Annotated in this window: 57 protein-coding genes (2 of these 57 only partly in view); 2 read left to right on the top strand and 55 right to left on the bottom strand. The window is 38.4% G+C overall.

The window, feature by feature from the left end; all coding sequences use genetic code 11:
* The 44 genes from fliF to NV349_RS04880 all read right to left on the bottom strand — a co-directional run.
* Positions 1-202, bottom strand: the start of a protein-coding gene (fliF, locus tag NV349_RS05095; protein WP_036124742.1) for a flagellar basal-body MS-ring/collar protein FliF. Its footprint begins 1391 nt before the window's first position; the window shows 202 of its 1593 coding nt (coding positions 1-202); it begins with the start codon at positions 200-202; the stop codon falls past the left edge of the window.
* 120 nt (positions 203-322) lie between these two features.
* Positions 323-628 (bottom strand): flagellar hook-basal body complex protein FliE, encoded by a 306-nt coding sequence (gene fliE, locus NV349_RS05090; RefSeq protein WP_036124744.1) that lies wholly within the window; start codon positions 626-628, stop codon positions 323-325.
* A gap of 23 nt (positions 629-651) precedes the next feature.
* Entirely contained in the window at positions 652-1113 is a 462-nt protein-coding gene (gene flgC, locus NV349_RS05085) for a flagellar basal body rod protein FlgC (RefSeq protein ID WP_036124747.1), read from the bottom strand.
* 3 nt (positions 1114-1116) lie between these two features.
* Positions 1117-1509, bottom strand: a complete 393-nt coding sequence (gene flgB / locus NV349_RS05080) for a flagellar basal body rod protein FlgB (RefSeq protein ID WP_036124750.1) — start codon at positions 1507-1509, stop codon at positions 1117-1119.
* A 592-nt stretch (positions 1510-2101) separates the two neighbouring features.
* On the bottom strand, positions 2102-2881 hold the full coding sequence (gene codY, locus NV349_RS05075) for a GTP-sensing pleiotropic transcriptional regulator CodY (RefSeq protein ID WP_004229266.1): 780 nt from the start codon (positions 2879-2881) through the stop codon (positions 2102-2104).
* A gap of 87 nt (positions 2882-2968) precedes the next feature.
* Entirely contained in the window at positions 2969-4369 is a 1401-nt protein-coding gene (gene hslU, locus NV349_RS05070; protein WP_036124752.1) for an ATP-dependent protease ATPase subunit HslU, read from the bottom strand.
* The gene (gene hslV, locus NV349_RS05065; protein ID WP_036124754.1) at positions 4369-4914 is read right to left on the bottom strand and encodes an ATP-dependent protease subunit HslV; all 546 of its coding nucleotides are present in this window, start codon (positions 4912-4914) and stop codon (positions 4369-4371) included. The genes hslU and hslV overlap by 1 nt, the downstream gene beginning before the upstream one ends.
* A gap of 21 nt (positions 4915-4935) precedes the next feature.
* A complete protein-coding gene (gene xerC, locus NV349_RS05060; protein ID WP_036124756.1) occupies positions 4936-5835 on the bottom strand; it encodes a tyrosine recombinase XerC in 900 nt (299 codons plus the stop codon).
* 287 nt (positions 5836-6122) lie between these two features.
* Complete coding sequence (gene trmFO, locus NV349_RS05055) at positions 6123-7436, bottom strand: FADH(2)-oxidizing methylenetetrahydrofolate--tRNA-(uracil(54)-C(5))-methyltransferase TrmFO (protein WP_058843502.1); 1314 nt, start codon at positions 7434-7436, stop codon at positions 6123-6125.
* 19 nt (positions 7437-7455) lie between these two features.
* Positions 7456-9534, bottom strand: coding sequence for a type I DNA topoisomerase (gene topA, locus NV349_RS05050; RefSeq protein ID WP_036124760.1), 2079 nt, complete (start codon positions 9532-9534; stop codon positions 7456-7458).
* 92 nt (positions 9535-9626) lie between these two features.
* The gene (gene dprA, locus NV349_RS05045) at positions 9627-10523 is read right to left on the bottom strand and encodes a DNA-processing protein DprA (protein WP_271912507.1); all 897 of its coding nucleotides are present in this window, start codon (positions 10521-10523) and stop codon (positions 9627-9629) included.
* A gap of 192 nt (positions 10524-10715) precedes the next feature.
* On the bottom strand, positions 10716-11618 hold the full coding sequence (sucD, locus tag NV349_RS05040) for a succinate--CoA ligase subunit alpha (protein ID WP_054610302.1): 903 nt from the start codon (positions 11616-11618) through the stop codon (positions 10716-10718).
* A gap of 19 nt (positions 11619-11637) precedes the next feature.
* Positions 11638-12798, bottom strand: coding sequence for an ADP-forming succinate--CoA ligase subunit beta (sucC, locus tag NV349_RS05035; protein WP_036124767.1), 1161 nt, complete (start codon positions 12796-12798; stop codon positions 11638-11640).
* A 161-nt stretch (positions 12799-12959) separates the two neighbouring features.
* A complete protein-coding gene (locus NV349_RS05030; RefSeq protein WP_036124770.1) occupies positions 12960-13262 on the bottom strand; it encodes an EscU/YscU/HrcU family type III secretion system export apparatus switch protein in 303 nt (100 codons plus the stop codon).
* On the bottom strand, positions 13259-15148 hold the full coding sequence (locus NV349_RS05025; protein ID WP_036124772.1) for a hypothetical protein: 1890 nt from the start codon (positions 15146-15148) through the stop codon (positions 13259-13261). The genes NV349_RS05030 and NV349_RS05025 overlap by 4 nt, the downstream gene beginning before the upstream one ends.
* 54 nt (positions 15149-15202) lie before the next feature.
* Positions 15203-15964 (bottom strand): ribonuclease HII, encoded by a 762-nt coding sequence (locus tag NV349_RS05020; protein WP_036124775.1) that lies wholly within the window; start codon positions 15962-15964, stop codon positions 15203-15205.
* A gap of 165 nt (positions 15965-16129) precedes the next feature.
* Entirely contained in the window at positions 16130-17005 is an 876-nt protein-coding gene (ylqF, locus tag NV349_RS05015; RefSeq protein WP_036124777.1) for a ribosome biogenesis GTPase YlqF, read from the bottom strand.
* Between the two features lie 57 nt (positions 17006-17062).
* Positions 17063-17626 (bottom strand): signal peptidase I, encoded by a 564-nt coding sequence (gene lepB / locus NV349_RS05010; protein WP_036124779.1) that lies wholly within the window; start codon positions 17624-17626, stop codon positions 17063-17065.
* Positions 17627-17731: 105 nt separating this feature from the next.
* Positions 17732-18076 (bottom strand): 50S ribosomal protein L19, encoded by a 345-nt coding sequence (gene rplS, locus NV349_RS05005; RefSeq protein WP_036124783.1) that lies wholly within the window; start codon positions 18074-18076, stop codon positions 17732-17734.
* Between the two features lie 116 nt (positions 18077-18192).
* Positions 18193-18930: a tRNA (guanosine(37)-N1)-methyltransferase TrmD gene (trmD, locus tag NV349_RS05000; RefSeq protein ID WP_036124836.1), complete on the bottom strand. Its 738-nt coding sequence runs from the start codon at positions 18928-18930 to the stop codon at positions 18193-18195.
* Positions 18930-19445: a ribosome maturation factor RimM gene (gene rimM / locus NV349_RS04995; RefSeq protein WP_036124784.1), complete on the bottom strand. Its 516-nt coding sequence runs from the start codon at positions 19443-19445 to the stop codon at positions 18930-18932. Before rimM ends, trmD begins: the two co-directional genes overlap by 1 nt.
* A gap of 386 nt (positions 19446-19831) precedes the next feature.
* Complete coding sequence (locus NV349_RS04990) at positions 19832-20065, bottom strand: KH domain-containing protein (RefSeq protein WP_004269410.1); 234 nt, start codon at positions 20063-20065, stop codon at positions 19832-19834.
* 15 nt (positions 20066-20080) lie between these two features.
* Positions 20081-20353 (bottom strand): 30S ribosomal protein S16, encoded by a 273-nt coding sequence (rpsP, locus tag NV349_RS04985; RefSeq protein WP_004269411.1) that lies wholly within the window; start codon positions 20351-20353, stop codon positions 20081-20083.
* A 94-nt stretch (positions 20354-20447) separates the two neighbouring features.
* Positions 20448-21806, bottom strand: a complete 1359-nt coding sequence (ffh, locus tag NV349_RS04980) for a signal recognition particle protein (RefSeq protein ID WP_036124787.1) — start codon at positions 21804-21806, stop codon at positions 20448-20450.
* 12 nt (positions 21807-21818) lie between these two features.
* Positions 21819-22154: a putative DNA-binding protein gene (locus tag NV349_RS04975; protein WP_036124788.1), complete on the bottom strand. Its 336-nt coding sequence runs from the start codon at positions 22152-22154 to the stop codon at positions 21819-21821.
* 220 nt (positions 22155-22374) lie between these two features.
* Positions 22375-23667, bottom strand: a complete 1293-nt coding sequence (gene ftsY, locus NV349_RS04970) for a signal recognition particle-docking protein FtsY (RefSeq protein WP_036124791.1) — start codon at positions 23665-23667, stop codon at positions 22375-22377.
* Positions 23664-27245, bottom strand: coding sequence for a chromosome segregation protein SMC (gene smc / locus NV349_RS04965; protein ID WP_058843498.1), 3582 nt, complete (start codon positions 27243-27245; stop codon positions 23664-23666). Before smc ends, ftsY begins: the two co-directional genes overlap by 4 nt.
* Positions 27246-27248: 3 nt before the next feature.
* Entirely contained in the window at positions 27249-28013 is a 765-nt protein-coding gene (gene rnc / locus NV349_RS04960) for a ribonuclease III (protein WP_036124796.1), read from the bottom strand.
* A 441-nt stretch (positions 28014-28454) separates the two neighbouring features.
* Positions 28455-28691, bottom strand: coding sequence for an acyl carrier protein (gene acpP / locus NV349_RS04955; RefSeq protein ID WP_036124798.1), 237 nt, complete (start codon positions 28689-28691; stop codon positions 28455-28457).
* A 58-nt stretch (positions 28692-28749) separates the two neighbouring features.
* Positions 28750-29496, bottom strand: a complete 747-nt coding sequence (fabG, locus tag NV349_RS04950; RefSeq protein WP_058843497.1) for a 3-oxoacyl-[acyl-carrier-protein] reductase — start codon at positions 29494-29496, stop codon at positions 28750-28752.
* Entirely contained in the window at positions 29489-30442 is a 954-nt protein-coding gene (fabD, locus tag NV349_RS04945) for an ACP S-malonyltransferase (protein WP_058843496.1), read from the bottom strand. Before fabD ends, fabG begins: the two co-directional genes overlap by 8 nt.
* Positions 30443-30460: 18 nt before the next feature.
* Complete coding sequence (gene plsX, locus NV349_RS04940; RefSeq protein WP_271912504.1) at positions 30461-31453, bottom strand: phosphate acyltransferase PlsX; 993 nt, start codon at positions 31451-31453, stop codon at positions 30461-30463.
* 2 nt (positions 31454-31455) lie between these two features.
* A complete protein-coding gene (gene fapR, locus NV349_RS04935; protein WP_036124838.1) occupies positions 31456-32028 on the bottom strand; it encodes a transcription factor FapR in 573 nt (190 codons plus the stop codon).
* 131 nt (positions 32029-32159) lie between these two features.
* Entirely contained in the window at positions 32160-34205 is a 2046-nt protein-coding gene (recG, locus tag NV349_RS04930) for an ATP-dependent DNA helicase RecG (protein ID WP_036124807.1), read from the bottom strand.
* 143 nt (positions 34206-34348) lie between these two features.
* A complete protein-coding gene (locus NV349_RS04925; protein WP_271912503.1) occupies positions 34349-35500 on the bottom strand; it encodes a M20 metallopeptidase family protein in 1152 nt (383 codons plus the stop codon).
* Positions 35501-35664: 164 nt separating this feature from the next.
* The gene (gene sdaAA / locus NV349_RS04920) at positions 35665-36573 is read right to left on the bottom strand and encodes an L-serine ammonia-lyase, iron-sulfur-dependent, subunit alpha (protein WP_249645909.1); all 909 of its coding nucleotides are present in this window, start codon (positions 36571-36573) and stop codon (positions 35665-35667) included.
* A gap of 14 nt (positions 36574-36587) precedes the next feature.
* A complete protein-coding gene (gene sdaAB / locus NV349_RS04915; protein WP_036124814.1) occupies positions 36588-37250 on the bottom strand; it encodes an L-serine ammonia-lyase, iron-sulfur-dependent subunit beta in 663 nt (220 codons plus the stop codon).
* Between the two features lie 351 nt (positions 37251-37601).
* Positions 37602-39251, bottom strand: coding sequence for a DAK2 domain-containing protein (locus NV349_RS04910; RefSeq protein WP_271912502.1), 1650 nt, complete (start codon positions 39249-39251; stop codon positions 37602-37604).
* A gap of 18 nt (positions 39252-39269) precedes the next feature.
* A complete protein-coding gene (locus NV349_RS04905) occupies positions 39270-39629 on the bottom strand; it encodes an Asp23/Gls24 family envelope stress response protein (RefSeq protein WP_004269431.1) in 360 nt (119 codons plus the stop codon).
* A gap of 108 nt (positions 39630-39737) precedes the next feature.
* The gene (locus tag NV349_RS04900) at positions 39738-40943 is read right to left on the bottom strand and encodes a GGDEF domain-containing protein (protein ID WP_058843491.1); all 1206 of its coding nucleotides are present in this window, start codon (positions 40941-40943) and stop codon (positions 39738-39740) included.
* 660 nt (positions 40944-41603) lie between these two features.
* On the bottom strand, positions 41604-43208 hold the full coding sequence (locus NV349_RS04895) for a M20/M25/M40 family metallo-hydrolase (protein WP_271912501.1): 1605 nt from the start codon (positions 43206-43208) through the stop codon (positions 41604-41606).
* A gap of 38 nt (positions 43209-43246) precedes the next feature.
* Positions 43247-44668: an amino acid permease gene (locus NV349_RS04890; protein ID WP_036124822.1), complete on the bottom strand. Its 1422-nt coding sequence runs from the start codon at positions 44666-44668 to the stop codon at positions 43247-43249.
* A 101-nt stretch (positions 44669-44769) separates the two neighbouring features.
* Complete coding sequence (locus NV349_RS04885; protein WP_036124824.1) at positions 44770-45531, bottom strand: dimethylarginine dimethylaminohydrolase family protein; 762 nt, start codon at positions 45529-45531, stop codon at positions 44770-44772.
* 14 nt (positions 45532-45545) lie between these two features.
* On the bottom strand, positions 45546-46418 hold the full coding sequence (locus NV349_RS04880) for a dimethylarginine dimethylaminohydrolase family protein (protein ID WP_089931986.1): 873 nt from the start codon (positions 46416-46418) through the stop codon (positions 45546-45548).
* A 267-nt stretch (positions 46419-46685) separates the two neighbouring features.
* Here NV349_RS04880 and NV349_RS04875 point away from each other — a divergent pair, with 267 nt between their 5' ends.
* Together NV349_RS04875 and rpmB are read left to right on the top strand one after the other, a co-directional pair.
* Positions 46686-47429, top strand: coding sequence for an IclR family transcriptional regulator (locus tag NV349_RS04875; RefSeq protein WP_058843516.1), 744 nt, complete (start codon positions 46686-46688; stop codon positions 47427-47429).
* A gap of 185 nt (positions 47430-47614) precedes the next feature.
* Positions 47615-47803: a 50S ribosomal protein L28 gene (rpmB, locus tag NV349_RS04870; RefSeq protein WP_004227417.1), complete on the top strand. Its 189-nt coding sequence runs from the start codon at positions 47615-47617 to the stop codon at positions 47801-47803.
* A gap of 96 nt (positions 47804-47899) precedes the next feature.
* Here the strand turns inward: rpmB and spoVM are convergent, their stop codons facing one another.
* The 11 genes from spoVM to priA all read right to left on the bottom strand — a co-directional run.
* Positions 47900-48001, bottom strand: coding sequence for a stage V sporulation protein SpoVM (spoVM, locus tag NV349_RS04865; RefSeq protein ID WP_099805045.1), 102 nt, complete (start codon positions 47999-48001; stop codon positions 47900-47902).
* An 18-nt stretch (positions 48002-48019) separates the two neighbouring features.
* Positions 48020-48670 (bottom strand): thiamine diphosphokinase, encoded by a 651-nt coding sequence (locus tag NV349_RS04860; RefSeq protein ID WP_089931984.1) that lies wholly within the window; start codon positions 48668-48670, stop codon positions 48020-48022.
* Entirely contained in the window at positions 48667-49335 is a 669-nt protein-coding gene (gene rpe, locus NV349_RS04855) for a ribulose-phosphate 3-epimerase (protein WP_058843488.1), read from the bottom strand. Before rpe ends, NV349_RS04860 begins: the two co-directional genes overlap by 4 nt.
* Positions 49336-49337: 2 nt before the next feature.
* Positions 49338-50222: a ribosome small subunit-dependent GTPase A gene (gene rsgA / locus NV349_RS04850; protein ID WP_036124921.1), complete on the bottom strand. Its 885-nt coding sequence runs from the start codon at positions 50220-50222 to the stop codon at positions 49338-49340.
* Between the two features lie 11 nt (positions 50223-50233).
* Entirely contained in the window at positions 50234-52219 is a 1986-nt protein-coding gene (pknB, locus tag NV349_RS04845; protein ID WP_271912497.1) for a Stk1 family PASTA domain-containing Ser/Thr kinase, read from the bottom strand.
* A 2-nt stretch (positions 52220-52221) separates the two neighbouring features.
* On the bottom strand, positions 52222-52971 hold the full coding sequence (locus NV349_RS04840) for a Stp1/IreP family PP2C-type Ser/Thr phosphatase (RefSeq protein WP_058843486.1): 750 nt from the start codon (positions 52969-52971) through the stop codon (positions 52222-52224).
* Positions 52972-52977: 6 nt separating this feature from the next.
* Positions 52978-54120: a dual-specificity RNA methyltransferase RlmN gene (gene rlmN / locus NV349_RS04835; RefSeq protein WP_036124927.1), complete on the bottom strand. Its 1143-nt coding sequence runs from the start codon at positions 54118-54120 to the stop codon at positions 52978-52980.
* Positions 54120-55481 (bottom strand): 16S rRNA (cytosine(967)-C(5))-methyltransferase RsmB, encoded by a 1362-nt coding sequence (rsmB, locus tag NV349_RS04830; RefSeq protein WP_036124929.1) that lies wholly within the window; start codon positions 55479-55481, stop codon positions 54120-54122. Before rsmB ends, rlmN begins: the two co-directional genes overlap by 1 nt.
* On the bottom strand, positions 55478-56419 hold the full coding sequence (gene fmt, locus NV349_RS04825; protein WP_036124932.1) for a methionyl-tRNA formyltransferase: 942 nt from the start codon (positions 56417-56419) through the stop codon (positions 55478-55480). The genes rsmB and fmt overlap by 4 nt, the downstream gene beginning before the upstream one ends.
* 1 nt (position 56420) lies before the next feature.
* Positions 56421-56915, bottom strand: a complete 495-nt coding sequence (def, locus tag NV349_RS04820) for a peptide deformylase (protein ID WP_036124934.1) — start codon at positions 56913-56915, stop codon at positions 56421-56423.
* Positions 56916-57001: 86 nt separating this feature from the next.
* A protein-coding gene (gene priA / locus NV349_RS04815) for a primosomal protein N' (protein ID WP_036124935.1) crosses the window boundary here: on the bottom strand, positions 57002-57671 show its end. 1742 nt of this gene lie beyond the right edge of the window; 670 of the gene's 2412 nt are visible here — the last part of the coding sequence; its start codon lies beyond the right edge, outside the window; the stop codon is at positions 57002-57004.

Here is a 57671-nt window from a genome sequence, read left to right as displayed (position 1 = left end):
CTTCCTTTACTTGTCCAATTTCTCTAGTTGATAAATCTTTATAAAGTGGAACATATGTAGTTTTCGAAGCAAAAAACGTCACGATGGCTGCAAGTGCGATGACGCCTACCACGGAGCCAATCATAACTATTTTTTGCTTTTTACTTCGACTTGTCCAAAATTGACTGGTGTCGTTTTTTATTTTCGTCAATCGTTCATTCATTATGAATCCTCCGGTTATAGTGAATAACCTAGCCATCAATAATTTGCGAACATAATGAGTCCACTATAGTAGTGGTTATTAATCTAGTTTGAAAAGAGTTTCCTTATCTAGACAATAAAATTAAACACTCATTCGCATTATTTCTTGGTAAGCTTCAATCACCTTATTGCGAACTTCAATTGTTGCGTTTAATGTAATGCTCGCCTTTTGTGAAGCAATCATCACTTCATGCAACTCCACATCTTCACCTTTAATTAGCTTTTGAGTAAATTTATCAGAAGTTATTTGCTGATCATTTACTTTGGCTATTGCTTCTTTTAACGAGTTCGCGAAGCTTTGTTGCGCTTCATAAGGTGTTGTATTGAGTTTATTTGTTTCATTTACAACCTGAGTAGGTGTCATTAGCGAAACGGACGAAATAGTCATTATGTATCTTCCTTTCTACTTATTTATTTACCAATCTCTAAAGCCTTTGTTAGCATGGATTTATTTGCGTTAAATACAGTTATATTCGCCTCATAGGAACGTGTTGCTGACATTAAATCTACCATCTCTTTCAATGGATCCACATTTGGCATATTCACATAACCATCTGCATTTGCATCTGGATGAGTTGGGTCATAAACAAGTTTGAAAGGTGTTTCTTGATCTTCTGAAATTCGAGAAACTTTCACACCATTGCCAACACCACTTTTCGCATTTTTACCAAGGGCTACATTCAGAAATTTCGAGAATTGTCCTTCTTGTGCTGCGAACGTCACAGACTTACGTCGATACGGTTCCCATTCCCCATTCACTTGACGAGCACGAGTCGTATCCACATTTGCCATATTGGAAGAAATAACATCCATTCGTAATCGTTGCGCTGTTAAAGCAGAGGCAGTGGTATTCATCCCATGAAATATAGACATCTATTACTTACCTCCCTTTATAACGGTATTCAATGTGTTTAATTTTCCATTAACACGGTCAATTAAAGCATTGTAATAAATTTGATTCTCTGCTAATTTTGCCTGCTCAGCATCCATATCTACAGCATTGCCATTATTTCTATATCGCAAGTTCTCAACATTATTAACGCCAGGCGTAGATTGTCGAATTGTGAAATCATAATGTCTGCTGTCAGTACGATATGCGGAAATAGACATACTTTGCTGTTCTACCAACATATCCTTAAAACTAACATTTTTCGCCTTATAATTAGGCGTATCGACATTCGCAATATTGTTTGCGATTGTTTTATGATTCAAAGTTGCATAGGAAAGTCCGTTTTCCAGGCTACTAATAGTTCCACCAAATAAATTCAAAACTGTTCACCTCATTTTATTTCAATTTATGTACTTGTTAATTTATCCAATAATACAATTGTAATTAAGATGATACCTAGTGTCTATTGTCTTTTGTCACTTTTTAATAGTCTATCCGCCCTATTTTTTCTAATGTATAACCATGACAAAACTTCTGCATCCCTTATGTCTCTAAGGTTTATCAAAGGTTATTAGACATCTAGTTATTTTACACCATTTCGACAGTGTTTACGGTTTTTGTATTAAATATGCCTTTTTCTGAGCTTTATCGCCTTATAAATATTGACTAAATAAAGGTCCCATTTTACTAGTTCAATCAACACAAGCATATTTTGCCTATGAATGTGACACATATTTGAACAAGTTTTTCACCATTCTTCTAAAGTAACACACATTACATTTTTATATGCTAAAGGTAGTGACGATTTTTTGAACAGCATTAGGAAGAAAGAAATAAGAACCTACAATAATCAGCATTTTTGTACTTATGGCAAAAAAATAAGCACAAAAATCTCCTCCCTCACGGGCTAATACACAAAAAAAAGCGCCTAGTTTTACCCTAGACGCTTTCAGAATCTTCTTAAAGAAGTATTTATTTCATTTTAATTTCTGCTAAAGCATTTAAGAATTTATCGTTTAGCACTTTAATATAAGTACCTTTCATACCTAAAGAGCGAGATTCAATGACACCAGCAGATTCAAGTTTACGTAATGCGTTGACAATCACTGAACGCGTAATACCCACACGGTCAGCAATCTTAGAAGCAACTAGTAAGCCTTCATTGCCATCAAGTTCTTCGAAGATATGCTCAATTGCTTCTAACTCACTGTATGAAAGTGAATTAATAGCCATTTGTACGACAGCTTTGCTACGAGCTTCTTCTTCAATTTCTTCTGATTTTTCACGTAAAATTTCCATACCAACTACTGTCGCACCATACTCTGCTAAAATTAGATCATCATCTTCAAATTGTGAAGATAAACGAGCAAGGATTAATGTACCTAAACGTTCTCCACCACCAACAATCGGTACAATTGTTGTTAAAGCGTTTTGGAATAAATCTTTGTTTTCAACTGGGAAAGCAGTATGTTCGTTGTTAATATCTAAATTTGATGATGTTTCAGAGATCGTAAACAAGCTATGTGTGTATTCTTCTGGGAACTGTCTCTCTTCGAACATTTTTTTCATACGCTCATTTTCAATTTGTTGGTGAATTGAAATACCTAATAATTTCCCTTTGCGACTTAAAATATAGACATTACTATCAATAATATCGCCTAATGTATCAGCCATTTCCTTAAAGTTTACTGGTTTACCAGCAGATGCTTGAAGCATCGAGTTAATTTTACGTGTTTTTTCTAATAAATTCATTATATGTTCCTCCTATAAATAATCCGAAGAGTATTTATTAAATATTCTAAAGGTTTTTATTATTGAATGATACTAATTAGCTTTTTCTTACAATATAAACTGTGACAAATCTTTGTTTTTTACTATACCCGCAAGTTTTTGATCTACATACGCAGCATTGATCGGGATACTTGCTGGTGCAATTTCAGAAGCTTCAAACGATAGTTCTTCAAGTAAACGTTCTAATATCGTGTGTAATCGACGAGCTCCGATATTGTCAGTTTCCTGATTAACCTCCGTAGCAATTTCAGCAATTCGTTCAATAGCATCTGTTGTGAAATGAATTTCCACGCCTTCCGTTTCTAACAATGCCTTATATTGCAAAATAAGTGATTGGTCTGGTTCTTGTAAAATACGTACAAAATCCTGTTTTGTTAATTTTTCAAGCTCTACACGAATTGGAAAGCGTCCTTGCAATTCAGGAATTAAATCTGACGGCTTCGACATATGGAATGCACCAGCAGCTACAAACAGCATATAATCCGTTTTCACCGCACCGTATTTCGTTGTAACAGTTGAACCTTCAACGATTGGTAAAATATCTCGTTGGACACCTTCACGTGAGACATTTGCTGAAGAATTGCCTTCTTTACTAGCAATTTTATCGATTTCATCAATAAAAATGATACCTGTTTGCTCAGCTCTAGTAATAGCCTCTTGTGCCACTTCATCCGCATCTATCAGCTTATTCGCTTCTTCAACTGTTAAAATACGACGGGCGTCCTTCACTTGTACACGACGTTTTTTCTGTTTCTTCGGCATCAAACTGGATAACATATCCTGCATGCCACTATTCGCAGACATATCCATTCCCGTTCCTTGTAACGCATCAAAAATAGATGGATTTTGTTCTGTTACCTCCACAGTAACCCACTCATTTTCTAATTTACCGTTACGTAAATCAATCGCAATTTGTGCACGCTTAGAGCGTACTTCAACCTCATCTGTTGAAGAATCATCAGTCGTTGGTTGCTCTTTACCACCAAATAGCATTTCAAACGGATTTTGCATCGCCTGTTTCTTACGTAAAGAAGGCACCAAAAGTTTCACAATCGCTTCATTTGCTAATTCTTCTGCTTGTTCCTTAACAGACTCCATCATTTCTTCCTTTACTAGACGATGTGAGGCTTCTACTAAGTCACGTACCATTGACTCAACATCACGCCCTACATAACCTACCTCAGTAAACTTTGTCGCTTCAACTTTCACAAAAGGAGCATTTGTAAGCTTAGCAATTCTTCTGGCAATTTCCGTTTTTCCGACACCTGTTGGTCCAATCATTAATATATTTTTAGGAATAACTTCATCCTTCATATCCTCATGTAACAACGAACGACGATAGCGATTACGTAACGCAATGGCTACAGCGCGCTTAGCTTCATTCTGCCCAACAATATAACGATCTAAATGCTCAGTAATTTGTCTTGGCGTTAAATTTTTTTGCGTCATTAGTTCAGCGCCTCCACGATAATATTATGATTCGTAAATACACAGATTTCAGCAGCTGTTTCTAATGCCGCCTCAGCAATTTCACGAGCAGTCATTGTTTCACCTGCATATTTTTTCAATGCTCTACCTGCAGATAATGCATAATTTCCACCAGAACCAATAGCCAAAATGCCATCATCCGGTTCAATGACTTCCCCTGTACCTGAAACGAGTAGCAATGTCGTTTTATCCATTACTAATAACATCGCTTCTAACTGGCGAAGCATTTTATCACCGCGCCACTGCTTTGCTACTTCCACTGCTGCACGCTGTAAATTACCATTATACTCATTTAGTTTGCCTTCAAACATCTCAAAAAGTGTAAATGCATCAGCGACGGAACCTGCAAAACCTGCAAGGACCTGCCCATTAAACAGACGTCTGACCTTTTTTGCTGTTCCCTTCATCACAACTGCATTTCCCAATGTTACTTGACCATCACCAGCCATGGCACAGCCTCCGTTATGATGAACTGCAAATATCGTTGTCGCATGAATTTGTCCCATCTGCCTTCCTCCTTAGCTCTATTATGCCCTTGGATGGGCATTCATATATGTTTGACGAAGATGCTCTTTTGTTACATGTGTGTAAACTTGTGTAGAAGATAAATGTGAGTGACCTAATAACTCCTGCACTGTCCGCAAGTCTGCGCCATTATTCAATAAATGTGTGGCAAAAGTATGGCGAAGCATGTGTGGGTAAATTTTCGTATGGAGTGAGGCCTTGTCAATCATTTCGTTTAAAATATGACGTACCCCTCGAGGAGTAAGTTCCCCACCACGCATATTGACAAACAACTGCTGGTGACTAGTTTTTTTCATCAATCGTGGACGAGCTTGCTCTATGTAGTCCTGCATTGCTAAACTCGCAAATTGACCAAATGGAATAATTCGTTCTTTTCGACCTTTTCCCATTACCCGTATAATCGAATAATGAAAATCTACATCCCCTACTTGGATTGAAGTCAGTTCACTTACACGAATACCTGTCGCATACAACAGCTCTAATATAGCTATATTTCTCAATGATTTCAAATCATCACCAGTATTCGCATCAAATAGCTGCTTCAATTCTTCTTCGTAGAAAAAATTGGGTAAACGTGATTCTTTTTTTGGATGATAAAGAGAACGAAATGCTCCGTCATCTAATCCGTACTGTCTATTTAGAAAGCGAAAAAAGGAGCGTATCGAGGAAATTTTCCTAGAAATAGAGGCCCTTGCTCTTTTCTCATCGTACAACTTTGTTACATAAAGACGTGCATGTATATATTCAACACTCGCTAAATCATCGATGCCCTCTCTTTGTAAAAAGGTTAAAAAATCTAGCAGGTCTGATTCATATTCTCGCACTGTATGAACAGAGAAGTTCTTTTCAACTTGGATGTAAAGCATGAACTGTTCGAGTGCATCTTGGGACGAAACTAACATGGAAAGATTCACCACCAATGATTTATTAATAATTTTCTCAAATGACTGACACTTGTAATATAACGGATAAATATTTCTTTGTCATCTCTTACAAGTTTGTATCGTTTTTCATTTCATTAATAAACATACATACTGACACTAAACCTATCTTCATAATATAGCAAGTGTAATTAGTTATAAATTGAGAAAATCTTCATACAAAATAATAAAATACGTCTAATTAAGCATTTTGTCTACAAAAAGAAAAAGCCTCTAAGAGTATATCAACTTTTAGAGGCTTTTTGCAATTAAATTGTTTGTGAATTCACAAAATTGCGAATTGAGCTTATTGCGCGTGTTGCATGCATTTCCGCACGTTCTGGTTTTGAACGACGACCAGGTGGTAATTCAGGGAATATACCGAAGTTAACGTTCATCGGCTGGAAGTTTTTCGACTGTGCTTCTGTTATATAACGCGCCATACTGCCTAATGCCGTTTCGAATGGGAAAATAATAGGCTCTTGTCCAAGTGCTAAACGAGCTGCATTAATTCCTGCAATTAATCCACTTCCTGCTGATTCAACATATCCTTCTACACCCGTCATTTGACCTGCAAAGAAAATATTCTTATGCTCACGAAGCTGATATGTTTTTTCTAAAACTTTTGGTGAATTAATGAATGTATTTCGGTGCATGACGCCATAACGTACAATTTCTACATTCTCTAACCCTGGAATTAGCTGTAGCACTTCCTTTTGTGGACCCCATTTTAAATGAGTTTGGAAGCCTACAATGTTGTAAAGGGTACCAGCAGCATCATCTTGACGAAGTTGCACAACCGCATACGGACGTTTTCCTGTTTTTGGATCTTCAAGACCAACTGGTTTCATCGGTCCAAATAACATGGTTTTCTCTCCGCGAGCTGCCATAACTTCAATCGGCATACAACCCTCAAAGTAAATTTCTTTTTCAAATTCTTTTAATGGCACAACTTCTGCTTCGATCAAGGCTTGACGGAAACGATCAAATTCTTCCTTTGTCATAGGACAGTTTAAATAAGCCGCTTCTCCTTTATCGTAACGAGATTTCAAATAAACTTTATCCATATCTATGCTATCTTTTTCGATAATAGGTGCTGCTGCATCGTAGAAGTATAAATAATCCAAGCCAGTTAAACCTTGAATTTTTTCAGCTAAAGCTTTTGATGTTAGGGGACCTGTAGCAATAACTGTTATACCTTCAGGAATCTCTGTGACTTCTTCATGAATGACCTCCACAAGTGGATGGTTTTTCACAGTCTCTGTCACATAGCCCGCAAATTCATGACGGTCTACCGCCAATGCACCACCAGCTGGTACTGAACACTGATCTGCTGCCTTTAAGATAACCGAATCTAGCGTACGCATCTCTTCTTTAATAACGCCTACAGCATTTGTTAAACCATTTGCACGCAATGAGTTAGAACAAACAAGCTCTGCAAATTTATCAGTATGATGTGCCGGAGTTTGCTTTACTGGACGCATTTCATAAAGTCTTACTTTTACCCCACGCTTTGCAATTTGCCATGCAGCTTCACTACCAGCAAGACCTGCTCCTATTACATTTACTACTTGTTCAGTCATGTTTCTTACCATCTTCCTATCATTGAGTTGGTGCTTCTTCATAGTCACATTTCGTACATTGAATTTGCACACCTTTTTTTATCTTTTTCTCTACTAATAATGCATTACATTTTGGACATGGTCTACTAATTGGCTTGTCCCATGATACAAATTCACATTCTGGATACTGATTGCAACCATAGAATAGACGTTTTGTTTTACTTTTTCGCTCCACAATTTCGCCTGTTTCACAGGAAGGACATTTTACACCAATTGGTTTCATAATAGCTTTTGTATTTCTACAATCTGGGAAGTTTGAGCAAGCCATAAATTTACCATAGCGACCCAGTTTAAAGACCATAGGAGATCCACAAAGTTCGCAATCCTCTCCAGCAGGCTCATCTTTAATCACAACTTTTTCCATAGCTTCATCCGCATGTTTTACATGCACTTCAAAATCTGTATAAAACTCTTCCACAACACTTTTCCATTGACGGTTGCCTTCTTCAATATCATCTAAATCTTGTTCCATTTGTGCTGTAAATTCGATGTTTATGATATCTGGGAAAAATTCTAGTACGAGTTGATGTACAATTTCACCTAGCTCTGTTGGCATAAAGCGTTTAGCATCTAATACAACATAGCCACGGCGCTGAATTGTATCGAGGGTCGGTGCGTATGTGGATGGGCGCCCAATGCCTAGTTCTTCCATAGTTTTAACAAGTCGCGCCTCTGAATAACGTGGTGGTGGCTGTGTAAAATGTTGTTTAGGCTCAATTTCGAGCGATTTTACTTGATCACCAATTGCCATCTCAGGTAAAAGTTTTGTCGTCTCCTCTGTTTGATCGTCAGTACCTTCGATATATAGTTTCATAAAGCCTGCGAATTTAACTTGTGAGCCGTTTGCACGAAATAGTACATCACCATTTTGAAGATCTACAGCTACCGTATCAAGAACTGCTGGTGCCATTTGGCTCGCGATAAAGCGCTCCCAAATTAAACGATATAAACGTAACTGATCACGACTAAGAACTGCTTTTAATTCTTCTGGTGTTCTCATTGTACTCGTTGGACGGATCGCCTCATGAGCATCCTGTGCATTCGAAGCCTTCTTCGTTTGTTTTATATCTGTTGCAATAAATTCTTTGCCATATTTTCCTTCAATATAAGTAACCGCTTCTGCTTTTGCCGTATCTGAAATACGTGTGGAATCGGTACGCATATAGGTGATTAACCCGACTGTTCCCTCTTTTTTCCCAATATCAATACCTTCATATAATTGCTGAGCTAGCATCATCGTTTTCTTAGCTCGGAAATTTAATTTTCTTGCTGCCTCCTGCTGTAAGGAAGATGTTGTAAAGGCTGGTGCAGCATTACGCTTGCGTTCTTTTTTCGTAACATTGACAACATCAAAGTTTGTTCCTTTTACATCTTTTAATATTGCCTTTACTTGTGCCTCATTTGTTAATTTAATTTTTTCTTTACCATTTCCATAGTAAAGCGCATCAAATGTTTTTTTACCTTTTTCAAACGTTCCTTCAATTGTCCAATACTCTTCTGGTTTAAAGTTTTTAATTTCATTTTCACGATCAATGATCATACGTAGCGCTACAGATTGCACACGACCTGCAGATAAACCTTTTTTCACTTTTTTCCACAGTATCGGACTAATGTTATAGCCGACAAGTCGATCCAGAATACGTCTTGTTTGTTGTGCATCTACTAAATCCATATTGATTGGACGTGGGTTTTTAAAGGAATCTATTATCGCATCTTTGGTAATTTCGTTAAATACCACACGACAATCCGAGTGAATATCAATATTTAGCGCAGTCGCAAGGTGCCAAGCAATCGCTTCTCCCTCGCGGTCTGGATCGGCCGCTAGATATACTTTCTTCACTTTTTTAGCCGCAGATTTTAATTCCTGTAAAACAGGTCCTTTACCGCGTATCGTAATATACTTAGGTTCAAAGTTATTTTCAGCACTAACACCCATTTGGCTACGTGGAAGATCTCGTACGTGTCCAACCGACGCTTTTACTTTATATTTCTTTCCTAAATATCGTTCAATCGTTTTTGCTTTTGCTGGTGATTCTACAATCACTAAATAATCCGCCATCTATGTCTCCCCCTTAGCGAGGTCTATTACTAATTTTTTTAAGTTACCTGTTGCAAAATGTATAACAGATTTTAAGATAATGCAACTTTTTTTCAATTTTTGTTAGAAAAGAGCTCCAGTGTTTCAACGATTTGATGACCATTCATGACTGGAATTGCACCTTCTAAAAGTAATTGATTGGTCCCCTTAGATTGTGTCGCATCAATAGGTCCAGGCACCACAAATACATCTTTCCCCTGCTCTAATGCGAGCTCTGTCGTAATAAGCGTACCACTTTTTAGGGCAGCCTCTGTCACAACTAAAGCTTGGGATAAACCACTAATGATTCGGTTACGCATCGGGAAATGCCATTTTTCAGGCTTCATATGAGGGGGATATTCCGTTATTAATAGCTGGTGCTCTGTCATTTGTTTAGCAAGAATCTGATTTTCTGCTGGGTAGAGATAATTAAAACCATGTCCAAGTACAGCAATTGTGTGACCACCCATATCAATTGTTGCCCTATGTGCCATTGTATCAGCACCTCTAGCAAGCCCACTAACGACCGTATAACCACTTTGAACAAGAGGCGGTACTATGAGGTCCATTGCCCTCTTAGAATACGCTGTAGCCTTCCTAGAGCCTATAATAGCTATCTGTTTGTTATTTGTTAACAGAGAATACTGACCTTTCACATACAATACAGTAGGTGGATTGGATATTTCAAATAATTGCGCCGGGAAATATGGATGATAAAACGGTATGGGGACAATATTGGCCTGTGCATACGCAGCACCAAAAGGTTTTATCATAATTTGTCGAAAACTTTGAGAGAGTTGATATGCTTTTTGTGCCGATATTTGTAGAATTTTCGCTATTTCATCATGATGAATGTGTTCAAAAGAGCTTAACATATTTACCGGGGACAATAATTGTTGAAATTTCTGAAGAGGTAACGGGTATATATAATGCAAAGCTAGTAATCTCTGTGTATCTACTGCTAGGATCATTCAATAAACCTCCTTTATAATAGAAGAAATTAAATGACCGCATGATAATGCAACACAACTTTTCATCATTATTTATACATCTGCCATAAAATTGTCGTTTTTTCATAAGTAAGTAGGAATTGGTTTCATGAAATATGATAGCAGCGTGTAAATAATGAAAAAGATGTAGCCGCAATAGCTACATCTTCCATTTTAATGGGTTTTACACTTTTCGTATAGCCCTTTTTCTTTAATTACTTTAATCAATGTTTCACCAATGACAGAAGGTGTTTCTGCAACTTCGATACCAGCAGCGTTCATTGCTTTAATTTTCTCAGCTGCTGTTCCTTTACCACCAGAAATGATCGCACCAGCGTGACCCATACGTTTTCCCGGAGGGGCAGTTTGTCCACCAATAAAGCCTACAACAGGTTTTGTCATATTTGCTTTAATCCATTCAGCTGCTTCTTCTTCAGCCGTACCGCCGATTTCACCAATCATAACTACTGCGTAAGTTTCTGGATCATTATTAAACGCTTCAAGAACATCAATGAAGTTTGTACCGTTGACAGGGTCTCCACCGATACCTACAGCTGTTGTTTGACCAATACCAGCTTGCGTTAATTGGTGTACTGCTTCATATGTTAATGTACCAGAACGAGAAACTACTCCTACATGGCCTTTTGTATGAATGTAACCTGGCATGATACCAATTTTACATTCATCAGCTGTAATAACACCTGGACAGTTTGGACCTACTAAGCGAGTCTTTTTACCTTCCATATAACGTTTAACTTTCACCATATCAAGGACAGGAATGTGCTCTGTGATACAGATTGTTAATTCTAATTCAGCATCAACAGCTTCTAAAATTGCATCTGCCGCAAATGGTGCAGGTACATAGATAACTGAAGTTGTAGCACCTGTTGCAGCTACAGCTTCTGCTACTGTATTGAAAACAGGAACTCCTTCGATCTCAAGTCCACCTTTACCTGGTGTTACACCTGCTACGATTTTTGTGCCATACTCAAGCATTTGCTTCGTATGGAAAAGAGCTGTTTCGCCCGTGATCCCTTGTACAATTACCTTCGTATCTTTGTTAATAAATACAGCCATTGTTCTCTCCCTGCCTTCCTTAGCCTACTAGTCCCACAATTTTTTGTGCACCGTCAGCCATTGAATCCGCTGCAACGATGTTTAAACCAGATGCATTTAAAATTTCTTTTCCAAGTTCTACATTTGTACCTTCTAAACGTACAACTAATGGCACAGCTAAACCGATTTCTTTAGCAGCCGTTACAACACCCTCAGCGATAATGTTACACTTCATAATTCCGCCAAAAATGTTTACGAAAATGCCTTTTACGTTTGAATCAGAAAGGATAATTTTGAAAGCCTCTGTTACTTTTTCAGCTGTTGCACCGCCCCCTACATCTAGGAAGTTAGCAGGGCTACCGCCATAATAGCTAATTGTATCCATAGTTGCCATAGCAAGACCAGCACCATTAACCATACAGCCAATGTTACCCTCTAATGAAATATAGCTTAAATCATATTTGGATGCTTCGATTTCTTTTGGATCTTCCTCGTCGAAATCGCGTAATTCGACAATATCCTTATGTCTATATAATGCATTGGCATCAAAATTGAATTTAGCATCTAATGCCACTACATCACCTTGTCCAGTTACTACAAGTGGATTAATTTCTACAATTGATGCATCTTTGTCGATAAATGCTTGATATAAGCCTAACATTAATTTAACAGCTTTCCCCACAAGGTTTGCTGGAATATTCATATTAAACGCCATACGACGTGCTTGGAAGCTTGTTAATCCAACTACAGGATCTACTACTTCTTTGAAGATTTTTTCCGGATTTGTTTCCGCAACTTCTTCAATATCCATACCGCCTTCTTCAGATCCCATCATCGTAACACGAGATGTGGCACGGTCTAATACTAGACTTAAATAGTATTCTTTTTGGATATCAGAACCCTCTTCAATATACAAACGTTTTACTTCTTTTCCTTCTGGACCTGTTTGATGAGTCACTAAAATTTTCCCTAATAACTCTTTTGCGTATGTGCGCACCTCGTCAAGATTTTTAGCGATTTTTACACCGCCTGCTTTACCGCGACCACCTGCATGAATTTGCGCCTTGACAACTGTTACGTTTGAGCCAAGTTCTTTCGCTACTTTTACTGCTTCATCAGGGGAAAAAGCAACTTTTCCGTTTGGTACTGCTACACCATATTTTCTCAGAATCTCTTTCCCTTGATATTCATGGATATTCATAATACATCCTCCCATCAAACATTTGCATAGAATTGTTTTACTAACATAGACTATTCTAACGAAACATTCTGATAAAGTCTACACTTTGTCTTTAGTTCGAATTTTCTCTCTTATTATGACGCTTTTTTCTATTTTGTGTACTAAAACAGCTTGCAAAACAGTCAGAATACTTCATTTTTTCTGTATTTTTGCGCATGTTGTTGATCTAAACGATAAATAAAAGCAAAAACCTCCGAAACCGCCTGATATAATTCTTCTGGAATAGACTCGTTTAAATCTAATTGACCAAGCAACTGCACAAGGTTAGGATCCTCATAAATCGGCACATTATGCTCATTTGCACGTGCCAAAATATTCTCTGCAATTTTCCCTTTTCCCTTTGCTACAACAGTCGGACTATCCATTTGTCCAAGTTTATAGGTAAGTGCAATTGCTTCTTTTCGAGTAAATTTTTCTTCGCTCATACGCGGATATCCACCCCACTCTGCTCCTCTCGCTGTTCTACTACAGTACTTCCTTTTTCTGTTTGCCCCTTGTCAAATTGTTTAATAAAAACACCTGATAGTTGATAATCCTTTTCTGCCAATCCCATTTTCAAGGCAGCCTTTAATGGCTCCGCAAGTGGCTGAATATCCGAATTTTCATTAAATATCGTTACTGTAACAACTCTATTTTGAACCTGCATATCAATTACCGTTTCTTGCATGGATGCCATCTGTAAATAAAATAATACGCGTGCATAATTGGCATCAATTTTGCCATCTTCCTTCATGCGACCATTCCACTGTAATGTTGCATCCATCTTTTTGCCGAAAAATTCAAGCGGGACTTGCATAATGAGCTGATGTTGATGGCCATTTTCTCCTGAAGATAGCTGCATACCATTCATACGCGTCATCAACATTTCTGCCGCTTCTCTCAATTGTGGTGTAATATTACTTTCCTGCAATAATGTGTGGAGCTGTGGCTTTAATTGATGGGTAATCATTTGTATATCTGCTGATTTATTCCCCAATGTCGCCTCATAGCTAATCCCTAAATTTTTTAACACCGTTTTAAGGGCATGCTGCATCGCCTTACTATCCACCGAATTTTGTACAAGTGCATCAGCTTGTGTCACTATTTGTTGAATCATCGGTTGCGGTGATTCAACACTAGTTTTAACAAGGTTACGCATCAGTGCTTCATTTTGTAATGGAGTCGTCGCTTCTTGCCTTATAAGAGATAGCAAATGTTCCTTGCTAGACAATGCATTAGCATCCTGTGTAAATAAACGATCAGCAGTATTTTGAGCAAACGCTTTTATTAACTGCTCCTGCATTTGTTTAGCAAAAATTTCTAATGTTTGCTTCGATACTGGTAATTGATTAAAACGATCCATTAACTGATTGAGCTGTAGTTTTTGTTCATTTGTTAAGAAATTTTGGTTGGCTGTCCATGATTTCAACTGTTCAATTAGCTGACTTACATTTTCAGGCTTTGATGCAAGGATCGTTTGTACTACTTGGCCAGCCTGCTGCATTGGTTGTGCCGCTTTAGGGTCATTGATATTCGTCCAGTTTTGCCATGTCGCTTGTTGTGGCAATATGCCTGCTTCCTTTAAAATTGTTAAGGCTTGCATTTTTTCACTCATCGCAGCAGCATCATTTGTTAAGCTCTGTATCGCTCTAGCTAAAATCAGACTGCCTGTTTCTATTTCAAAAGGTTTAGCAATCGCTTGTACCTGCTGCATCAAATTTTGCTTAAGCACTTCAGATAAAGTAGTATCCCTTGCTAAAAGCTGTGCAAAATTATCCATAGTCATCGCCATACCAGATGTTTTTTGTCCACTTAGTAAGGCTTGAAAAACATCATTCGTCATTGGCATTTTAAGCTCTATCATTTTTTGAATGACCTGTAGTGCATCCGCTTTTGAAATGCCCTCTGGTAATGCCTTTAGCCACATTTCTGCCTGCATTAATTGCTCTTTTGAAATAGGTAACTGTTCCTTCATAAAATGTCCTAGCAATTGCTGCATCTCTGCTGTTTTAGGCAAATTCATGGATTCTAGTAGCTGATTGATTTGTTGATTTGGAGAAGATGCTTGTGCCATTGGTCCTGTAACCACTTTTAATTCGGTTTGTGGATTTGTTCCTGTTACCTGAAAGAAATGGGCATCACCCGTCTTTAACGGTACTTCAAGTTTCGCTATAAATTTTTGATTACCTACTTGTATTTCTGCCATTTGATCTGGATATAATTGCTTAATGGTACCGTGAAATACTTGTCCCTGCTTTAAAGCAAGTGGCTGATTTGCTGAAGTCATGGCATTTTGTTGTAGTTGAATCGGATTAAATGATGTGGCTGACATATACATACTCCTTTCATCAATTACTCCCTCGTGTCATTGTCCCATTCTGTAGCTTTATTGAATCATTGATTTTATCGGTTCAAATGATTTACGATGGTGAATTGTTGGTCCATATTCTTCCAATGCATTTAAATGTTGCTTTGTCCCATAGCCTGCATGTTGCCCAAAGCCATACATAGGAAATTCTTTGTCTAGTTGCTCCATATAATCGTCTCGGGCTGTTTTAGCTAGAATGGAGGCAGCTGCGATTGCTAAGCTCTTGGCATCCCCTTTGATAATTGAATCCTGAGGAATCGAAATGGGTAATGTCATAGCATCTACTAAAACTACATCAGGCTTTGTCGCCAATGATTCTACACTTACTTTCATAGATTGTTTGGTGGCCTCGTATATATTCAGTGCATCGATTTGCTGAGCGGATTGGAAATGAACAAAATAACTAATGGCATGCTCTTTAATTAACGTTGCAAAGGCGTTTCGTTTCTCCTTTGATAATTGCTTTGAATCATTCAGACCAACAAGGGCCTCACAATTTGTAGGTAAAATAACAGCTGCTGTCACAACAGGTCCCGCTAATGGTCCACGTCCTGCTTCATCTACACCCGCAACCAATGTATCGATACTCCCATAGCTTAAATCAAATGCTACTTTCGCTTGATGTTCTTGCAGTAATTGACGTTTTTTATCTTGTCGTTTTTGCCAAGTATGCCACGCCTTCTGTACACCTGTTCTTTCATCCGTTGCTATTTCTATCATCCAATCTTGCCATTCTTCTGCACCTTTCAATGCAGTGTTAATTTCTTTAATGGTTTTCATTTAAGTGCTCCTTCTTGCTTCTACTCAATAAAACTATATCATGTTCAGTTTTTTATGTAGTCTCTTTCATTTGAAAACTATTTTCCTCTCTATAGTCATTATCGGTAAGAAAATTCATTCCTAAAAGAAAAACTGTCACAAAAGAACATGTGACAGTTTCAATACTTATAATTGTTCAGCCTCTTTTTTTAGCTGTTCATCAACAAAATCAAAGGTCAGTTTGCCTAATTGTAAGCCGCGTATATCTCGAACAATCAGCTGTGCTACTTGATCATAATCAATTTCTCCGCCAGGTCCAAATACACGGCGTAGCTTGCCAATATGATCAAAAGTATCCACTAGCTCCTCATGGATAAATTCGAAACCATAACGTTCCTCCATACGCTTTGGATAATGATCGGATAAGAAACGCAAGCCATAGACAGCTAAATCTTCCATATTTGTGATGGTATCCTTAATCGCACCAGTTAAAGCTAATTTAAAGCCTACTTCTTGATCTTCAAATTTTGGCCATAAAATACCTGGTGTATCCAGTAGCTCTAGCTCTTTACCAACTTTAATCCATTGCTGTGCTTTTGTTACACCTGGTGTATTTCCGGTTTTAGCGATATTTTTTTTCGCCAAGCGATTAATCAGTGTGGATTTCCCTACGTTAGGTATTCCAACAATCATGGCACGAATAGCTCTAGGTTTCATACCTCGCGCCTTCATGCGATCAAATTTCTCTTTTAAAATTTCTTGCGCCGCTTTTGTTACTTGCTGTAAGCCCTTACCCTCAAGTGAGTTTATGGCTACGGCTTTATGACCACGTTGTGCAAAATATTCTACCCATTTACGTGTTTCTTGCTCATCTGCCATATCCGCTTTATTTAAAATTAAAAGACGTGGTTTTTGGTTAATCACTTCGTCGATCATCGGATTACGTGAGGATAGCGGTAAACGTGCATCTATTAATTCAAATATAATATCGACAAGCTTTAATTTTTCCGTTACTTCACGTCGGGCTTTCGCCATATGCCCTGGAAACCATTGTATTGTCATAGCTATACCTCCTAAACTAAAAGAAAAAGGGAGTGATTAAGCTCTCCCTTTCTTGCATTACTTTACAATTTTTATGTCACTAAATGGCCAGAAAATCAAACTTGTATTACCAATAATTTCCTTTTGTTCAACAAGGCCAATATGACGACTATCTTTACTATTTCGACGGTTATCCCCCATGACAAAAACATATCCTTCTGGAATAGTATCCACGGAAACATCAATATCTTTTAAGGTAAAGTCTTCTGTTAGGGTCCCCCCAGCAATTTGCGCTTTATATGCATCTAAATAGGGCTCATCTATTGGTTCACCATTAATATATAATTGATCGTCCTTATATTCCAGCGTATCTCCTGGCAGTCCTATTACACGCTTTATGTAATTTTTTTGTTCAGGTGCATGAAATACAACGATATCAAAACGCTTTGGTTCACCTATTTTATAACCAATCTTATTCACAATCATCCGGTCGCCATCTTCAAGGGTTGGCATCATGGACTCTCCATCAACTGCAATGGGTGTAAATAAAAAATATCGAATCACTGCAGCAATCGCAAATGCAATTAATAGTGCTTTTGTCCATTCCCATAATTCATTCTTTTCTTTCACTTGTTTTTCCATTGAGAATTGCCCCCTTGTCTAACACTATTTTAGATGATAGTGAATAAAGATGACAAGCAAAAAGAAAAGGGGCTTGAACACAAGCCCCTCACTTTTAAGTCATAATTATCGAATTTCTTTAATACGAGCAGCTTTACCACGTAGATTACGTAGGTAGTAAAGTTTAGCACGACGTACTTTACCACGACGTACAACTTCTAAGTTAGCGATTTTTGGTGTGTGTACAGGGAATGTACGCTCAACACCTACACCGTAAGAAATTTTACGAACTGTGAAAGTTTCGCTAATACCGCCACCACGACGTTTAATTACTACACCTTCGAAAAGTTGGATACGTTCACGAGTACCCTCTACTACTTTCACGTGTACCTTAACAGTATCACCAGGACGGAAAGTTGGTAGATCAGTGCGAAGCTGAGCTTTTGTAATTTCTGTAATAATGTTTGACATTGTTTTCTCTCCTTAGACAGATGCTCTTGCACGCAATCTATGCCACAGCGGAACACCGTAATTCAGCACTTCACATAGAAGTACAGATTAGATGTTATCATAAATAGAGCAGGCAATCAAGCATCTTGATGATTGTTTTTTAGTTTTTCTAGATACAATTTTTGCTTGTCTGTTAATGGATAATGCTCCAATAAGTCAGGACGGCGCTCAAAAGTTCTTTTCAGCGATTGTTCCTCTCGCCATTGCTCGATTCTAGCGTGATTCCCCGATACTAAAACATCAGGTACCTTCATCCCACGAAACTCCGCAGGTCGTGTATAATGTGGATGCTCAAGTAGACCCGTTGAAAAAGAATCCTGGATATGCGAATTCTCTTGCCCTAAGACACCAGGCAACAATCGAACTACGCTATCAATAACAGTCATAGCGCCTAATTCCCCACCTGTTAACACGAAATCGCCAATGGAAATCTCGTCTGTCACGAGGTGCTGACGTATACGCTCATCATAGCCTTCATAATGACCACATAAGAACACTAACTCCGTTTCTTGTGCTAGCTCTTCTGCTTTTTTCTGGGTGAATCGTTCACCTTGTGGACACATTAAAATGATACGTGGTTGTTTGCCAGCAGTGATGGCCTCCACTGCACTAAACATAGGTTCAGGCTTTAAAACCATACCCGCACCACCACCATATGGATAGTCATCGACTTGCTTGTGTTTGTTCCCTGAAAATGTACGAATATCCGTGACCTCTAGCTTTACAGCACCTTTTTCTTGCGCTTTCTTTAAAATAGATGCACCAAAAACGCCTGAGAACATATCAGGGAACAGGCTTAATACATGAATGTTCATCATAATAAGCCTTCCATTACATGGATGATAATTTTTTTATCTACAACATCAATATCTTTTACGATATCTTCGATATAAGGGATATAATGCTCTTTCTTCGAGCCTTTAACTACCCATACATCGTTTGCTCCTGTTTGCAGGATATCTGCCACAACACCAATTGTTTCGCCCTCTTCAGAAATAACTGTGCAGCCTATTATTTCATGGAAAAAGAATTCATTTTCTGCAAGTAGATCATCTGTCATTTGATCTTTTGTTACTTTCAGCATGCCTTCTTTAAACGGCTCAACCAAGTTGATATTGTTCATGCCTTCAAAAGTTAAAAGAATAAAGTTTTTATGACGACGCACCGAACCAATCGTTACCCAGGTTGGCTTCTTATCGTCTTTTTTAAAGGCAGCAAGTTTATTTCCTACTGCAAAACGCTCTTCTTCAAAGTCTGTTGTCGATAATACACGTATCTCACCACGAATACCGTGTGTATTGACAATACGACCTACATTAAACCATTCCATTCAACTTTCACCTCGTAAAAAACTTCTCTCCATAAAGCATCCTGCTCACCCAATAAATAGCTACCGTTCGCTCATTTATCATCGCTTACAGATGTGCTTGGAAGAATGTCGTTTTAGCTAAGACTGATTTGTCTTGTCATTATTAATATAAGCAATACCCTTTAGCTGTAATCGTTATAACAGTTTTCTGTTCTGCTTAAACAGAAGTACTAGATACATGCTGCTGTTAAAACAAGATAAAAAAAGGAAGGAACCTACAAGCTCCCTCCTTCTTTGTCCAGATTTTACGTTTCATGCTAAAAGCCACTTTGAACTCCTAAGCGACATGTAAACACACCTATCAGGACTCATTTGTACTTGTTGCAAGAGCGTGAAAATCTTTTCTATTAATCCAATATATCGACGTAGGTCTTCTTTTGATGGTGACTACCTGCCGCTGAATAAACAATTGTACGAATCGCTTTCGCTACTCGCCCTTGCTTGCCTATGACTTTCCCTCGATCCTCTGGATGAACAAAAAGTTTATAAACAATTCGATTTGCATTTTCATCCGTCTCAATACGAACTTCTTCTGGATAATCGACTAACGGTAAAACGATTGCTTCAATCAGCTGCTTCAAAGACGTCGCCCCCGATTATTTACTGAATTTTTGGTTATGGAATTTTTCCATGATACCTTGTTCTGAGAACAGGTTACGCACTGTATCTGATGGTTTTGCACCGTCAGCTAACCATTTAAGAGCTTTCTCTTCATCAATGTTTACAGTAGCTGGTTGAGTTAGTGGGTTGTAAGTACCAACTGTTTCGATTTGACGACCGTCACGTGGTGAACGAGCGTCTGCAACTACGATACGATAGAAAGGAGATTTTTTAGCTCCCATACGTTTTAAGCGAATTTTAACTGCCATTTTAATAGCACCTCCGAATAAGTTTCACACAAGATAGTATATTATCAATGTTTAGGTTGTTTGTAAAGTGTTTTTTCTTAACACCTAAAAATTATTATTTAAACAATGAATCAAAGCCTGGTAATTTCATTTTTTTCTTGCCTTTACCACTTGCCATTCCAGTCATTTGCTTCATCATTTTTTTCATTTCATCGAATTGCTTAATGAGACGATTCACCTCTTGAATAGATGTCCCAGAGCCTTTAGCAATACGCTTTTTACGGCTACCATTTATGATTTCTGGGTTGGTCTTTTCAGCAGGGGTCATCGAGTAAATAATGGCCTCTACACGCCCCATTTGTTTATCATCTACTTTTACATTATCCAAGCCTTTGATTTTGTTTGCACCTGGGAGCATTTTTAAAATTTCATCAAGTGGCCCCATTTTTTTGACTTGTTGTAATTGTTCAACGAAATCATCAAATGTAAAGGTTTGGGACTTGAATTTTTCTTCTAATTCTTTGGCTTTTGCTTCATCTACATTTGCTTGCGCCTTTTCGATCAGCGACAGAACATCTCCCATACCTAATATACGAGACGCCATACGCTCTGGATGGAAAGGCTCTAGCGCATCCATTTTCTCACCCATACCGACAAACTTAATCGGTTTCTGCGTTACAGAACGGATGGATAATGCAGCACCACCACGAGTATCACCATCAAGTTTTGTTAAAACAACGCCTGTAATACCAATGGCCTCATTAAAGCTTTCTGCCACATTGACAGCATCCTGACCTGTCATAGCATCGACAACAAGGAATACCTCATCTGGCTCTTTTAATGCACGAATATCTTTTAATTCCTGCATTAAATCTTCATCGATATGAAGACGACCAGCCGTATCGATAATCACCACATCATGATGCTCTTCCTTTGCCAATTCGATTGCTTGACGAGCAATTTCTACTGGAGATACCTCGGTTCCTAAAGCAAAAACAGGTAATGATAACTGTTTACCTAATGTTTGTAGCTGTTGAACGGCTGCTGGGCGATAAACGTCTGCGGCAACTAGTAACGGCTTACGATTAAATTTTTTCCGTAAGACATTTGCCAGTTTTCCTGTAGTCGTCGTTTTACCCGCACCTTGTAAACCGACCATCATAATGACTGTTGGCGGCTTTGTATTAAACTTAATAGGGCTTTGTTCGCCACCCATTAATTCCGTTAATTCATCTTGTACGATTTTAATAACTTGCTGCCCTGGTGTTAAGCTTTGCATAACTTCAACACCGACAGCACGCTCACTTACCTTTTTCACAAACTCTTTGACTACTTTTAAGTTAACATCCGCTTCGATTAAAGCAAATCGGACTTCTCGCATCATTTCTTTAACGTCTTGCTCTGATACTTTCCCTTTGCCTTTAATCTTTTGGATCGTTCCTTGGAGTCGTTCCGCTAATCCTTCAAAAGCCATTGCTTTCGCCTCCTAATCCCATTCTTTCAGCTGTTCAATAAGTGCTAACTGCTGTTCATCTGTCATACTTTTCTCTGTAATCCCCATTGTAAGCTGTGACAGCATTTGGGTACGTTGTTGAAATTTTTCAAGTAAACATAATTTTTCTTCATATTCCTCAAGCATCGCTTCTGTTCGACGAATATTATCGTAAACAGCTTGGCGTGAAACTCCATACGATTCAGCGATTTCTCCTAGAGAGTTATCATCCAAATAGTATAGTTCCATATAACTTCTTTGCTTATCTGTTAATAATGCTTGATAAAAGTCGAAGAGAAAGTTCATGCGTGTTGTTTTTTCAAGTAGCATCGAATGTTTCTCCTCCCGCTATTAGTCATTTGTATCATAACGAAAAGCGCCCGTCTGTGTCAAGGTAATCCCCTTGTCTAAAAGCTTAAATGTCTGCTTGCAGGCATATTTTACGCCTTTAGCAAGTATTACTCTTTTAAACAAGTATTACTCTTTTAAACAAGTCAATTCACCTATACACAGTCGAGCGTTTTATAAAATTACTCAGCGATGTTCGCTGTTAATCTTCATTATTTTCTAATTCTTTATCCAAACCATCGGCAAATAAACCATAAACATATCGTTCAGCATCAAATGGCTGTAGATCATCCATTTTCTCACCAAGACCAACAAATTTCACAGGAATGTGCAGCTTATTGCGAATAGCAAGCACAATCCCGCCCTTAGCTGTACCGTCTAGCTTCGTTAAGACAATACCTGTTACATTCGTTGCTTCTTTAAATGTTTGTGCTTGCACAAGTGCATTTTGGCCTGTTGTGGCATCTAATGCTAATAATACTTCATGTGGCGCATTTGGAATTTCACGTGAAATGACACGATGTACCTTTTCAAGTTCATTCATTAAGTTCACTTTGTTTTGCAAGCGACCAGCTGTATCGCAAATTAATACATCGGCTTTTCTATTTTTGGCTGCACGAATCGCATCATACATGACTGCCGCTGGATCAGAGCCCTCAGATTGTTTGATAACTTCACAACCGACACGATCTCCCCATACTTGTAATTGATCTATCGCACCAGCACGGAACGTATCACCAGCAGCTAAAACAACGGTTTTCCCTTGTGTTTTTAAGCGATGCGCTAGTTTGCCGATCGTTGTCGTTTTTCCAACGCCATTTACTCCGACAAATAGAATAACTGTCAGCTCACCATCTGGCTGCATATTTAGATCAATTAAATCTTCTTCACCTTGCTCATAAATTTCTACAAGCTTCTCAGAAATCACGGCTTGGATACCGTTCGTATCTTTTATATTTTTACGTTGTACTTCGAAACGCAGTTTATCCATTAGCTCCATAACTGTTTCAAAGCCGACATCAGCTTGTAATAATAAATCCTCTAATTCTTCAAAGAAATCCTCATCCACTTTACGATAACGCGCAACAAGGTCGTTCACTTTAGAAGTAAAGGAATTACGTGTTTTTTCAAGACCAGCCTTGAATTTTTGTGTAATCGACCAAGCAGAAGGCTTTTTCTCCTCTACTGGTGTATCCTCAATAACTGCTAGCTCTTGTACTTCCAGATCTTGTACTTCTGGCTGTATTTCTGGTTGTTCTTTTTCTATTTCAGTTGAAGGTTCTACTGCTGCTTCTTTCACAATTTCCATCTCTGGAGATTCTTCTATTTGCTCAACCACTTCTACATCAACAGTCTCAATAGCAGCCGTTTCGTTTGCTTCATCTAGATCTAGCTCTTGAAGATCAGCATCCTGCTCATTGTCAAGCGCCTCTAGTTTTTCTTCCTCGGCTGGATTTCCCATTAATTTATCTTTTAAACGCTTAAAAAAACTCATGCTTGTTCGCTCCTTTGCTCCGCAAGTACGGGTTCATCTTCTAATTTTACTGATACGAGTTTTGATACACCCGATTCTTGCATTGTTATACCATACAAGACATCAGCTCCCTCCATCGTCCCTTTACGATGTGTAATAACAATGAATTGTGTGTCACGGCTAAATCTTTTTAGATACTGGCTATAGCGCACAACATTAGCCTCATCCAAAGCCGCCTCTACTTCGTCGAGAATACAGAATGGTACAGGTCGTATATTTAGGATAGAGAATAATAAGGCAATTGCTGTCAGTGCTCGCTCACCACCAGAAAGCAAACTTAAATTTTGTAGTTTTTTCCCTGGAGGTTGTGCCACTATTTCAATGCCTGTTTCTAGTAAATTTTGCGGATCAATTAACACTAAATCCGCTTGCCCACCGCCAAACAATTCACGGAAAACAAGTTTAAATTGTTCTCGTATTGCATAGAACGTTTCACTAAAGCGCAATGTCATTTCTTCATCCATTTCTTTAATGGCTTCATGCAATGTTTCCTGTGCAGCAAGTAAATCCTCTCGTTGTTCAGTTAAGAATGTATGACGTTCAAGTACTCGTTCATATTCCTCAATCGCCCCTAAATTAACAGGACCAAGCTCTTCAATGGATTTTTTCAACAGTTTCACACGGCGTCGTACGAACTCTTCGTCTTCTATCGAAAGAGCTTCTTCCTCTGCCTCTTCAAATGTTAACTGATAGTTTTCTTCGAGTTGTTCTTTGAAATTATCCATTTCAAATTCTAAACGGCTTTGTTTCAACTCATTTGCACGTATTGCTTCAAGGTATCCTTTATGTATACGTTGCATTTCTTTCAGTTGTTCTTCTAATGTTGTGAGTTCTTGTTGTTGCCCTACCTTCTCCTCTTTCTTTCGAGAAATAGTCTCTTGTAAGGCATCTCTTCTCGCTTTCCATGTGATTACCTGCTCCTCAACCTCTTCATCACTTAAATGATTTGTCGATTCATCGGATTGAAGCCATAATATTTCCTGAGAAATATTTTCAACTTTTTGTTGAGCTTTGTTCAATTGTAGTGCTAGCTCAGCAGTGGAAATTTGAACTTGCGACATTTGTTCTTGCATTACTGCTAATTGTGAACGTTTTTCCGCTAGTTGCTCTCGTAATACGTCCTTCTCTGTCTCACCTTGTAGCTTTACCTTACTTAATTGCTCGACAGTATCATTGATTTCGACAAGCTCATCGGCTAGTGCGTTTAATCGCTCCATTGCCTCTTGCTTTTGTGATAACAATGCTTCCTCACGTGTTTTTACATCTTGAGTTTCAGTTGAAGTAAAAGATACTCGGGCTGATAAGCTTTTTTCAACAACCTCTAACTCGCGGATACGACCAGCCTGTTGCATCTCATCTTTTCGTAATTGCTCTCCTTCAAGCTTTAACTGTTCTACTTGATCTCGAAGTGTTGCAAGCTTGTCTTTTTCGGTTGCTACAGCCTGTTCAGCACTATAAATGGAATCCTGTAATGACTCTAGCTTGAGGATTAAATCATCTAATTCGGCTTTTCTTGTAAAGAGTGAGGATTGCTGTTTCATAGCACCACCCGTTAAAGAACCCCCTGCATTGACAATATCTCCATCAAGTGTGACCACTCGGTATCGGAAACCACATAATCGAGCGATTTGACTGGCCCCTTCCAGATTTGCTGCCACAATGACATGCCCTAAAAGATTTTCAACAATTGTACGATTATCTTCATTAAATGTCACAAGCGCATCTGCTATTTGAATAAAAGCTGGATGCTCTATCGCTAATTGGATCGTAGCTGGATTAATTTTACGTGACTTCATCACGGTTTTTGGTAAAAAAGTAGCTCGTCCAGCTCGTTTTTGCTTTAACCAATGAATGGCTTGCTGTGCATGTCGTTCATTCGTTGTGACAATATGCTGAGAGGCTGCACCTAAAGCTGTTTCTATCGCTTGAGAGTATTTCCCCTCAACTTGTAGTAATTCAGCGACAGCCCCCTCAATTCCTTGTAATTCACCTTTATCACGAGCAAGCAAAACTTCTTTAACTCCTTGGAAAAATCCTGAAAAATCGGCTTCCAACTCGGCTAATGTATCTTTTCTCGCCTTTAATTGCTGCTGATGCTGATAAGCTTTATACAGCATATCCTGTTTCTCAGCAAAGGAAGAATTTGTATTTTTTAACTGAACTTGCAGCGACTCATATTGTTCAAGCTTAGCTTGCAAATCATTTGTTGTGGAAGTGTGTTCAGCGACTAGCTTTTCTTTCTCAGCAACAATTTGCGTAAGCTCCTGTCCAATTTCATCAGTTTGATTGGACATTCTTGCTGCCATAGCCTTTTGTTGCGCTAATTGCTGATCGATATTTTTCAATTCATTCTTAATAGTTGCTTCTTCATTCAATGAATCAATGTATCGATTTTTTTGTTCTTCAATTTCTTGTTCAATTTCCGTAACAGAACGATTTAATGACTGTTCTAACTGTTTAATGCTCTGCTTGAGTATGGAGAGTGCTTGCTGTTTCTCTGAAAATGCTTCTTTTTTCTCCTGTTCTTGTACAAGCAGTACGTCTACTTCTTCTTTTGCTTCTTGTAATGTCGCATTCAACTGCAGTAGTTGATTGGAAGCATTTTGTCGTTTTTCAGCCATTAGTGCCTTACGACCATCCCAACGCTCTACCTCCATTGTGGCATTGACAAGATCAGCCTGTGAAACATCCAAATAATCATCAAGTTCTTTTAATAACTTGCGAATATTGGTTGTCTGTATATCGATTGTTGCAATATTTTGAGCTTGTTGTTGCTCAGTTGCAGACAGCTCGGTAAATTCAGCTTTTAGTGCATGCAAAGATTGTGCACAATTTTTAAAATCATGCACAAGAATGGCAATATCAAAATCTTTTAGCTCGGTAGACATTTGGACATAGTCTCTCGCACTAGAAGCCTGCATTTCAAGCGGCTCTAATCGGTTGTCTAATTCATGGAGTATATCTAATACACGATACAAATTCTCATCTGTCTCTACAAGCTTATGCTCTGCTTTTTTCTTTCTTATTTTATACTTTAAAACGCCAGCTGCCTCTTCAAAAATCGAACGACGGTCGTCAGGGCGGCTATTTAAGATTTCATCAACACGGCCTTGAGAAATAATTGAAAATGCCTCTTTCCCAAGCCCTGAATCCATAAACAAGTCCGTAATATCCTTCAGGCGACACTGTTGGTTATTTAATAAATATTCACTATCACCTGAACGGTATACGCGTCTTGTTACGCTGACTTCTGTATAAGAAAAAGCAAGTTGCTCGTCAGTATTGTCTAATATAAGTGTTACCTCTGCAAAGTTGAGTGGCTTACGAGAGTCACTGCCAGCAAAAATAACATCTTCCATCTTTGCTCCACGTAACGACTTTGCCGATTGCTCCCCAAGTACCCAACGAATCGCATCTGTGACATTACTTTTTCCACTGCCATTTGGTCCAACAACCGCTGTAACACCGGGTACAAAATCAATTCCAATGCGCTCCGCAAAGGATTTAAAGCCAATCACTTCTAGTCGTTTTAGGAACATCTATTAAGCCTCCTCTTTTGCAGCTTCTTCACGCATCATTCGCATTGCACATTGTGCAGCTTGCTGCTCGGCTTCTTTTTTTGATTTTCCACGACCAATACCAAGCTCTTGCCCGTTCAATAATACGCTTGATACAAAGGTACGGTTATGTGCTGGGCCTTTTTCATCGATTATTTCGTAATGAAGAAGTCCATTATTAGTTTGTTGTACCATTTCTTGCAATTGACTTTTAAAATCCATCACATGCGAAAAAGCACCTACTTCTACTTTTGGGAACACGATACGCTCTAAAAACGACACGACCGTTTGTAATTCTTGATCTAGATAGAGTGCACCTACAAATGATTCAAACACATCCGCAAGTAGCGCTGGGCGTTCCCGACCACCTGTTAATTCCTCACCTTTTCCAAGTAACACGAAGCGTCCAAAGCCTAATTCATTCGCAAAAATAACTAGTGATGGCTCACAAACGATAGAAGCTCTTAACTTTGTTAACTCACCCTCGCTCATATTTGGGTATTTCTCAAAAAGATATTTAGAAACAGATAGTTCAAGTACTGCGTCTCCTAAAAATTCAAGACGCTCATTATCCGTAAATAGCTTACGGCGATGCTCATTCACATAAGATGAATGCGTGAATGCTTGATACAATAAATTTTTATTAATAAAAGTGATATTTAATTCATGCTGTAACAGCTCGAATTGGTTGCGTACTTTTTCAGGAAGTACGCCAGATTTCTGCATAGTTCCTTTTCTTTTCATAGCCATTGAACAAATCTGCCTTCCTAATAGTTTCTACCGTTTTAGTGTACCTTTTTCAAGGCGTTTATGCAAAAGTATTTCGGCTTAAACACAATGTTTTGGAAATTTTTTCGAAAATTTATCTTATTCATAGAAAATGATCTCCTCTAAAATGAAAGTTGAATGCTTGTGGGACGATTTTTGGTTAACTCCAGTCGTCAGTTCAAAAAAATTTTAGACATTATGCCCCCGATTTTTAACATGAAAAAGGGACGTCAATAGATCGAAAATCGATCTATTTCGTCCCCTTTGAATACATCTTTGTTCATTGAAGCTGCTTCTTCTATCAAGTCAAAGCAGACAAACTATTTCTACTTTATTCATGCTATCATAAATACCATTGTGTATTATGATGACCATCACATCTATAAAGGTGATCCATTTTCGCTAAATAAAGTTTTAACGAAATTAGTTTAATTTACTTTCGATGTATGAAATTGCAGAACCTACTGTTGAGATTTTTTCAGCATCTTCATCAGAAATTTCCATATCAAACTCGTCTTCAAGTTCCATTACAAGTTCAACTACGTCTAATGAGTCAGCACCTAAATCATCACGGAAAGAAGCTTCAAGTGTTACCTCGCTTTCTTCAACACCTAAACGGTCCACGATTACTTTTGTTACACGTTCTAATACTGTAGACAAATGATTCACCTCCCCTCAAATGATTATACAAAAAATCAGCGTATATGCCTAATCGAAATTACATTACCATACCACCATCTATATGAAGCGTTTGCCCTGTCATATAGTTAGCATCATCGGAAGCAAGGAAAGCTACTGCCTTGGCAATATCCTCTGGCTGTCCAAGTTTCGCAAGAGGAATCTGCGTAAGCATACCTTTTTTAATATCTTCTGGTAGTTGCTCTGTCATTTCTGTTTCAATAAAGCCTGGCGCAATCGCATTAACTAAAATATTGCGTGAAGCTAATTCTTTTGCCGTCGTTTTTGTGAGTCCAATAACACCTGCTTTAGCCGCAACATAGTTTGCTTGACCAGCATTACCCGCTACACCAACGATGGAAGAAATATTAATAATACGACCTGCACGTTGCTTCATCATTTGACGTGTTACCGCCTTTGTACAAAGGAAAACCCCTTTAAGATTCGTATTTAATACATCGTCCCATTCGTCTTCCTTCATACGCATTAACAGGTTATCTCTAGTAATACCTGCATTATTCACTAAAATATCAAGAGAACCAAATGTTTTCACAGCGGCATCCATTAATGCGGTTACTTCTTCCGTCTGTGAAACGCTAGCTTGCACCGCAATGGCTTCCCCACCGTTTGCTTGAATCATCTCAACGACTTCTTCCGCTTTTGCCTGTGAGCCACTATAGTTTACTACAACCTTAGCACCTTCCTCAGCAAGCTTTACAGCAATAGCACGTCCAATCCCTCTTGAAGCTCCTGTTACAACAGCTACTTTACCTTCTAATTTACGCATTGATTGACCACTCCTTCGACGCTTCTAAAACCGCTTCTAATGATGCTTCATCATAGACACAATAAGCAGCAACTGAACGATCAATTTTTTTCAAGAGACCGCTTAATACTTTGCCAGGTCCACATTCGATAAAGACATCGACACCTTGTGCAATCATTTCACGCATAGATGCTTCCCATTGCACTGCACTATATACCTGTTCAACTAGCTCCTGCTGAATCGCTGGTACATCCTTTAATTCCTTCGCCATTACATTGCCGATAACAGGGATTTCAGGTGCAGATAAAGTAATCTCTGCTAATGCTGCTTGCAGTTTCTCTGAGGATGGTCGCATCAATTCAGAATGAAATGGACCGCTCACAACTAAAGGTATTGCGCGCTTTGCCCCTGCTTCTTTTGCAGCAATAATCGCTTTATCTACACCTTCTTTAGTGCCTGAGATAACAATTTGTCCTGGACAATTCACATTGGCTACCTGCACAGAATCACCTGCTGCTGAAACCAGCTCTGTAACTGCGTTCAATGCCTCTAATTCCATCCCTAGAATCGCTGCCATCGCTCCTTGTCCTGCTGGTACAGCTTCATTCATATAAAGACCACGTTTATGCACGATAGACACGGCATCATCAAATGACATTACGCCTGCTAAAACCAATGCACCATATTCTCCAAGCGAATGACCCGCAGCATAGTGTGGCTGAATTCCTGCTGCACGCAGCTTTTCAGCTACCATTACACCCGTAGTAAGAAGTGCTGGCTGAGCGTGGTATGTCAGTGTTAACTCCTCAGCTGGACCTTCTAACATTAACTTAGATAATTCAAATTGAAGAGCTTGATCTGCACGATCATAAAATGCTTTACTGTCTGCTGCATTTTCAACAAACTCTTGACCCATCCCTACTACTTGCGAACCTTGTCCTGGAAAAATAAATGCTATTTTCGTCATTTGAATAATCCCCTTTGTTTAATCAATTTCTAAGTGACGTACTGTATCAGTAATCGTCGAAATAACAGCATGCTCTACCATCGTATTAGCTTGTCGAATCGCACTAAAAATTGCTTTTGCATTCGATGAGCCATGCGCTTTAATTACAGGTGCTTGTAAGCCAAACAACCCTGCACCACCATACTCTGTGTAGTCCATTTTATTTTTTAAGTCACGTAAATTATTTTTCATGAGTGCTGCTGAAATTTTCGTTTTCGTTGATGACATAAATGCCTCTTTTAACATTGAAAATAAAGCGCCAGCCGTCCCTTCAATAGACTTCAACACCATATTGCCTGTAAAGCCATCTGTTACAACAACATCCGCTACTCCTTCAAGCAAATCACGCGCTTCTACATTACCAATAAAATTCAAATCAGCTTCCTTCAATAATTCGAAGGCAGCTTTCGTTAATTCATTACCCTTTTTTTCCTCAGTACCGATATTTAATAGGCCAATTCGTGGTTTTTGTAAGCCTCCAACCTTTTTAGCATAAATATCACCCATAATCGCATATTGCACTAAATGCTCTGGTCGTGCATCTGCATTTGCTCCTAAATCAAGCATTAAGAAGCCTTTACCATCCAATGTCGGTAATGTTGTAGCCAAAGCTGGACGGTCTATCCCCTCAATTCGGCCAACTTTAAATAAGCCCCCTGCCATTAACGCTCCGGTATTCCCAGCAGATAGGCAAGCATCTGCTCTACCTTCTTCCACCGATTCCATCATACGAGCCATTGAAGAATCCTTTTTTCGACGAACAGCACGTGCAGGGTCATCCGTTCCTTCTACTATTTCCTCACAATGTATGATTGTTAATCGATCATGTTGTTTTAAAAATGGCTCAAGCTTATCTTGCTGACCATATAATTGGATTTCTAAATTTGGGATTTGCTCTAATGCTAAGAGTGCACCTTCAACAACTGATTTTGGTGCATTGTCTCCACCCATTCCATCAAGCGCTAATTTCATTGTTACTCACCTTTACCTTTCGTGCGGTACATATCAAATTCACCAACAAAAACGGTTTCACCATTTACGGTAGATGTTACCTCGACTTTTGTACGATGATTAAGATCATCTCGTCCGATAACAATCGCTTTTGTAATAACACGATTTCCAGCACGCACAGGTTTCACAAATGTTATATTGGAATGTACGGTTAATGCTAGTTCGTCATCAATTACTGCGACCGCTAATGAGTTTGCTTGTGCAAACAAATGATGTCCACGTGCGATGCCATTGCGCTGAAAAACATGCTCTTCTTGTACATCAAAAATCGATAGTGCTCGATTATCTAATTCAATATCTACAATTTCTCCGATGACTTCATCAATCGGTAGAGATTTTACTTCATTTTCATAGTTTTTAGAAGCAACATCTTTAATTCGCTCTCGTAATTCTGGTATAGATAACTCCATACGATCTAAACGAATTGTTTGGACACTTACCTGAAACTGTGTTGCTAGCTGTTCATCTGTGACGAATGGATTTTCAGCTATCGTTTCAGATAGTAGTCGCTGTCGCTCTTTTTTCGTTCGTCTCAACATCATTCGCCACCTTTTGAGTTGTTATTAGCACTTGGTACTAATATCAGTATATAGAGTATAAAAAAAGAATGCAAGACTTGTTTTGAAATCAAGTACTCACATTCTCCTATGCTCATAAGCCCTCAATACTAATCGAAGCGCTCTCCCTGTAATACACCCGACTCTTCTAGCATTTTACGCAAGTATTGATAGTCATCATCCTGCCAAAACGCTTTTGTTTCAAGCATCTCTGTTGCATCTTTTCTTGCGGTCTCGAGTATACGATAATCATGTACTAAATCAGCTACTTTAAAATCTGGCAAACCACTTTGCTTTCTACCAAAAAAGTCCCCTGGTCCCCTTAATTCTAAATCTTTTTCAGCTAAACGGAAACCATCATTCGTTTCCGTCATCGACTGCATACGCTCTTTCCCTTCATCAGACTTAGGATCAGCAAGTAAAATACAGTATGACTGGTGCTCACCACGCCCGACACGCCCTCGGAGCTGGTGCAATTGCGCTAGGCCAAAACGCTCAGCATCATAGACAATCATAAAGGTAGCATTCGGTACATTAACACCTACCTCCACAACTGTTGTAGAAACTAAAAGCTGAATTGTTCCTTCACTAAAATCGCGCATCACCGCATCTTTTTCATCGGCTGATAAACGTCCATGCATTAAACCGACCTGATAACGATCTTTAAAATAAGTGGCTAGTTGCTCATAAATTTCTACAGCATTTTGAACATCAAGCTTATCAGATTCCTCAATAAGTGGACAAATAGCATAAGCTTGTCTTCCAGCCGCTAGCTCCAATTCTAGCTTGGACATCACAGAGCCGAGTTGCTCTTTTTTCATCCAATGCGTTTCAATCTGTTTACGGCCCGCTGGCATTTCATCAATTATCGATACATCCATTTCCCCAAATGCAGTAATAGCAAGTGTACGCGGTATAGGAGTAGCTGTCATAAAGAGGACATCTGGATTCTCCCCTTTATCACGCAAAATTCGACGTTGTTCCACACCAAAGCGATGCTGCTCATCTGTGATGACAAAACCTAGCTTTTGAAATATAACATCTGGCTGAATTAACGCATGTGTGCCAATGACAATGTCAAGATCACCATTTGCCAAATCTGCTAAAATCCCACGTCGCTCCTTTGTTTTAGTTGACCCAGATAACAAAGCAACACGAACATCAAAGGGTTGAAACCATTCTTTTAAGTTCTCCAAGTGCTGTTCCGCTAAAATTTCAGTTGGTGCCATTAAGGCTCCTTGAAAGCCCGCTGTCACAGCTGCATATAAACCGATTGCCGCTACTACTGTTTTCCCAGAACCTACGTCGCCTTGCAGCAAACGATTCATTCGATGTGGTTCCTTCAAATCTTTACAAATTTCATTAACCACTCGTTTTTGAGCATTTGTTAATTCATAGGGCAATGAAGCAATAAATGCTCGTAGTTTATGCACATCAAACTGAATGATTGTGCCACGCTCACTCTCTTTCCGCGTTTTACGTAATGCCTGTATACGCAATTGGAAGTTTAATAGCTCCTCATAAGCAAAGCGTCTTCTTGCTTGTTTAGCATGCCCAGCATCCAGCGGAAAATGGATACCCTCCAAGCCCTCTCGTATCGGAACAAGCTTATAGGACTCCTGTAAATAATATGGAATCGCCTCTGGTAGCTCTGCACCAAAATCATCTAACACTTGTCGCATATATTTACGAAATCTTTTTTGTGGAATCAAACCTTTCAGACTATACACTGGCTCAAAGTCTACTTGATCTGTTTTTGGCCCAAATGTGACAGTTGTACCATTGATTACTTGTCTACCACGATCCCATTTCCCCGTCACGGTAATAATGGAACCCGGTACAAGCTTTTGCTTTAAATAGCCTTGATTGAAAAATACAACTTTTACTAAGTGACGTCCTGCCAAAACTGTTACTTGAAGTCTTGATTTATTACGACCTAAAAATAATATCGTAGGCTCACGTTCTACCTTGCACTCAACTGTAACGCGTTCGTTATGTGGTGTTTGCGCTAAATCTTTTAAACGAAAATCTTCATGTCGATGTGGGAACGTCCATAATAAATCAGCTACTGTATTGATGCCTAGTGATTCAAGATGTGCTGCTGTTTCTTTCCCGATGCCTTTCACTTCATTGACATGGCTAAATAATTCAGTCATCCTATCCCACAACTCCCTTCATTCAAGTGGTACTCTTTATGTAACCATCCTAGCTTCCTATATCTAATGTATCATATATTAATTCGCAGCCTCTACACATAAGCAAAAACCCCATCAATGCATGATAGGGTTATAAACGTCTGTCATTTATATTGCAAAATCATGTCAATAAAAAGCTTAATGGCATCAGGAAAGACATCTTCATCTAAATCAAATTTTGGATGATGATGTGGATATTGGCTTTTTTCGCCACCCATCCCAACAAAAATAAATGCACCTGGCCTATGCTTTAGATAATATGAAAAATCCTCGCCCCCCATTACTGGATCAACAAGCTCGAATACATCCTGCCCAAAATTTTCACAAACGATAGATTCTACGAAGCGTGATTGCTGAGGATCATTGATAAGGGGAGGCGTCCCTATAATAAAATCGATTGTCCCTTTCGCCCCAAAAGCATGGCAAATCCCTTCTGTTAAACTTACCATCTTCGCTTGAATGGTAGCTACTGTTTCAGGAGTTAATGCCCTAATCGTTCCTATTAATTTTGCTGTCTCTGGAATAATGTTATACGTTGTTCCTGCTTGAATATTTCCTACTGTAATAACGCCAGCCTCAATAGGATTGATTGTTCGACTAATGATACTCTGAAAGGCTTGCATTAAATGGCTCGCAATATAAATGGGATCAATCGTTTCATGTGGCATTGAACCATGTCCACCATGACCTTGAATCTCAATTTCAAAATCATCGACCGAAGCCATCATTGGCCCATGCGTTAAGCCTATTTTCCCTTTCTCTAAACCCTGCCATAAATGAATACCAAAAATAGCATCAACATTTTCTAGCACGCCATTTTGAATTAAAAAATCTGCTCCACTTGGTGTGATTTCTTCAGCTGATTGGAAAATAAGCATAATATTTGACTCGATTTTTTCCTTATTCATCGCTATCCATTGTGCTACTGCCAATAAAATCGCTGTATGCCCATCATGACCACACATATGTGCCACACCTGGCTTTTGAGAGATATAGGGCTTATCACCTTCTTCAACAATTGGTAAGGCATCTATATCTGCTCGTAAGGCAATTGTCTTCGTACCTTTTGTTCCTTGAATCATAGCCACTACGCTAGGAGGATCATACTCTAATATTTCAATTTGAAGCTGCTCTAATCGTTTACGAATAAATTGACTTGTTTCAAATTCTTGTCCAGAAAGCTCTGGATATTGATGAAGATAACGACGATCCTCTATAGCTTGTTTTGTTAAAAATGGTAGATTAGTTATTTCCACTAAAAAAACTCCTTTTAATTTACCTTGAGCGTTCCTACAAAGGAATGGAGCGTCTGATAAAGCCCCCCTTACAAAATGGGTGCTTATTTTATTATACTAAAATCATTCGCAACTAAACCAATATAAAAACATGCTACCTTTTTAGATAGCATGTTTCACCAGTTTTATTGAAGAGCTTTAATACTTTGTAGGCCACCATTTTCAAGTATAGCTTTACTAATAGCCTTTCCTGTTGGTGTTGCCGCTAGACCGCCTCGTGCAGTCTCTTTCAGATTCGGACTCATGGATTGTCCAATGCGATACATAGCGCCAATTACTTCATCACAGGGAATACGACTTGTTACACCTGCAAGTGCCATATCTGCCGCTACTAGCGAGTTAGATGCACCCATGGCATTACGTTTGACACATGGTACTTCAACAAGACCTGCTACTGGATCACAGACAAGACCAAGCATATTTTTTAAGGTAATGGCAAATGCTTCCGAACATTGCTGTGGCGTACCTCCAGCCATTTCAACAATGGCAGCAGCAGCCATTCCTGCAGCAGAACCAACTTCTGCCTGACAACCACCAGCAGCACCTGAAATGGAAGCGTTATTCGCAACCACAAACCCAAAAGCTCCTGACGTAAATAAATAACGGATCATTTGCTCACGAGTTGGATTTAATTTATTTTTCACTGCAAAAAGCGTTCCTGGTACAACACCTGCAGAACCCGCTGTCGGCGTTGCACATATTGTTCCCATCGCTGCATTTACTTCATTTGTTGCAACGGCTTTGCTTACAGCATCTAATAATAAATCACCTGATAGTGATTTTCCTTGCGCAATATAATTTTGAAGCAATACGGCGTCCCCACCAGTTAAACCTGTTACTGATTGCACACCTTGTAATCCTCGTTCAATGGCTTCTTCCATCACGGTTAGATTTCGATCCATTTGTTGGATGATTTCTTCTCGCGTTCTGCCAGTAATCAATATTTCCTGTTCGATCATGATTTCTGATATTAATTTTCCTTCTTGCTCTGCTCGTTCTACAAGCTCACGAACATTATGAAATAAAACGTCCATTTTGGGACACCCCCTTAGTTATTAATTTTAGAAACCTTTGTAATATGTGGAATTAAAGATATTTGCTGTAGCACCTTATCTTCAATGTTTTGATCAATTTCAATCACCATTAGAGCTGTTAAACCACGTTCTATACGTGAAACTTCCATATGCCCAATATTGACTTCATGCATTGCTAAACAATTGGCTACATTGGCAATACAGCCAGCACGATCATCATGCACAACAAGAATTGCTGGCATACCACCTGTTAAACGTAGCTTAAAACCATTGACTTCACTGATTTCAATTTTTCCGCCACCAATCGAAATACCAACTACAGACATTTCCCCTTCATCGTCTCCAATGACAAGCCGAGCTGTATTGGGATGCTCCGTATTAGCCGTTTCGGGAATAAATTCATATTCTAATCCCACTTTTTCGGCCTCTTCAAATGCTATTTTAATACGGTCATCAAATGTATCGTAATCTAATAGGCCCCCCACTATCGCAACATCTGTACCATGTCCTCTATACGTTTCAGCAAATGATCCATATAAATGAATTTTTGCCCATTTAGGTTGTCTACCAAATAAATCCCTTGCAACACGCCCAATGCGAGCTGCACCTGCCGTATGAGAGGAGGAAGGCCCAATCATGACTGGTCCAATAATATCAAATACTGAAGTAAACTTCATACAAACACCCCTCTATTCTATTCATATAATAATATTTATTTTTACTTATATCATGCTTGATAGCTACTATAAAAGTAAAGCATTTAATTTATCAACTTTCAGAAAATTACCACTACTATAATTTATAGTAACTATATAGGTTTATTTTTTGTCCACACCATATATACACATCAATAAAACAGTTGATATTCCAATAATTCCAAATTTTTTATCCTCTGGACACGTACATCTAGCTGTTCATATTTAGCACGTTTTTACTAAATATTATACATCCTCTTCTTTGTAGCATAAACAAAAGCAGTACACGTTTTGTGCACTGCTTTCTTTACGGAATAGCAAAGTAGCATGTAATTATTCTACTGAAATAATATATGGATATAACCCTTGTTTACCATCAAATAATTCAACTTCTACATCTGGATAGTTCTCTTCAATGAAAGCTGCTAATGCTGAAGCAGCCTGTTCAGTTGTATCTTCGCCATAGATCACTGTAACTATCTCAGCATCTTCATCGACTAAATCTGTGATTACCTTTTCTGCTGCATCCTTTAATGCTGGTGTAGAAAGGACAATTTTACCTTCTGCTAATGCCATAAAATCATCTTTACGGATTTCCACACCATCAATAGATGTATCACGCACTGCATAGGTTACTTGACCTGTCTTCACATTAGCAAATGCATCGGACATTGTCTTTTTATTTAGATCAACAGCTGCTTCAGGGTTAAACGCTAAAATCGCTGCCATCCCTTGTGGAATCGTCTTCGTAGGAACAACCGCTGCGTCAATCTCTAATAGTTCAACCGCTTGCTCTGCTGCCATAACGATATTTTTATTATTCGGTAAGATTAATACTTTTTCTGCACCGATTTCTTGTACGGCTTTAACGATATCTTCAGTTGAAGGGTTCATTGTTTGACCACCTTCAATGACATATGAAGCACCGATAGAGCGCAATAATTCTGCCACACCCTCACCCATCGCAATCGTTACGATAGCATACGGATGTTTTTCTACTTTTTTGGCAGTCGTTGGTGCTTTATGCTCCTCACCAACAATCGCTGAATGCTGCTCACGCATATTATCAACTTTTATTTTAATAAGACTACCGTATTTTTGTCCGATTGATAAAACAGAACCTGGTTGCTCAGAATGGATATGAACTTTCGCAATTTCTTCATCGGAGATCACAAGCAAAGAATCCCCAAAAGGATTTAATTCATTACGGAAATGCTCCTCATCGAAAGGTTCTTTCCCTTCTTCTAAACGCACCATTATTTCAGTACAATAGCCAAATTCAATATCTTCAGTATTCATGAAATCCTGTACTCTATGATGCTCTGCATTGATTAAATCATCTAAGGTCGCATCATTTTTCTCTGGAAGAGGCTCACCTTTTAAAGAGGCTAGAAACCCTTCATACACAAATAGTAAGCCCTGACCACCACTATCCACAACACCGACCTCTTTTAAAACAGGTAGCAATTCAGGTGTGCGATCTAATGAAGCCTTTGCTTCTGCTGTAAAAGCTTCCATCACGGCAATGATATCGGTTTCAGTTTCTGCCACTTCTACACCTTTTTTTGCCGCCTCACGTGCTACTGTTAAAATAGTTCCTTCTACAGGTTTCATAACAGCTTTATAAGCTGTATCAACACCCGCTTGGAAAGCCGCTGCAAAGCCTTTTGCATCAATGGTTGCTTCTTTTTCAATAAACTTCCCAAAGCCTCGGAATAATTGCGATAGAATAACGCCTGAATTTCCGCGCGCACCCATTAAAAGACCTTTTGATAATGCCTGTGCTGTTTTACCAATATGTTCTGAAGCGGCAAGTTCTGTTTCCTTTGCGCCAGATGTCATCGATAAGTTCATATTAGTCCCTGTATCACCGTCCGGTACTGGGAATACATTTAATGAATCTACATAATTTGCATTTTGGTATAGATGATGCGCACCCATTTGTACCATTTCAGCAAACTTTATACCGTCTAAAGACTGCATTCGATTTAGTTCCTCCTCTTAATTCGCTACACGAACGCCCTGTACAAAGATATTGACAGATTTTACGCTCATACCTAATGTTTTATCTACTGTATATTTCACTTTCGATTGCACTTGGTAAGCAACTTCCGAAATTTTTGTCCCGTAACTAACAATAATGTACATATCTATATGTAAATCGTCGTCCTGTTGTCGAATAACAACACCTTTTGCGAAGTTTTCTTTACGTAAAATATCAGTTAGACCATCACGAATTTGATGTTTAGATGCCATGCCAACAATACCGTAGCATTCTACAGCAGCACCACCAGCAATTTGTGCAAGTACATCTGTTGAAATATCAATTTGGCCGAATTCATTGTTTAATTCAATTGACATAGGAATGCCTCCTTGGCTCTTTTTGACTAAAGTATATTGTAACACTTTCGTTATAATTTAAGCAACCTAAGGCAGTATAGAAAGGCTTTATAGCAACGTTTTCTGACTTCAAATAGACGCATTTTCCTTTCCGTCAAAAATTGCCATTTTACGAAAATAGTTATTTCGTCCGTTCTGCTTAGCTAAATATAACGCTTGGTCAGCAATATCACAGCATGTTTGTAAATGCTCATACATTGTCAGGTTAGCATGACACATTCCAATACTAACCGTTACGTATTGAACAATATCTGATTGCCTATGTGGAATCTTTAAGTCACGCACTTCCTTTAAAATTTCTTCACATATAGGCTCAGCAAACTTCTCAGTATGCTGACTAATCATAATAAATTCTTCTCCACCCCAACGAGCAACAAACGCCTGATACTTCTCTGCAATTTCCGCCAATAAGGAGGCTACTTTAACAATGACCGCGTCACCCTGTATATGTCCATAGTAATCATTAAACTTTTTAAAATAATCAATATCAATCATCATTACCGTTAATGTTTGTGGTTGATGAAGCTGATGTCCTATTTTAGTCAATTGCTGATTAAATGCTCGTCGATTTGGCAGATTCGTTAAAGGATCTTTTAGTGCTTGCTCTGCTAATGCTTTATTTTTAACAGCTAGCAGCTCTGATAATTGTTTCGTTTTGATCATTTCTTCATCCAATAAAATATGCTGTGTAGTTATTTGTTTTCGAACCTTGTAGGTCTGATATTGAATTATGATACCAATCGGAATTAAAAGAGACATCGGTAATATGACTTTAATATTCTCACTGGACATGCCAACACTCAAATATGTACTCGCAATAATTGCTGGTGCAGAAAGTAAAATAATCCAACTAATTTTTCGTAAAGGTAATGCAAATACCGTACAAATAATGATTAAAATCACCTCATATAATGCTGCATGATGAAAGAAATAAACATCCATTACCGAAATTGCCGTAATCAATAGCATAATCGTGTAAATATAAATAACAACTAGGTGTTCATACTTCTGTATATTAACAGAGGTAATGTGAATTCGTTTTTCCCTAACAAATAACAATACGGCTATATCTATATAAAACATGGCGATATGAATGGCAATATAGACGGGGACCATGGCTCTTTCTGCTTTGACAAAGAAAACCTCTCCATAATGAATAAGGGAAATAATAGCCGATACATACATAAGTGACCAAGCAACTGTTCTCATCCCTTTTAAATTCGACTGAACCATTTCTTTGCGAATAGAAAAAGCTATTTTTTCTTGATTTTTCATAATACTCGCTCCTATTGTCCGCTTTCAGTTATATAATGTTCTATATGTATCGTCTAAAGAATGAAAAATACAAGTAGGTCGAAATTTTTTTGATAAATAAAAAAGTTGATACTTTTATAGCATCAACTTTGCATAGTGTTGAAAAACAAAACCATCCATAGAATTTTTGTGAAAGGTGAAAATGGATTTCCGTTACAGGCTATTGCTTGCCTGTCTCGCTATCCCAAGGGAGTCAAGTAGCCTTCCACGCCAATGTTTCTTTTTAGCAAAGGTTTTCAAATAAAATGTAGATGTTCACTACTCATTTTATGTAGAGGTGTTGTCACTCATCACTTCTCCACATTGAAGAGCCTCTTTTCTTTAATTATACAAATAATGAGCTATTTTGATCGCTTCGGCTAGTATAGATTGGAGTGGAGCCAGCGTCACTCCTAGGGGAATTAGCAGGTGAGACCCTGGAGCGAAACGCAGTGAGTGAAGCGGCTCGTCGGACGCCCCCTGGAAAGGAGTCTGGCGGAACGGAAATCAACCCCTCGCCTTGCGAAAGGTTCTTTTTCTGCTATTGACATCACCTTTTTTCAACAAGATGAAAAGTTGATACTTTTATAGCATCAACTTTGTTTATATTATATTCAGTTCAATATTTTAAAATTTATTTGACTAAAAAAGACTTTTAATAAGCTTGTCGATCATAACAGGCATTTCTTTAAAGGCACTATCCACATGCAGTCTTTCTGTTTTTTGGTGTGCATCTTTGCCAAAGGGACCGACATTTAATACAGGCCCCTGTAATGCAGACATTTCTTTAAACGGAATACTATACGTATCTCCCCATACAGGTGTGTTACGTTCGAATGCTAACCACTCGTTTGAATCATCTGTGTAGTTAACATAACTTAAATCACAAATCCCGTTAAAATAATGAATCTGCTCCACCTCAATAGCAAATGTTTGAGCCGTTTTCTTCATCAATTCAATCGATTGAATAACAAGTGGATGATTGGATGAATTAATTGCTGGATAATAAGGTGGTGCATATAGCAAAACTGTTGCTGGTGCTAATTCCTGACAACGAATCATGAGCTGATCAACAATACGTATAGATTTTTCACGATCGTCCCATGCGTGATGCTGAAGAACTTGCTGTTTGATCGTTCGCACTTCCTCCTCACCCAATTTATGGATAGCATGCTCCAACAATGCCTCATATCGCAAAACCTGTACATTCCCTACCCCTTGTACTTTTTCTCGGGTGCAAACTTTTTGGTATTGCTCATTACAAGCAGCCATGGCTTGTAATGCCACTTGTTCAAAGATAGCCATTACTTCTGCAGCTGTACGTTTTAATAAAAATACATTGTACAGTGCAGCCGCACGATATGGTGTTTGTGTAGAATACTCCATTTTTAAATCTTTTAATTGTAAAGAAACTGGCAGTGGCGTACTTTCTCCCAAATCTGTTTCACGGAAAAGAGGATTCCACTCCATGTACTGTGTCATATAAGAAGCAATAAAGTTAGCGGTCATGCCCTTTAAAGGTTCGCCAACATGCGTCTCTTTGCCATAAAATAAAGCAGCTGGCATTATTTTCCCTATAGTACCTGAATAGATATATTCATTTGTATCAGATGGCCCTTGCGAAAAGGAAGGTTCACTATTTAAAAATAATTTATAGGTTAGCCCATGTTGTTCACGAAGTCTCACAAGCTCCACAACAGCAGCTCGCATTCCAGCAGAGTTTACTTCCTCATCAGGTACAGTAGTTAAAATCAAATTAATTGGCCATTGTTCAAAGCTTGCCTTTTCAATGAGCTGCATATGTAAAGCAAGTCCCATTTTCATATCCATTGTGCCACGACCAAATAAATAATTACCTGACTCCAAATCAATTCTAGCCGCTTCTGGTAAATCTTCTTTGTATTTAGACTCCATCAGTTTTTTTGTTAATTCCTCTGGATAAAAAGCTAGTGGCTCTAGTTCTCCATATTCCTCCGTATGCACTGTATCGAAGTGACTGATTAACACCACTGTTTCTGTTGCTGTTGGGTGCTTATAAAATGCCGAAACAGCATTTCTTCCAAGCCCTGCATCATGTAATTCAATAAGCTCTGGATGTTTTTCAAAATATGGAAGCGTTAACAATTTATCTTTTAATTTATAGGCAAAGTCATTTTCACCCTTTGTCAATGTCCTGCTTTCCCAACTGACAATTTCACATAGCAATGCTCGCAGTTTTTCAGGTGTATTCCACATATAATTATTCATACAAACTCTCCTTTAGCCTCAATTCGTTAAATTTTTGGTTAACGAATTTCTAGTGACTCTTCACTTTTACTATCTGTCGTTGTTGCATTTTTTAATTTCAATTGATAAAAAATCATACAGGCAATAAAGAAGCCAATCCCGTACAGTAAACCGATTCTTTGCGTTGGATCAAACGCTAAAAATACTAAAATAAATACACAAAAGATAATACAAAATACAGGTATTAAAGGAAATAGAGGTGTTTTAAATTTTAAATCAGCCAAATTTCCTCCAGACTTTACATAACGATAGCGGAACATTAGTTGAGAAGCACAAATCCCCATCCATGAGATTGTGACAGAGATTCCGGCCACCGACATGAGTAACACAAATACTGCATCAGCTTCCATTACACTTGTTAATAAGGATAATAGTGAGAAAGCCATTGTAAAAATGAGCGCATTTAAAGGCACTTTATTTTTAGTCAATCGACCAAATAACTTAGGTGCCATTCCCTCTTGTGACATAGAGAATAATAAACGTGTTGACGCATACAGACATGAATTGCCGACTGATAAAATAGCCGTTAATATAACAAAATTCATGATACTAGCTGCATATGGAACACCTGCTATATTCATCAACGTTACAAATGGACTCTCTACAAGACCAAGCTCTGATGCTGGGAATATCGCCGATAATACAATAATGGAGGCAATATAAAAGACTATAATTCTAAAAAGAATAGTACGAATCGCTCTTGGAATATTTTTTTCAGGGTTCTCGGTTTCACCTGCTGCAATACCAACAAGCTCTGATCCCTGATAAGAGAAAATAACATTCATCATTGTGACAAAAATAATAGAAATACCTGCTGGGAATAAACCAGTAGGTGCTAAATTTGTCAGATGTGGCGTTGGACGATCTGCTAATGGAATTAATCCGAAAATGGCCGCACCACCTATAATGATAAATGCTATGACTGCAACAACTTTGATACTAGCAAACCAGAACTCTGCTTCAGCGAAGCCCTTTGTTGTTAAAGCATTTAAGACAAATAAAAGAACCATAAACACAGCACACCAAATCCATATTGGTACAGTTGGAAACCAATGTTGCATTAAAATCCCAGCAGCTGTAAATTCAACACCAGCTGTGGCGGCAGACCCGACAAAATACATCCAGCCTAATGAAAAACCAGCTGAAGGACTAATGAAACGTGTAGCGTATGTTTGGAAGGAGCCTGTAACTGGCATATAAACAGCCAATTCCCCAAGACAGTTCATGACCATAAACAAAATTAGGCCACCAAACAAGTAACCAATTAGAGCACCACCTGGTCCTGCTTGATTAATGGTATAGCCAACATTTAAAAATAAGCCCGTTCCAATAACACCCCCAAGTGAAAGCATTAATAAGTGACGGCTTTTCATCGATCGATTTAATTGATTGTTGTGAAGCTGATCCCCTTTATTCAACATCCATCCCTACTTCCCATATAGTGTAAATATTCAGATAATCAAAGAATAAAAGTACCCAATCAATTTTCCCTTTTAAATTGATTGGGCAATGTTAGCATGTCTTAAAAACGTAATGATAAACAACTTAAGCCACCATCGTGTTTTCTAAACTCAGACATCTCAAGTTCAATAGTTTGATAGCCAAGATTTTGTAATTTACGATTTGTTTCTGGGTAGCCAGCTGGAATAATAATATAATCATTTACTTGAATACAGTTAGCAGAATATTCATCTTCTTTAGGAATCACGATTTTATCATAAGATTCAAATGCAGGGTGATCGACAAACTCACCAGCTACCACCATACGATTATCCCCAACATAGGCAACCCCTGTTTTTAAATGGAAGAACTCTTTTAATGGAATAATAGTCGCTTCATAGCCTTCTTGCTCAACAATTTTTTTAAATTGCTGTGCGCCTTCTTCATTTGTACGGTCTGAGATCCCTACGTAAAATTTCTTCTCTGCTTGTAATACATCTCCACCATCAAGCGTTCCAGAGCCTTTAATATAGTAAATTTTTTCAAAGAATGGTTTCACTGCTGGTTCAATATCTTCGATTTCACGATTACGAGCAGCTGCTCCAGGGTTTGAGATAATAGCAAATTCAGATGTTAATACTGCCGTATCTTCTACAAATGTTGAATCTGGGAATGCTTCATTTGCTGGTAATTGTGTAACCTCAACGCCACATTTTTTCAAAGCATCTATATACTTTTCATGCTGTTCAAACAATTTTTCTAAAATGGGTTTACCTAAATCACTAGTTGTTAAACCGTTTACAAAACTATTTCCTGGATTTTTAACAATAACATTTTTAAACATAATTTTCGTCTCCTTTATCCTCTTACTACTGGACAAGTTAGGCATGTTGGCCCACCTGTTCCTTTAACAGTAATTTCATCACCTTTATATTCAAACACTGTTGCACTAGCATCAAGTAGCTGTTGTTTTGTTACTTTGTTCCCTTCAGGAATAACGCACACTCTTGGTGCAAGCGCCAAGACATTACAGCCCAGTGCATCATACTCATCCTTCGGTACTTCTATTAATTGGATACCTCGCTCGATAAGCAGTTGTCGGAAAAATACTGGCATTAAACGTGAATGTACAACAGCTAAATCTCGATCTACCATACTTATGAAAGACATTAAATGTAAACACTCAGCTTCACCTAAGTCATGGGGTAGCTGCACAACAATAAACTCATCCACCATATCCGCTGTCATTTCCTTTAATTGATGGATAGCTTCATCATTTGTACGATAACCTCTACCTACAACGAGTGTTCGATCATCTAACCAAACAAGATCTCCACCATCTGATACCGCCTCTCCTGTTAGTTCCCCAATGATTGGAATACCTTTCTCCTGTAAAAAGGCCTTATATACTGCTGCTTCTGGCTGTCTCAATTTTTTGCCAGATTTCAGTATAATGGCGCCATTTGGTGTGAATTTAACTGGATCATGTGCATAAAGCGAATCTAACCCTACTTCATCATTAGCAGGCAAATAATCAATCGTATCAACATACTTTTCAAGAATCCTAATAAATTCAGCATATTCTCTTAGCGCTTCTTCATAGTTAGGCTCAGATAAATAGTTAAATGTTTTCCATTCATCGCTAAGATGTGCCTGGCTTCGGAAAGCATCTTTCGGATGTTTTACTATAACGTGTTTCAAAGGTGCATACATTGATGAACAATAATGCATTCCCTTCACCCCTTTTCCGTGTAGTGGAAAACGTTTCCGTTAAGAGGAAAGTTTATATGAAAAATATATTCGTTTTATGCTATACTGTCAATATATTTAGAAAACTTTTTATTTTTCCTTTAATCTAAATTTGATTTATCCATTGAAAAACAATTGTACGAGGATTCATTTTACACATCTTTGTATAGACATCTATTCGCTCGAAAATATTGGAACTAGACGTAATTGGAGAATAAAAATAAAATAGGAGGAAGGGAGGTGGGGCAAATGCAATTATTAGAGCGAGCTATGACGATTGCGAAGGTTTTAGCATCTGAAGCAAATGACCGTAGCTTGTCTATTTCAGAGCTTTCTACAAAATGCGATTTACCACTAAGTACTTTACATAGAATTTTAAAAGCCATGATTAAACAAGGTATGATTGAACAGGATGAGCAGACTAAGCATTATCGCCTCGGAACAATATGGATGGAACTTGGCTTACAGGTATATGACACGATGGATTATATTAGTAAAATTAGGCCTGAATTAGAACGCTTAGCAAGAGAAGTTGAAGAAAGTGTCTATTTAAGTAAGCCTGCTGGTTTAGATACAATTATTATAGAAAGAATAGACAGTGCTGCAAATCCGATTCGTATTTATGACCAACTTGGCATTCGCATACCTATGCATATTGGCGCAGCCAATAAAGCCATTCTTGCTTCTATGCCTGACACTCAGTCAAAAGAAATTTTGGAACAGCTAATAACGAAAGACGAAATTGCTGAATTAGAAGGACAACTTCAAAACATCCGACAGCAGGGCTATGCAATAAGTCATGGAGAACGAACTGCTGGTACTTCCTCCATTGCGGTATCTGTACAAGATGGTTTTGGTGAAGTGATAGGTGCAGTGAGCATCGGCTTTGTGAATTTTAATGTCTCTCAAGATCATATTAATACATTAATTGAGCGCTTAGTTGATACTGGTAAACGTGTATCGACAAAACTTGGTTATCGTGGAAAAGGGTAGTAATACTTCTTTTCTTAAGTTTCCCTTCTTTTACTAACTGATTTTTGCCTGTAAAGGTTTTTTTCTTGAAAGGATATGTGAAAACTATTGCACTGAACGCCATCGTATGTTAAATTATTATGGTATGTGAAATACCGAACTGAAATAATAATCTTTCAGCATCAACAGTAAGGAGGGAATACAACATGCCAAAACAATGTGTAATCACTGGACGTAAAGCTCGTACTGGTAACAACCGTTCCCACGCTATGAACGCTAACAAACGTACTTGGGGTGCTAACCTTCAAAAAGTTCGTATCTTAGTTGACGGTAAACCAAAACGTGTATGGGTTTCTGCTCGTGCATTAAAATCAGGTAAAATCGAGCGCGTTTAATCGCCGCTTCTAAAAAATCGATTTCGCATTGGGCGCAAATCGATTTTTTTCTTTTTACAGTATTCAATATACTTAACGTAAAAAATCCGACTAACATTAGTCGGATTTTTTTACTTTCTTATCTTTTTTAAATAGGTTAATACACGTACGCGTGATACTACTCACGAATTTCGGCAGCTGGAACGTATATACTTTCAGGACTCTCTCCCCCTTACGCTAATCTATGCTTCTTATCATTAAACATATGCCATGCGAGAAAGATATAGACCCTGAAGTTCCTATTATTTCATTACTTGTAAATCGTGATGTTCCTAAAGAGATTTCCTCATTCGTTGTTTCATATTTTACTTGCCGTAATGTCACATTTTGAATCGGTTCCTCATGAGCAAAAAAAGACAAGTATCGGTATCGATCATCTGCAAAAATAGTATGCGTACCAGGTAATAAAAATTGCAACATATTTGCATGATTAATAATCTTCAGCTCAATTTGAGGATGCTCTTTTTGGAGTCGATAAATGGAACGAACCGCTGCCTCATAATGATCTAAGCGCCCACCTGTAACACCTGTTAGGACAATTTCTTGAGGTGCATAAGTATAGGCTTTAAGCAAAGCTAAATCCGTGTCTGTTTCATTTTTCTCTTCCTGAAAACGTTGTTGGTCATTGGTTTGTGCCATCACAAATTGATATTCCTCATCTGTTAAGGAATCAAAATCACCAACAATGGCATGAGGGGTAATCCCATGCTCCAGTAAATATAAAGCACCACGATCTGCTCCAATAAATACTACATCCTGTTGTTGAAACGATGAAAATGAGCAAAGCTCTTGTTTTGGACCACCTGCACAAACAACGACTATCGTCATCTCTTAATCGCTGCCTCACCAGCCGCTAAAATCTCTTGGAGTGCAGCTGTTCGATCTTCTTTACTATAAATAGCTGATCCTGCCACAAAAATCGTCGCTCCAGCCTGTGCACATGGAACAATCGTTTCAGCAGTAATACCACCATCAATTTCAATGGCAATCTCTAGACCCCGCTCTTTAATAATTGCCGATAATGCTTCAATTTTAGGTACAACAGAATGAATAAATTTTTGTCCACCGAAGCCTGGATTAACAGTCATCAACAATACCATATCGATATCTTCTAAAATGTGTTGAATCGACTCTATTGGTGTATGTGGATTTAATACTACGCCAGCCTTTACACCATACGAACGAATTAATTGTATTGTTCGGTGTAAATGACGACATGCTTCAACATGCACTGTAATATAATCTGCACCAGCTTTTGCAAATTGTTCAATATACTGATCTGGATTTTCAATCATTAAATGTACATCTAACGGTAAATTCGTTAATGGACGGATAGCATCCAATACGATTGAGCCAAATGAAATATTCGGTACAAAGTGACCATCCATGACATCAATATGAATCAGTGTTGCACCTGCTTGCTCTACTTCTTTTACTTCTTCCCCTAATTTTGCAAAATTTGCTGCTAAAATTGATGGTGCTATTTGTATCATCATTAATACCTCGGCTTTCGATCCATAATTTCTTGCATAAATTGTTCATAATGCTTGTAGCGGTAGTCACGAATTTCTCCCGTTTCTACTGCTGCCTTTACTGCACATTTTGGCTCTTTCAAGTGTAAACAGCCTCTAAATTTACAATCATCCGCCACTCTGACCATTTCAGGAAAACATGCGCCTAATTCCTCTTTATCAATTTCATCAAAATCAAAAGAACTGAATCCAGGAGTATCTGCCAATAAACCATCACAGACCTCAATAAGCTCGACATGACGAGTAGTATGTTTTCCTCGCCCTAAGCTTTGAGAAATGATGCCTGTTTTTAAGTTTAATTCAGGAATTAGTGTATTCAGCAAAGTTGATTTTCCAACACCAGATTGACCTGCTAATACAGTGGTTTTTCCTTTTAAAATAGGCTGTAGGCGTTCAACTAATTCTTCTTCATCTTTATAGGTTTGTAAAACCGTATAGCCCATGTTTTGATAATCGACGATATATTGCTGTAATTCCTCACGTTTATCATTTTCCAGCAAATCCATTTTTGTTAAACAAATAATAGGATGTACATGGAATGATTCTAAAACAACTAAAAAGCGATCCAATAAAATGGTATTGAAATTAGGTTCTTTTACGGAAAATACTAAAATACCTTGATCAATATTGGCAATTGGCGGACGAACTAATTCATTTTGACGCTCCAAAATCTTTTGAATGGTACCATCCGATCCTTCTGTTTCCGTTGAATATTCTACAATATCACCAACAAGCGGGGATTCTCCGCGATTGCGAAAGACCCCACGTCCTCGACATTGAATAAGTTGATGACCATCATAAACATAATAATAACCGCTTAATGCTTTTCTTATTTGGCCTTGCGCCATCCAATTCCTCCTTAATTGACATCCTCATATTTAACTTTGTCTTCTAAGATTATTTCTGAGTCACGGATAATTCTATAACTTGCATCTTTGCCTTCTTCAATAACAAGCTGTATATTGTAAGGTGTATCATCTAAAATTGGAAACTCTACTGGTTCAGAAAATGTATGATTTTTATCTTGAATTTCAATGCGAATGTTTTGAGCTATACCCTCTTCTGTAGGTTTATACTCAATGACTACAGGTATGACCAGTGGTTTATCAGGCTTTTTCGCTGGTCCTTTACTGATCACAACGGATATGAAGGAACCTTCTTCCACCATAGTACCCGCTTTTGTCAATTGTGATATCACACTGCCCGCAGGAATCGACTCATGATATTCTTCACGTGAAATACGCCAATTAAGGCCAACTCTCCTCACATAGTCATCCATATCCGCTTTTGTATAATTATTGAGGTTTTCAAGCCTTATCATTCTAACCCCTTGGCTTACTTTAAACGTAATTGTTTCTTCCTTCGCAACAACTTCAGTATTTGGGGGTATACTTTGCTCAATGATTCTTCCTTCTGGTTCATTAGAAGGGACATCCTCTTTTAGTACTTCTTTATACTTTCCTTTTATTAAAGCTTCCACTTGACTATAATTCTGTCCAACATAATTATCTACAGTCGTCATTTCCACACCTAAGCTGACGATTAAATCAATCTCTGTGCCTTTTGTACGCAATGAATTTTTTGCTGGATCTGTTTCAATGATCTTACCTTTCTCAATTTCCTCATGGTTCCGCTCCTGATGCTCCTCACCAACAACAAACCCCTCTGCTTCTAATTTTTTTGTAGCTTCTTCCACAGTTAAATTTGTCACATCAGGTACAGAAATCTTTTTCGGGCTAAACGAATCTGTTGCAAATAAAAAGAATAGGAAGATGACAATCACAGCAATCAATAATCCAGCAACATACTTTGGCCAATTTTTCTTCTTTCCCTTAACAGGAGCTGGTTTTTCAACAGTTTTTTTAGGCTTTGCTTGAGATGGTGTTTTCACTTCCATAATCGGTTCCATAACTCTCGTTTGGGTTAAATCTTCGCCTTTTTTATGAACAGGCTCTTTAATAATTGGTATAGCTTTCGTCGTATCATTATCAACAGGTATGACAAATTTTGGTTCGTTTACTCGTGTTGGTGATAAGACTGTTTCCAAATCATCATATATTTCTTCCACTGTATTATAACGATGGGAAGCATCTTTAGCCGTAGCCTTCAGCACCACATTTTCCAAACTTTGAGGAATGGTTGCATCAAAAGCACGAACAGAAGGTGTTTCTGTTTGTAAATGCTTGAGTGCAATGGAAACCGCTGATTCTCCAGAAAATGGTAATTCACCTGTTAATAATTCATATAGCACAATGCCAAGTGCATAAATATCTGATTTATTAGTAGCCGTCCCGCCTCGGGCTTGCTCAGGCGATAAATAATGCACCGTACCTAACACTGAATTTGTTTGTGTAAACGATGTAGCACTTAACGTCATGGCAATACCAAAATCAGTTATTTTTACATTCCCCTCCGCATCCATTAAAATATTTTGCGGCTTAATATCACGGTGGATAATATGATTTTCATGGGCATTTGCAATGGCAGACGTTAATTGTTTCATAATATGCACACTTCTAGCAGGAGAAATTGGTGCAAATTCTTGTATGTACTGCTTTAACGTTTTTCCTTGAACATATTCCATCACGATATAATGTAGATCGCCATCGTCCCCTACATCATAAACACTAACAATATTTGGATGTGTAAGACTTGTAGCAGACAGTGCCTCACGTTGAAAACGTCGATGTAATTCATCCTCATTGGAAAAATCATAGCGTAATATTTTTATGGCTACATCACGGTTTAATATCATATCGTGCGCTAAATAAACATTGGACATACCTCCGCCACCAATGAGCTGCAAAATTTTATAACGGTCACTAATTCTTTTACCTACAAGCATTCTTACACCTCCTCATCCTTTTTTGTTAGTAGCACGAGGGAGATATTGTCTTCTCCCCCGCTGGCATTTGCCAATTCTACAAGCTTACGTCCTTTTTCTTCAATGGCATCTGGATACGTTATAATTGAAGCCATTTCATAGACAGTGAGTTTATTGCTTAAGCCATCTGAACAAATGAGTAAATACGATTCTGATGCTAAATCTACTTCATAAAAGTCTGGCTCTAGCGTTTCCTCTGTTCCAACAGCTTTTAAAATGAAATTTTTCTTTGGGTGTGTCAAAGCTTCTTCTTCACTTATTTCGCCATTTTCTACCAGTACATTTACATATGAATGATCTCTTGTTATTTGTTGTGCACCATCTTCAAAGAAATAATACACACGACTATCCCCAACATGTGCAATGAAGCAATGATACTCTTCTATTAACACCGCAATAAACGTCGTGCCCATTCCTTTACAGTCTTCATGTGATAAAGAATAGTCATATATCGTTTTATTCAATTGCTTAACTGTGTGCAATAACCATTCTTTTTTTGATGTTGTTGATACAAAATGATGTGCGTCTGCCTGTAAAAAAAAGGATTCCATCTGTTTAATTGCCATATCACTTGCTACATCACCAGCATTATGACCACCCATGCCGTCCGCCACAAGTGCTAGTGCAAGCCCGTCAGGACGTTTAAAAAATGCAGCACGGTCTTCATTAATTGATCGTTTTAAACCAATATCACTTTCGACTGTGTATTCCAACACTGGTCACCTCGTTTCTTCAGATCTCTCTTGAGCACGTAATTGACCACACGCAGCTGCGATATCTGAGCCTTGCTCTCGGCGGATCGTTACGTTAATCCCATTTTTCTTTAAGGTTTTTTCAAAAGCAAAAATTTGACTACGAGACGTACGAACATAATCACGTTCTGGTACGTAGTTGACAGGAATCAAGTTAACGTGACATTTAATTCCTTTAATTAATGCCGATAACTCCTCTGCAATTTCCACTGAATCATTTTCACCAGACATCAATCCATACTCAAAACTCACTCGTCGCCCTGTTTTTTTAGTATAGTAACGAACAGCCTCCATTAATTCATCCAATTTGTATGCACGAGCAATTGGCATTAGCTTTTGACGTGCCTCTTGGTTTGGTGCGTGTAGTGACACGGCGAAGTTAATTTGTAATTGTTCATCTGCAAACTGATAAATTTTTGGAACAATCCCTGATGTTGATACAGTAATATGACGTGCACCGATATTTAACCCTTTTTCATGGTTGATTACTTTTAAGAAGTTCATCATCGCATCATAGTTATCGAAAGGTTCGCCAATACCCATAATGACAATATGCGATACTCGCTCGCCCACTTCATCTAAAGTCTGCTGCACTTTGACAACTTGCTCCACGATTTCTCCTGCTAGTAGATGTCGCTTCAAACCACCTAAAGTGGAAGCACAAAATGTACAGCCGATTCGACATCCTACTTGTGTTGTTACACAAACAGAGTTGCCATATTCATGGCGCATTAATACGGTTTCGATTGAATAGCCATCTTGCAATTGAAATAAAAATTTAATGGTACCATCTTTAGATTCTTGCTTAATAATGGTTGATAGTGTTGTTAACGCAAAATTGGCTGTTAACTTATCACGCAATCCCTTTGAAAGGTTCGACATTTCTTCAAATGTCTTTACACGTTTATTATACAGCCAGTCAAAAATTTGAGTAGCACGGAAAGGTTTTTCACCGTTTTCTGTTAACCATTCTTCTAACTGATATGGCTGTAAAGAATAAATAGATTCTTTTAAATTTGGTTTTTCTTTCTTGACACGTCGGACGGGCTTGTCTTCCGCTTCATCAACTAAATCGTTAATACGTTCATTAAATTTCTCTTGATCCACCATTAGTTGGATTCTCCTTTTTTACGAAAGGCGGCAACGAAGAAACCGTCACTGCCAAAGTCTTGTGGAAAGACTTGAAGCATGCCATTAGCTTGCTTTTCCGCTAATTTTGTTGGTAAAGACTCTAGTTGTATTGCTTCCATTTCTGGATGCGCTGTTAAAAAGGCATGAACTGTGCCTTCATTTTCTTGTAGATCGACTGTACAAGTACTGTACACAAGCTTTCCATCTGTTTTCAATACTTTAGTTGCTGCCTCAAGTAAAGCTAATTGGATTTTTTGTAGATTTTCTAAATCTTCTTCTCGCTTTGTATATTTAATATCGGGCTTACGTCGCATAACCCCTAGCCCACTACATGGTGCATCAACTAAAATAGCATCAAAAGACGCTGCTTGTAAAAATTCTGGTGCTTTCCGTCCATCAATTGGGGCTGTTTCAACAATATCAAGCCCTAGACGTTCTGTATTATGGTCGATTAAATCTAATTTATGTGGATGAAGGTCTGTCGCTAAAATAGATCCTTCATTTTTCATTATTTCGGCTAAATGTGTTGTTTTTCCACCCGGGGCTGCACACATATCAAGGACACGCATGCCAGGAGATGGATTTAACACTTTAGCAGGTATCATTGAACTTTCATCTTGGATAGTAATGTGACCTTCTTTAAATACTTTTGTACGTGCAGGTTGACCATTGGTTACACGTAAACATTCAGGCATTAAATCACTTTGCTGTACTGTTAATCCTTCTTCCTCTAGTTCAGCAATAGCCTGTTTAACCGTTGTTTTTGTTGTATTCACACGCACTGTTTGCATAGCTGGCACATTGTTTTCATGCAACATTGCTGTTGCTAGCTCTAAACCGTAGTTTGCTACAAATCGTTGCACTAACCACTCGGGATGGCTTGTTTCAATAGCAAGTCGCTCCATTGGATCTGCTATATCCTCTGTAGAAGGAACGCCGCTACGTAACACCGATCTTAAAATCCCATTCACCGTCGAAGCAATACCACGATGCCCTCTACGCTTGGCAATTTCCACTGCTTCATTTACAGCAGCATGTGGTGGGATACGAGTTAAATAATGAATTTGATACAACGATATTCTTAATAACCAACGTACCCAATGATCGACTGACCCACGAATAAAAGGCTCTAAATAAAAATCAAGCGTCATTTTATGCTGTAAAGTTCCATACGTAATTTCAGTTAATAAGGCACGATCTTTCGCCTCAATTTTATGTCGTTTAATTGTTTCGTTTAGCAATAAGTTGCTATATGCTTGGTTTTTATCAACTGCTAATAGAATAGATAATGCAGCATCTCGCACATTTCCATCCCAAATCACTACACTTTTTTTACTCATTTAAATTGGTCCCCAATCTGTAATTTAGAACCTGTACCACGTAAATACTCCTCTGCGGTCATACGCTTCTTGCCAGCTGGCTGCACGTCATATAATGCTAAAGTTGTACCGTTGCCAGCTGCTACTTCAAAATGATCTTTCTCAATCGCTACAACTGTACCTGGATTCGTCTCATGCTTGCATTTACCAATAGCTGCCCACCATACTTTAAAATTACCATCCTCAAAAGTTGTATAAGCAACCGGCCACGGATGAAGACCACGTACTTGATTGTATAAAGTAGCAGCATCGTTTGTCCAATCGATGCGTTCTTGCTCTCTCGAAATATTGCTGGCGAAGGTAACAAGTGCTTCATCTTGGACTGTTCGGCTATTTGTACCATTTATAATAGAAGGAAGTGTCTCTTTTAGGAGCTCACAACCCACTATGCTTAGCTTTTCAAAAAGGCCACCTGTATAGTCGTTTTCTTCAATAGGAATCGCTCTTTGAGAGATAATATCTCCAGCATCAAGCTTTTCTGCCATATACATAATGGTTACCCCAGTCTCTTTCTCGCCATCTATAATAGCTTGATGAATAGGAGCGCCTCCACGGTATTTTGGAAGTAGTGAGGCATGAACATTAATGCAGCCAAAAGCAGGAGCATCTAATAGCTCCTTTGGTAGTATTTGTCCAAAAGCTGCTGTTATCACTAAATCTGGCTGTAGAGCAAGAATTTGTTGTAACTCTTCAGAGCCGCGCAATTTTTCTGGTTGAATAATTGGTAAGCCAAGTTCCAAAGCTGCAGCCTTCACAGGTGGTGGTGTCAATACACGCTTTCGCCCAACTGGACGATCTGGCTGTGTCACAACTGCTTTAATATCGTATCCTTCATCATGTAGCATACGCAAAATAGGTGCTGAGAAGTCAGGTGTCCCCATAAAAATTATAGACGTCATTTTATTCCTCCTCTTCTGCGTACAGTTCTTCAAGTTCTTCTGCTGTAATAATACGCTTGATTTTCGAATCAAACAGCACGCCGTCTAAATGATCAATTTCATGTAAGATGGCACGGGCATCAAAGCCTCCTGCTTCTAATTCATATACACGTCCTTCACGATCACAAGCTTCAATTTTAACATAGTTAGGACGTTCTACTTCACCATATAACCCTGGAAAGCTCAAGCAACCTTCAATATCTATTTCCGCTCCATCTGTTTCAATAACCGTTGGATTAATCATTTCTAAAATATCGCGTTCCTCACCTAGTTCTACAATTGCTACGCGTAAGCCTACATCTATTTGTGGCGCTGCAATACCAACGCCATCATATTCCACCATTGTGTCATATAAATCATCTAGTAATGCAATGATTCCATCATTAATTTCTGTCACTTCTGCACATGGTGTTGATAGTACTTTTGCTGGGTTTTCGATTACTTTTTTTATAGCCATTCTCATTTCCTCATTTCTGTATTCAAGCTAGTGCAATAGCTGATTGTTCATTTTACTATTGTAAAAAAATCTTGCTGTTAATTTCACTATATAGTAGACGGATCTAAATCTACCGTCATTAATATTCCTTGTTTAATCCATTCTGCTCGATACATGGCAAGCAGTCGCTGTAACACTGGAATTAGATTTGGTTCAATTTTATATTTTATCAAACATTGATAACGATATCTATTTTGGAGACGAGCAATACTTGCCGTTGTTGGTCCTATAATGGCTACTTGATTCGATAAATTTCCTCGTAGCCAATCTGCCACTCGTCCAGCATATTCAGCAGCCATCATGACATCTTCATGAGATAATTGAATAAGGGCTACAAAATAATAAGGTGGATAGCTGGAGCGACGACGTAAAAACATCTCTCGTTCATAAAATGGTTCATACTCCTGCGTTTTGGCTAGCTCAATTGCATAATGCTCAGGGGTATACGTCTGAATAATTACTTCCCCTGGCTTATCATGTCGTCCTGCCCTTCCACTTACCTGTGTTAGTAGCTGAAATGTGCGCTCTGCTGCACGATAATCAGGTAAATGCAAGGATGTATCAGCACTTAGTACACCGACAAGAGTAATATTAGGAAAATCAAGACCCTTTGCGATCATTTGCGTCCCCAGTAAAATATCTGCATGTCCAGCTCCAAATGTATCTAAGATTTCTTCATGTGCCCCTTTATGCTTCGTGGTATCTACATCCATACGT

Origin of the sequence: Lysinibacillus sp. OF-1 (assembly GCF_028356935.1) — a bacterium.
GTDB lineage: Bacteria > Bacillota > Bacilli > Bacillales_A > Planococcaceae > Lysinibacillus > Lysinibacillus fusiformis_D.
Note: the sequence above shows the minus strand (reverse complement) of the source record. Positions and strands in the feature narration are given on the sequence as shown.

What these genes read in the sequence shown, in the direction of transcription:
- fliE (WP_036124744.1), bottom strand. Translation starts at nt 628, where the DNA reads ATGACTATTTCGTCCGTTTCGCTAATGACACCTACTCAGGTTGTAAAT.
- flgC (WP_036124747.1), bottom strand. Translation starts at nt 1,113, where the DNA reads ATGTCTATATTTCATGGGATGAATACCACTGCCTCTGCTTTAACAGCG.
- codY (WP_004229266.1), bottom strand. Translation starts at nt 2,881, where the DNA reads ATGAATTTATTAGAAAAAACACGTAAAATTAACTCGATGCTTCAAGCA.
- hslU (WP_036124752.1), bottom strand. Translation starts at nt 4,369, where the DNA reads ATGACGCAAAAAAATTTAACGCCAAGACAAATTACTGAGCATTTAGAT.
- hslV (WP_036124754.1), bottom strand. Translation starts at nt 4,914, where the DNA reads ATGGGACAAATTCATGCGACAACGATATTTGCAGTTCATCATAACGGA.
- xerC (WP_036124756.1), bottom strand. Translation starts at nt 5,835, where the DNA reads ATGTTAGTTTCGTCCCAAGATGCACTCGAACAGTTCATGCTTTACATC.
- trmFO (WP_058843502.1), bottom strand. Translation starts at nt 7,436, where the DNA reads ATGACTGAACAAGTAGTAAATGTAATAGGAGCAGGTCTTGCTGGTAGT.
- topA (WP_036124760.1), bottom strand. Translation starts at nt 9,534, where the DNA reads ATGGCGGATTATTTAGTGATTGTAGAATCACCAGCAAAAGCAAAAACG.
- dprA (WP_271912507.1), bottom strand. Translation starts at nt 10,523, where the DNA reads ATGATCCTAGCAGTAGATACACAGAGATTACTAGCTTTGCATTATATA.
- sucD (WP_054610302.1), bottom strand. Translation starts at nt 11,618, where the DNA reads ATGGCTGTATTTATTAACAAAGATACGAAGGTAATTGTACAAGGGATC.
- sucC (WP_036124767.1), bottom strand. Translation starts at nt 12,798, where the DNA reads ATGAATATCCATGAATATCAAGGGAAAGAGATTCTGAGAAAATATGGT.
- NV349_RS05030 (WP_036124770.1), bottom strand. Translation starts at nt 13,262, where the DNA reads ATGAGCGAAGAAAAATTTACTCGAAAAGAAGCAATTGCACTTACCTAT.
- NV349_RS05025 (WP_036124772.1), bottom strand. Translation starts at nt 15,148, where the DNA reads ATGTCAGCCACATCATTTAATCCGATTCAACTACAACAAAATGCCATG.
- NV349_RS05020 (WP_036124775.1), bottom strand. Translation starts at nt 15,964, where the DNA reads ATGAAAACCATTAAAGAAATTAACACTGCATTGAAAGGTGCAGAAGAA.
- ylqF (WP_036124777.1), bottom strand. Translation starts at nt 17,005, where the DNA reads ATGACAATACAATGGTTTCCAGGGCATATGGCGAAAGCCCGACGTGAA.
- lepB (WP_036124779.1), bottom strand. Translation starts at nt 17,626, where the DNA reads ATGGAAAAACAAGTGAAAGAAAAGAATGAATTATGGGAATGGACAAAA.
- rplS (WP_036124783.1), bottom strand. Translation starts at nt 18,076, where the DNA reads ATGTCAAACATTATTACAGAAATTACAAAAGCTCAGCTTCGCACTGAT.
- trmD (WP_036124836.1), bottom strand. Translation starts at nt 18,930, where the DNA reads ATGAACATTCATGTATTAAGCCTGTTCCCTGATATGTTCTCAGGCGTT.
- rimM (WP_036124784.1), bottom strand. Translation starts at nt 19,445, where the DNA reads ATGGAATGGTTTAATGTAGGTCGTATTGTCAATACACACGGTATTCGT.
- rpsP (WP_004269411.1), bottom strand. Translation starts at nt 20,353, where the DNA reads ATGGCAGTTAAAATTCGCTTAAAACGTATGGGAGCTAAAAAATCTCCT.
- ffh (WP_036124787.1), bottom strand. Translation starts at nt 21,806, where the DNA reads ATGGCTTTTGAAGGATTAGCGGAACGACTCCAAGGAACGATCCAAAAG.
- NV349_RS04975 (WP_036124788.1), bottom strand. Translation starts at nt 22,154, where the DNA reads ATGCTACTTGAAAAAACAACACGCATGAACTTTCTCTTCGACTTTTAT.
- ftsY (WP_036124791.1), bottom strand. Translation starts at nt 23,667, where the DNA reads ATGAGTTTTTTTAAGCGTTTAAAAGATAAATTAATGGGAAATCCAGCC.
- smc (WP_058843498.1), bottom strand. Translation starts at nt 27,245, where the DNA reads ATGTTCCTAAAACGACTAGAAGTGATTGGCTTTAAATCCTTTGCGGAG.
- rnc (WP_036124796.1), bottom strand. Translation starts at nt 28,013, where the DNA reads ATGGCTATGAAAAGAAAAGGAACTATGCAGAAATCTGGCGTACTTCCT.
- fabG (WP_058843497.1), bottom strand. Translation starts at nt 29,496, where the DNA reads ATGCGTAAATTAGAAGGTAAAGTAGCTGTTGTAACAGGAGCTTCAAGA.
- fabD (WP_058843496.1), bottom strand. Translation starts at nt 30,442, where the DNA reads ATGACGAAAATAGCATTTATTTTTCCAGGACAAGGTTCGCAAGTAGTA.
- plsX (WP_271912504.1), bottom strand. Translation starts at nt 31,453, where the DNA reads ATGAAATTAGCGCTTGATGGAATGGGTGGAGACAATGCACCAAAATCA.
- recG (WP_036124807.1), bottom strand. Translation starts at nt 34,205, where the DNA reads ATGACTGAATTATTTAGCCATGTCAATGAAGTGAAAGGCATCGGGAAA.
- sdaAA (WP_249645909.1), bottom strand. Translation starts at nt 36,573, where the DNA reads ATGGACGTTTTATTTCATAATGTTCGTGAGCTTGTAGAACGAGCAGAG.
- sdaAB (WP_036124814.1), bottom strand. Translation starts at nt 37,250, where the DNA reads ATGAAGTTTACTTCAGTATTTGATATTATTGGACCAGTCATGATTGGG.
- NV349_RS04910 (WP_271912502.1), bottom strand. Translation starts at nt 39,251, where the DNA reads ATGCAGTCTTTAGACGGTATAAAGTTTGCTGAAATGGTACAAATGGGT.
- NV349_RS04905 (WP_004269431.1), bottom strand. Translation starts at nt 39,629, where the DNA reads ATGTCAATTGAATTAAACAATGAATTCGGCCAAATTGATATTTCAACA.
- NV349_RS04900 (WP_058843491.1), bottom strand. Translation starts at nt 40,943, where the DNA reads ATGAAAAATCAAGAAAAAATAGCTTTTTCTATTCGCAAAGAAATGGTT.
- NV349_RS04895 (WP_271912501.1), bottom strand. Translation starts at nt 43,208, where the DNA reads ATGAATAATTATATGTGGAATACACCTGAAAAACTGCGAGCATTGCTA.
- NV349_RS04890 (WP_036124822.1), bottom strand. Translation starts at nt 44,668, where the DNA reads ATGTTGAATAAAGGGGATCAGCTTCACAACAATCAATTAAATCGATCG.
- NV349_RS04885 (WP_036124824.1), bottom strand. Translation starts at nt 45,531, where the DNA reads ATGTTTAAAAATGTTATTGTTAAAAATCCAGGAAATAGTTTTGTAAAC.
- NV349_RS04880 (WP_089931986.1), bottom strand. Translation starts at nt 46,418, where the DNA reads ATGCATTATTGTTCATCAATGTATGCACCTTTGAAACACGTTATAGTA.
- NV349_RS04875 (WP_058843516.1), top strand. Translation starts at nt 46,686, where the DNA reads ATGCAATTATTAGAGCGAGCTATGACGATTGCGAAGGTTTTAGCATCT.
- rpmB (WP_004227417.1), top strand. Translation starts at nt 47,615, where the DNA reads ATGCCAAAACAATGTGTAATCACTGGACGTAAAGCTCGTACTGGTAAC.
- NV349_RS04860 (WP_089931984.1), bottom strand. Translation starts at nt 48,670, where the DNA reads ATGACGATAGTCGTTGTTTGTGCAGGTGGTCCAAAACAAGAGCTTTGC.
- rpe (WP_058843488.1), bottom strand. Translation starts at nt 49,335, where the DNA reads ATGATACAAATAGCACCATCAATTTTAGCAGCAAATTTTGCAAAATTA.
- rsgA (WP_036124921.1), bottom strand. Translation starts at nt 50,222, where the DNA reads ATGGCGCAAGGCCAAATAAGAAAAGCATTAAGCGGTTATTATTATGTT.
- pknB (WP_271912497.1), bottom strand. Translation starts at nt 52,219, where the DNA reads ATGCTTGTAGGTAAAAGAATTAGTGACCGTTATAAAATTTTGCAGCTC.
- rlmN (WP_036124927.1), bottom strand. Translation starts at nt 54,120, where the DNA reads ATGGTGGATCAAGAGAAATTTAATGAACGTATTAACGATTTAGTTGAT.
- rsmB (WP_036124929.1), bottom strand. Translation starts at nt 55,481, where the DNA reads ATGAGTAAAAAAAGTGTAGTGATTTGGGATGGAAATGTGCGAGATGCT.
- fmt (WP_036124932.1), bottom strand. Translation starts at nt 56,419, where the DNA reads ATGACGTCTATAATTTTTATGGGGACACCTGACTTCTCAGCACCTATT.
- def (WP_036124934.1), bottom strand. Translation starts at nt 56,915, where the DNA reads ATGGCTATAAAAAAAGTAATCGAAAACCCAGCAAAAGTACTATCAACA.